The sequence below is a fragment of the Planktothrix mougeotii LEGE 06226 genome (assembly GCF_015207485.1).
Classification (GTDB): domain Bacteria; phylum Cyanobacteriota; class Cyanobacteriia; order Cyanobacteriales; family Microcoleaceae; genus Planktothrix.
The window spans coordinates 1-41,047 of sequence record NZ_JADEWU010000053.1 but is presented as its reverse complement, the minus strand read 5'-3'; the positions used below and the strand labels follow the sequence as shown (position 1 = coordinate 41,047).

Genomic DNA, 41,047 nt, shown 5'->3' with positions numbered 1-41,047 from the left:
ATATTACAACCTATTTAGGACTGCTATAGGTATTTCAAATAATTATACCCCTTCTGTTTTGAAAAGAGGGGGTATGGAGGTTTAATTTTAGTTCAACAAACTGTTAATATTCCCTAAAAACTTACCAGTTCCCTTCACCCGGATTGGGACTAAAATATTGATCGAACTTATTAGTTTCACCCCGATATTGATCTGCTTCTGGGAGTGCGTCTTTCTTGCGAGTAAGATTAGGCCATATTTGAGCATACTTCCTGTTAATTTTTAACCAACGTGATCTCTCCTGAAAAAATAATCAAAACTTAACATTATTTCGTTAAATAACTTAAAAAAAGGCTTTATAGGCAATTTCACTAATTAGCAAAATATTCAAACCCAGTATAATTTTAAAAAACGTTATCCTTAAAATTAGGTGGGGTATAAGCAAAAAATAATGAGACAATAGTACATGGGTAAAGTGATCAGGCAAATATTATGCAATCTGTTGATTTAACGACATTAATCGCAAGCTGTTGTGAACTGCGGAAAGACTGGCTTCCAGCGCGGTTAGAACAGGTGTATCAACGCGATCGCTTTACGATTTCTTTGGGGTTACGCACCCTCAAACGTCGAGGCTGGTTAGATATTTCTTGGCATCCCCAAGCGGCTAGAATTTGTATTGGTGATCCTCCTCCCCGTATTCCTGATACCTTTACTTTTAGCGATCAACTGCGTCATCAATTAGGGGGATTAGCATTAGTTGAAATTCAGCAAATTGACCCTTGGGAACGAATTTTAGATCTGCAATTTTCCCAGCGTCCAGGAGATGAGATCCTCTGGCATTTGTATGTAGAAATTATGGGAAAATATAGTAATGTTATTTTAACTGGATCGGACAATAGTATTGTTACAGCAGCCCATCAGGTCAATATAAAACAATCCAGTGTGCGACCAATTTTAACGGGTCAAGCCTATGAACTGCCTCCTAAATTAACCGAACCCATTCCCAGTTTAAATGAGCCTCAATCCCGTTGGCAAGAGCGGGTAAGTTTAATTCCCAGCGCTTTAAAACAACAACTCTTAAAAAACTATCGGGGTTTAAGTTCTGGGTTAGTGTTATCGATGATTCAAGCTGCTAATTTAGATCCCACTCAACCCACTAATAGTTTAACTTCAGAAGATTGGAATCAGTTATTTAAAAGTTGGCAAACTTGGTTAAAAACCTTAGAAAATTATCATTTTTGTCCTTATTATACTTCCAAAGGTTATGATATTATTCCTTGGAATTTAGAAACGGTTTCTGACGTTAAATCTATTCAAATTTTACTCAATACTTATTATACTAATCAATTAAATCATCAAGAATTTCAGCAACTCCGGCATCAAGTTAGTCAAAAAATTAATAACGTTTTAACGAAATTACGAGTTAAAGCGGATCAATTTATTCAACGGTTACAACAATCCGATGAAGCTGATGAATATCGGGCAAAAGCCGATCTATTAATGGCATTTCTGCACGAATGGAAACCGGGCATGAAGGAGATTTTGTTACCCGATTTTGAGACAGGAGAACCTGTTAAAATTGCCCTAAATCCAGAGAATAATGCCGTCTGGAACGCTCAAAATTTATATAAACGACATCAAAAGTTAAAACGAGCCAGAATAGCCGTTGAACCCCTGTTAAATGAAGTCAAAACGGAAATTAACTATTTAGAACAAGTTGAATCAGCGATTAGTTTAATTGAAACCTATAAAACCGCCGAAGATTTACAAACCTTAGCCGAAATTCGAGAAGAATTAATTCAACAAGGTTATATTAATATTCCTGATTATCGCAGTTCAAATTCTCCCTCGTCCATAGAATTCTATCGCTATCAAACTCCCAATAATTTTGAAGTTTTAATCGGCAGAAATAATCGTCAAAATGATCAATTAACTTTTAAAGTTGCAACGGATTATGATTTATGGTTTCATACTCAAGAAATCCCCGGTAGTCATGTATTGTTACGGTTAAGTGCGGGACAGGTTGCTGATGATATTGATTTACAATTTACGGCTAATTTAACCGCTTATTATAGTCGTGCCAGACAAAGTGAACAAGTTCCAGTGATTTATACCAAACCCAAGCACGTTTATAAACCCAAAGGGTCTAAACCAGGGATGGTGATTTATAAACAGGAAACCGTGATTTGGGGTAGTCCTCATCAAGCTAAAATTATATGAAATCCCTAAATGTTTGCTACAAATTCCCCCCTGTAGAGACCTTGCATGCAAGGTCTCTACAGGGGGTTTAGGGGATTATCTGTAGTATAATTTCCAGGATTTCATATTACATTGTGATATTAATATTTTTGTGATAGTTTTTAATTGGAGTTTAACCAATTTTCTACTTGCAAGTTTGGAATATTTTCAAAATTCTGAAAAAATCTCATCGAGTTCGGGTTGATTTTGCCACGCTCCAAAAATAGATCTTAAACGGTTAAGGCGTTCTGATAAACTTAAAATGGGTACTGTTTTAACTTCAACAGTAATTTCTACTCCATCAGGTAAATCAATATCCTGTAATAATTCAATGGTTTTACCTCGTTTTATTCCTTTCACTTGCATAGTTTCCTCAAAGATCTTTGTGATTCTAAATTAGCTATTCCCTGTTCCCTACTATTATTTTAATTCAGATAAGCCGATTGACAACTAATCATAATTTCTTGAGTACGGGGATAGGATTGTAAATATTGAAAAAATAGTTGAGAATCAAAACTTCTGGGATCTCGCCGTTCTCCTGAACGATCTACCGCCGCATGAGTCGTAATTCGATAATCAGGAACTCCTGTTTTTGCCACTAACCACGCTAAAGATTGATATTGTGCTGTTGTATAACCACTATGAGAATCAGCATTATTGCGACCATCCGCAGGGGTTTCTAAAGAAACATGATAAGCAAAATTATTCACAGAAGGAGGACGTTGAGGATGGGTTTTTACTGTTTCCGTTCCTGTTGAAGTAGCAAATACAGAATCTCCTGCACCAAAGGCTCTTAAATCCGGCGGAACAATATAAACAATCTCCCCCGTTAACATAATTAAAGTATGATAACTCGCTTGATTATCCTCGGAATTTTGGGCAGTTTGGAAAAAATTCACCGCACTATAAACATCCGATACCGTTTCATGTAACACCACAATGGGGGCATTATTTACAGGTTGCCTATTAATATCATAAAGAAATCGTTGTCCGTAATTCGTCGGATTTGCTAAGGCTTGATATTCATTGGGAGCATAACCCACCCCGCCTTGAAGATTGGCCGTTTGTGCATCCGTTGGTCGCCGAAACCGATATAAGGTGACGGGATTCACCGATGGCCCAACTTTCCCACTCGCCGTCGGGTTCGGATCAGGTTGTAACGCACAGGTTCCAGGGACAGGAACATTATTCACATTCGCCACGGTTTTCGGTTGCGGTTGAGTCGCCTCTGGCTGTGGTTCCTCAGCCGCCACCAGTTTGATGTCTGGAGACGGGGAGGGAGAGACGGTTTCAGCAATCACCCGCTCAAATTTTGGCGGAGAAGGCATTTGGCTCCATAATGACATCCCTTGGGCCACAATCCAATCTTGATTTTTGAGTCCAACGGTTACTCCCACCCCTAGTAAATAGAGGGTTAACAGCAGAATAGGCGTCCATTTTCTCATTATGTGAGTCAGCCAATATTGAGTGCAATGTTTTCTAGTTTACATGATAAAAATCAAGCAAAAAAAACCACTGGTAATCAGCCAGTGGGTGAGGAACGAAACGTGATTTTGGTGTGAGGAGGAGTTAACTTGCTTTTGACACACCTCGCCCTATAAGTGGGAGGATTCTTTAGAAGGAGATAACCCGATGGTCATTGCTCGAACCACAACTCCCAAAACCCTTCTTAGGCGTGTTCTAGTGTCGTGCGATCCTACGATGCCAATTGCCTCTACTCTCTCGCCCCGAAGGGTCTGAGCCTACTTTTAAGTCGTTTTTCACTCACTCGCTTAATCGTTTCTGCTTGTGGGGGCTAGAACTAGAGTGTCAACACCGGTTCAACCATTTCGGTTAAACGCCCTTTAACTAGAGCGTCCCACCACTGGGAATCTCACCCGTCAATTAAGGTCATCGTGGCTTTAATTATTCTAATCCTAGTTCAAATTAATGTGAAGCCTAACTAGAAGTTAGGGGTTTCTACCCAAAATTTTCGATGAATTTTTTTTAGCATTAAGCCAAACAACCCATAGAAAAGCTTTCTAATACTTGACAAATGATATCAGATGTGACTTGATCTGTCACGATCGCTTCTCCGATGCGAGTCGGTAAGACAAATCTAACTTTTCCAGCCTTAACTTTTTTATCGGTTTGTAGACTATCCAAAATATCATCCAGATTTAATCCGGGGGGGAGTTGGGTCGGTAATCCCGCCTTTTCAATTAACGCGAATTGTCGTTGATCACTGTCTTGATTCCATAATCCTAATTTAACTGCAATTTGACTCGCGGCGACCATCCCAATTCCGACGGCTTCCCCATGAATTACAACGGTATATCCGGTTAAACTTTCCACCGCATGACCAATCGTATGACCATAATTTAAAATGGCTCTTAACCCCGATTCTTTTTCATCTTGACTAACAACATCGGCTTTACTTTGACAAGAACGAGTTAAAATTTCTTGTAATAATCCTGAGTCTAAAGATTGGATATTATCTAACCCTTGGGATTGTTCCAGTTTAACAAATAATTCCTCATCCCAAATCACACCATATTTAATCACTTCTGCCATTCCGGCTCTAAATTCTCGTTCAGGAAGGGTTTGCAAAACATCAGGATCAATTAACACTAATTTGGGTTGATGAAACGCCCCAATTAAGTTTTTTCCTTGGGGATGATTAACGCCTGTTTTTCCTCCAATAGACGCATCTACCATTGCTAATAAAGAAGTGGGAACCTGAACGACATTAATCCCCCGTAACCAAGTCGCCGCCGCAAACCCGGTCATATCTCCAATAATTCCACCCCCTAACGCTACCATTGTAGAGGAACGTTCTAATCGGTGTTTTAAAGCGGCATCATAAATCATTTGTAGGGTTTCGGGGGTTTTGTATTCTTCACCTGCTGGAAGGGTACAAATCGCCACATCAAACCCCGCTTTTTCTAAGGAAATACGGGTACGTTCTCCATAATAATTAAAGATTTCTGGGTTAGAAACTAATAGTATTTTTTTACCTAATTTTAATGGGGTAATCAATTCCCCTAATCGATCTAAGTGTCCTGCACCGATGGCAATATTATAGGATAATGACCCTAAATTAACCCGAATCATCGACTCCATATTCTTCCCCTCATTAACTCACCCTTAAAAATTGTATTCTATTTTTTACCCATTACAGATGATCACGGACGGAACACTCATGATTCAATAGAGAGTAATGTTTATGGAGTTGTCTAATGCTTACAGTGGATGGCGCGATCGCTTACGTTATCATCTATGCGGGATCTTTAGTCGCAGCAGCCGGAATTATGTTTACCCTGCGTGCAGTTAAACTGATCTAATCCTACCGTAGAGACGCGCCACGGCGCGTCTAAACTGGTTGTTGTGTTTGACCAGTGTTAGAAGAGAGTCCTTTGTGTCCCTCACTACGGGTTAATTTTTTCTGCGTTTGAGGATGTTAGAAGAAGAAGAGAGTCCTAAAGGACTCACTACGGGTTAATTTTTTTCGGAGATTAATATCTGATATGATTAATAGAATAGATGCGATCGCATTTTTCTATGACTTATTGTTTAAATTCTAATTGTGCTAAACCCTATAATTCTGATCAAAGTCAATTTTGTTTAAGTTGTGGAAATCCACTACGATTAAAAGACCGATATCGAGCCCTTGATATTATCGGACAAGGGGGATTTGGGAAAACATTTTTAGCGGTTGATGAGGATAAACCCTCTAAACCTCGTTGTGTGATCAAGCAATTTTTTCCCCAATCTCAAGATGCTGATGCGATACAAAAAGCATCTGAATTATTTGAGCAAGAAGCTATTCGTTTAGATGAATTAGGGAAACATCCCCATATTCCTGAACTTTTAGCTTATATTACCATTGAACAACAACAATATTTAATCCAAGAATTTATAGAAGGGGAAAATTTAGCTAAAATTCTGAATCAGGAAGGCGCGTTTAATGAAACACAGATTCAATATCTATTAATCTGTTTACTTCCAATCTTAGAATTTATTCATACTAAAAATGTGATTCACCGAGATATTAAACCCGCTAATATTATTCGTCGTCCTAATAATCAATTTGTTTTAGTGGATTTTGGTTCGGCTAAATTTACCCAAAAAACGGCGTTTACGGTGACAGGAACGATTATCGGTACTTCTGATTATATTGCGCCGGAACAAGCGAAGGGAAAGGGTGTTTTTGCCAGTGATATTTATAGTTTAGGGGTGACTTGTCTGCATTTATTAACGCAAGTGGAACCGATTGATTTATTTGATGATGAGGAAGGAATTTGGATTTGGCGAGAGCATTTAAAATATCCGGTGAGTGAGGAATTTGGGTTAATTTTGGATAAAATGATTGAAAGTGCGATTAAACGACGTTATCAATCTGCTAGGGATATTTTAACGGATTTAAACAATAAATTTCCTAATTCTGGGGAAATAGTAGTCAGCGATAATTTAGAAAGGTTAGGAAATAATATAGAAAGATTAGGAAGCGAGACGCTTGCTCCACAGTTGATAAATAAAGATCAAAACTGGGAATGTGTTAAAACAATTATTGCTCATACTTGGGTCATTTATGGGGTTGCTATTACTCCTGATGGTCAGAATATTGTGAGTTGTAGTGAGGATGAAACGATTAAAATTTGGAATTTGAAAACAGGAGAATTAGAGAAAACGTTAACAGGACATTCAGGAGAAGTTTCAGCAATTGCAATTAGTTCTGATGGTCAAACAATTGTTAGTGGAAGTTATGATAAAACTGTCAGACTCTGGAATTTAGAAGCGGGTGAAGAAATATCTGTCTTAGTAACAAGTGAGTCTAAAGTTGAGTCTGTGGCTATTCACCCTCATAAGAATATTATTGGGATGAATCATAGTTATGGAAAATCATCTTCCTATGCTCGTGTTCTTGTCAAGAATATAGATACTGATAAAAATGCTTATACTTCATCACATAGTGTTTCCAATATAGGAGTAATAATTAACGCAATTACTTTTGCTGCTAGTAGCCCTTTCCTTGCCTATGAAAATCCTCAAGGTAGTATTATTATAGCTCACATGAACACCGGAGAAACAATTCGTGAGCTTAAAGTCCCTGAAATTGATTATCGATTTTTATCTCTTGCTTTTAGTTCGGATACTCAAATACTAGCAAGTGGAAGTGGGGACAATACAATCACATTATGGCAACCTGCAACTGGAAATCTAATCAGAAGCTTAGAAGGACATTCAGGAAGTGTTTATGCTGTTGCAATTACTTCAGATAATAAAATATTAGTCAGTGGAAGTGAAGACCAAACGATTAAATTGTGGGAAATAGAAACAGGGGAAGAAATTTGTACATTAACTGGACATACGGGTATTGTTTATTCTATTGCGATTAGTCCCGATAATCAAACGATTGTTAGCGGGAGTCAAGATGGAACAATTAAAATCTGGCGTTCGGTGTTGGGATAAGTTGCAAGAAGAGAGTCCTGAAGGACTCACTACTTTTAATTAACTTCTTCACCATCCAAAAAAATTCGAGTTTGGTCAGATAACCCTGAATTATTGCCTAATTTAATCTTTGTAATTTGAGCTTCAGCAATGCCACTGCGGAATAAATTGGCTCCCCGTAAATCGGTATATAATAAAATTGCATCTTTCAAATTTGTATGACGGACAATGGCATTTTTTAAACAGGCATAACTAAAATCAACTTGCTTTAAATTAGCACGGGTTAAATCGACTTCTGTTAAGTCTGCATGACGGAGAATGCTTTGAGATAAATTCGTATCTCGCAGTTGGGAATGAATCAAAATAGCTTGACTTAAATCGGTTTGAGTGAGAGTTGCAGCCGTGAGATTAGCATCGACTAAATTGGCTGATTTTAGGTTAGCTTGGGTGAAGACAGCCCGTTCTAAAATGGCTCCTCGTAAATTAACATTTTCTAAATTAGCAGCAGTTAAATTAGCCCCGCGTAAGTCAGCGCCTTGGAGATTTGCGCCTTGAAGATTGGCTCGACTTAAATTCACATTAGTTAGATTCGTATAACTTAAATTTGCTCTGGTTAAATTGGCTGCATTTAAGTTAGCCAGTTGTAGATTAGACTCAGATAAATTGGCTTCGGTTAAATCGGCATTTCCTAAATCTGCTTCTTGTAAATTAGCATGGGTAATGATGGCTCCTGTTAAATCAGCGCGATTAAAATTGGCTTGTTTTAAATTCGTACAGGTTAAGTTAGCGTGTTTTAATTCGGCTCGACGAAAATCTGTTCGGGTTAACGTGGCATCCATCAGGTTCGTATAATTTAGGTTAGAAATAAAAAATTTGGTGTCTGTAAAGATTCCGTGACTTAAATCGGCACGGCTTAGTTTAGCAAGGCTTAAATCTACTTGAATCAGTTCAATAGATTTTAAATCTACATCGCGTAAATCTGCCCCGCGTAAATCTTTTCCTTTTAACTGCAATTCTTTAACATTAGTATTGCGTAAATCGGGGCCTTTATATTGACAAAATAGGCGATAGGTGTTTAATTCTGTTTCGGATTGAGTTCCGGGTAGCCCCGCTTTTGTTTTTACTAAAAAATATTGGACGTTTTCAGTAAATAAAGTAAACACTAAATTAAAAATTTCTAAGAACTGAATGACTCCTTGACATCTGGCTTCTGCATGGTCTTGGTAGAATTGAATTAAATGAGCAATACAAATATCTAAATAGCTGCGGGAAGAATTGCCAATCAGCACTAATTTTAATAATAAAATCACTAAGGTCAGTTGACCCCCTTGGCGAATCATTAAATTAAATAAAAAGGAGGGTGGTTTTCCTTTTTCAATTAATAAATATTCAATGAGACGATTACAAGTTCTGCTAATTAAGGGTTTACTAACAATATTATTATCATGAATAGAGTATAAAGATTCCAGTTTTTCTTCTATTTTCTCCCGGATAATATTGGCAGGATATTGTTGATTGATGTGAAACATCAAATACTGAGGTAAACAGTGTTTAAATTTTTCATAACTAAAATTTTGAGTATTATTTAAAAATAAATTGGCTTGAGTTCCATAATTAAACACACGCTGGGTAGAAATCGTTTGTTTAATTAAACTCACGACTTCATCTCCTAATTGAGTCGGGTTTTTAGGCTGACGATTTCGACCCGTTGGAGATTCCAACCGAGCAATATACATCGCTAAATCAAATTTATATTGATCTTTAAGCTGTTTAATTAACGTTCGCGCGACTTCTTTTTGTTCCCTAGAATTGTGGGGGTTAAGGTATTGAGAAACTAATAAATAAGATTGATAACGACTACTCCAGTCACTCCGCTCTAAGTTGGCGCATCGCAGCAATTCTTGATAATCTTCACTGGCTAAAAAAGTTTTCAGCCATAACAGGAGGCGGCTTTCTTGAATTGATAAGCAGGTTTGATTACAATCTGGGGATTCTGAGAGTTTATTAATCAGTTTTCTAATAAAACTGTGTTGACGCTTCAGCAACCAATTATTAATCAGGATATAACAACAGCGCTTGATAATTCCTTGAAAATGGGGTTCTCCTTCCTCATAACTTAAAATCTCCTCTAAGGCGACTTTAATCTCTGGCTTTTGGGGACACAGGAGATAAAAAAATAATTGTTCAAAGGAATCTAAAACGGCTCCGGGGCTATCCGTTTGTACCCGATTTAAAAAGAATTCGTAAATTAGGTCTGCACTCATTTTTAAACGAGTATAAAGAGGATACTCTGTAGAAGATAACGACAAAGATTGATTAGAATTACTAATCAATTTATCTTGAACGAGGTTAGCCATCAATTGTACTGGGTGCTTATACTATTCAGTCTAGCATAGCAGCGAAAGATAGAAAAATAGAAAGACAGACAGTATCTGATGATGGCTTTACATTCTTTTCATAATTTAAGAAAAAAAAGTCACCTTTATTTAAAGATTTTGTAATTCTGGTTAGATTTTTTCATCAAAAAATGAAATTTTGGCTCGGCGGATCAATTCATTGCGATCTAAAATAGTAATGGATGAGCCGTTAATGGCAATTAAACCCTCTTGAGTTAATCGAGCAAAGACTCTGGATAATGTTTCTGGGATTGTTCCCAGTAAAGCAGCCAATTGAGTTTTCGTCAAGTCTAATTCTGCTGATTTAGCCGCTTGTTTAGCTTAGGTTAATGGTACTGTAGAGACGTTGTATACAACGTCTCTACGGGGGTTTTGACTTCAATAATCACCTCCCGCTCCACCACCTCCACTGGAACTTCCGCCACCCCCATAACTACTACTTTCGCTAACTTGGGGAATAATTTCTTCTTCTTGTTTTTGATAATTGCAACATTGACAAGTTAATGTAATTAACCGAGTTCCACTGTGATAAATGGTCGCTATCAGGAAATCATAACAAATAATTAAGAAATTTAAAGTTTTGTTTGCTTATCAAGTTTTTATTGACAATTTAATGGCTTTAATTTAACCTATTTGTTATAATAGTCTACTTTAGTCTAACCTTTTATGATCATCAGGTTTGTTCAATTCTGAACCCATAAAGATAGAATTAATAAATATAACCCTGATCTGAAGTATAATAGTACGGAATCTAAACCCTAGAGGCGTAAGGATAGTTTGATCTGCGGCTTATTGTCTTAGCTGACTCAGTGCGAATGTATTTTTCTTCCAATTCTGTATCGAGAGCCGACTTGCTAGTTATTGATGATACATTGGCAAATTTAAGGCTCTTAGTCAATCTGCTGCGAGAAAACGGCTATAAAGTTCGAGCCGTTAGTAATGGTTATGAGGCTCTGGAGACGATTCAAAAGAGTCCCCCCGACTTAATTTTATTGGATATTCTCATGCCCGATTTATCGGGTTATGAAGTTTGTCAACAGTTAAAAGAAAGCCCAAAAACCCAAGACATTCCGATTATATTCCTGAGTGCCTTAAGTGACGGATTAGATAAAGTCAAAGCCTTTAGTGTAGGAGGTTCAGACTATATTACTAAACCTTTTCAAGTAGAAGAAGTGTTAGCACGGGTTAAAAATCAACTCACCATTCAATGGCACAAAAAACAACTTCAACTTGAAATTTTAGAACGAGAACAAGCTCAAGAAGCTTTGCGTTTACAATATCAACGAGAACAAGCCTTAAATCGAGTTATCCGGGCTATTCGGAATTCCCTGGAACTTTCGACGGTCTTTTCTACCACTGTGACCGAAATTGGTCAACTCTTACAAGCAGATTGGGTGGCAATTATTCAACATTTCTCTCAATTCCATAGCTGGCAACCGATTGTTGAATATTTTCCCAATTCCGATCTAGCCAAATTGGTTAATACTAAACTGTTGAATTCCCAAGGGTTATTAACAGAACGTTTAAAATTATTACAGGTCTTTTGTGTTGAAGATCCTCACAATATCATCGATTCCAGCAATCAAGATTTAGTTGAACAATATCCGAGAATTTGGTTGGCGATTCCCGTTTATTCTAATGGAGAAGTCTGGGGAAGTTTAAGTATTGTCAGACATCAATCCCTTCCCTGGTCAGAAACTGATGTCGAATTAGCGGTGGTTGTCACTGATCAATTAGCGATCGCAATTGGGCAATCTCAACTTTATGAACAACTGCACCAAGTCAATCACGAATTAGAACGTCTTGCTAATTTAGATGGATTAACCCAAGTCCCTAATCGTCGCAGGTTTGATCGAGTTTTAGAACAAGAATGGCTAAGATTGCGACGAGAAAAACTGCCTTTATCCCTAATTTTAGCAGACATCGATTATTTTAAATTATATAATGATACCTATGGTCATTTATCCGGGGATGATTGTTTAAAGCAAGTCGCACAAACCATTCATGAAACCCTTAAGCGTCCTGCGGATTTAGTCGCCCGTTACGGAGGAGAAGAATTTGCAATTATTCTTCCCAATACTTCCTTAGCGGGAGCCATACAAGTAGCTGAACAAATCCGACAAGCGGTTTATAATTTACAATTACCCCATATCGCCTCCCCTGGCAAACAAGTGATCACCCTGAGTTTAGGAGTGAGTAGTTTAATTCCTCCCATCAATGAAGAACCCCAAATTTTAATTCAAAAAGCAGATCAAGCTTTATATAAAGCCAAAAATCGCGGAAAAAATATTGTCTGTGAGCTTTGAGACTCAGGAGATATCACAAACGGATTAGATGGGTGCCCCCAATTTCCAATTCAAAGCAACCCGGAATCAGGTCAATACTTTAGCCTGTTTTATCAACAGTTGAAATTAAGGCAACTCCTTAAATAAAAGTTTTATAAAGATTAAGGGTTTTTGGGACAACAATACATAAAATAAAGATAGGATGGGGGTTTGTTTTTGATTCTGACTCAATAAAAAACAAATTTATCATTTTTCAACCCAAATCCAGAGGGGCAAGTCTTATGATAAATAAACAGCCATCATTGGTATCCCATTTAACTCAACGAGCCGAAACCCTAAAAGGTTTTTCTCAACAGATGAGTTTAGGGATTAGCATTTTAGGATTTTTGGGATTGCTGAGTTGGATGGGGCAACAAGTTTTTGCTGATTCGATTTTATTCAATTTGATCCCCTTAAATATTTATACCACAATCAGTTTAACCCTGAGTGGATTAACATTAGGGTTCTGGCATTATAAAAACCGAAATTTCTCCGAATCCCAGACCCCAAAAATCCTAAAATTAGCCCTTACAATAGGAGAATTGAGCATCATTTTTATCGCTCTATTTACCCTCCTATATCATCTGTATGATCACATCTTTCTTTCCCCATTTCCAGCCTTTTCCAGTGGCTCTCTTCTAGTGCCAATGCAGATGAATACCGCTTTCGCATTTCTGATGCTGGGCTTGGCGTTGATCCTTTTAAACCGCACTCATCCCCCTGATTTTTTCATTGAAATTTTGGTGATGGGGGCTGGATTTATCATGGTTTTGGGACTATTAACCCCGATTTACAATTACATTTATTTTGAACCCGAATTCACCCCAGAAATCCGATGGCAAAGCGCAATCCTCGTCCTATTGCTGTGTAGTAGCCTATTGAGTGCTCGCCCCCATCGAGGATTAATGTTGATTCTCCTGGGGGACAGTATGGGTAGCCATCTGGCCCGTCAACTCTTACCAGGGATACTCTTGTTACCCCCAATTTTAGGGGGTTTGGGACTATGGGGGGTACAGAAAGCCCTCTATAACGAACCCAGGGCTCTCGCCATCAGTACGACCCTAGATATGGTGATGGTATTAGGACTGGTGAGTTGGAATGCCAACACCCTCAACCAAATTGATCAGCGTCGGCGATATGCCGAAGTTAGCCTTCAAGAAACTAATTTACAACTCGAAAACCGGGTTGAAGAACGCACTCAACAACTGCGTGAAAGTGAAGAACAATTTCGACAATTAGCAGAAAATATTCGAGACATCTTTTTTATTAATACCTTTAATCATACTCAACTCATTTATATTAGTCCCACATACCCAGAAATTTTTGGTCGTTCCTGTGAGAGTCTTTATCAAAATCCGAATTCTTGGTTTGATGCCATTCATCCTGATGATCGGAACCGGGTTAAAGTTGCTTTACAACAGCAAACAGAAGGGGAACCATTCTATCAAGAATACCGGATTATTCGCCCCGATGGTTCTCTGCGTTGGGTATTATCCCGCACGTTTTTAATTCGTAATAATGCCGGAGAATATTACCGAATTGTCGGACTGGTGGAAGATATTACCCAACGTAAACAAACAGAACTGGACTTACAACAAGCAAAAGTGAACTTAGAAACCCAAGTTGATCAACGAACGGCTGAGTTACAAACTTGGAAACAACGTTATGAAATCGCCGTCGAAGTCAGTGGTCAACTGTTATATGAATATGATTTATTGACTCAACAACATACCTGGGGAAACAATGCCAAAACATTATTAGGCTACGATGTTGCAGAAATGCCCCTGACCCTTGAAGGGTTTTTAAGTTTAATTCATCCTGATGATCGAGAAGCTTGGCGACAAGAAACTCAAAAAATGTTGCAGAAAAACTCAGTTCGATTTCAATCTCAATATCGCTTACTCAACAAAAAAGGAGCTTATATATGGATAGAAGATCAATGTTATTTGGCGACAATTAATGGAAATTATCGAACCAAACTTATTGGGTTTTTACGAGATATTAGTGAGCAGAAAAAAATCGAAATTACCCAATCTCAACTGGCGGCAATTGTTGAATTTTCAGATGATGCGATTATTAGTAAAACCTTAGATGGGATAGTGATTAGTTGGAATATTGGCGCTGAACGGTTGTTTGGATATACAGCCACAGAAATGATGGGTCAATCCATCTCAATTTTATTACCCTTAGAACGTTCCTCGGAAGAAGATGAAATTTTACAACGACTGCTTCACGGTGAACAAATTCAACATTTTGAAACCGTCCGAAGACGAAAAGATAGCAGCTTAGTCCATATTTCTTTAACAATTTCTCCGGTTAAAAATGGCAAAGGAGAGATGATTGGAGTATCTAAAATTGCGCGAGATATTAGTGAACGTAAACGCATAGAAGCGGATTGGCGAGAAAGTGAAGAACGATTTCGTAGTGCCTTTGAAAATGCTTCGATTGGCATGGCAATTGTAAGTTTAAAAGGCCAGTGGGTCAGGGTTAATCAAGCCTTATGTGAAATGCTGGGATATACTCAGGCAGAATTATTAAATTTAACCTTTCAAGACATTACCTATCCTGATGACTTAGAGAAAGATTGGGAAAATTATCATAATTTATTAAATCAAGTTATTCAAAATTATCAAAGTGAAAAGCGATATCTTAATAAACAAGGACAGATCATTTGGGTCTTATTGAATAGTACATTAGTTCGAGATGCTCAAGGAAATCCTTTATATTTTATTGCCCAAATTCAAGATATTACTCAACGCCAACAACTTGAACAAGAATTACTGCAAAAACAACAATTATTAGATGCGTTTATTACCAGTGCTCCTGTAGGAATGACCGTTCTGGATGAGCAACTGAGATTTGCTTTTATTAATCAAGCCCTTGCAGAAATCAATGGAATTTCAGTAGAAGAGCATATTGGTAAAACCCCTTGGGATATTATACCGGATTTAGCCATTAAACAAGAAAAAATCTTTCACGAAGTTTTAAATGAAGGGAGAACCATTCTTTCCATTGAAATTTCGGGAGAAACCCTTAAACAACCCGGAGTTAATCGCACTTGGTTAGTCTCTTATTTTCCCATTCGTTCTCAATCTCAGAAACCCGTTGGTATCGGAATTGTTGTTGCTGAAATTACCGACCGTAAACAAGCGGAAGCTGCCTTACGCGATAGTGAAGCTCGTTTCCGAGCCATTTTTAACCAAACCTTCCAATTAATGGGACTGTTAACCTGTGAAGGCATGATTTTAGAAATTAATCAAACCGCCTTAGATTTTTCAGATTTACAGTATCAAGATATCGTGAATCAACCGTTTTGGCAAGGACGCTGGTGGACAGTTTCTCCCCAAACTCAAGCCCAACTTCTGGATGCAATTCATCGAGCGGCTCAAGGGGAATTTGTTCGCTATGAAGTTGAAATTTTTAGCCACAATTATCAACTGAAAACCCTTGATTTTTCTCTGCGTCCGTTATTTAATGAAACCGGAGAAGTCAAGCTTTTAATTGCTGAAGGACGAGATATTACTGAACAACAAACCTTACAACTGGAATTAGCCCAACGAGAATCCTGGTTAGATGCTTTTTTTGCTTGTGCTCCGGCTGGATTATTAATTTTAGATAATCAAAAACGATTTATTAAAGTTAACGATTCCATTGCTCGAATGCACCGAATTCCCGCTCAAGATCATATTGGTCAATCCATTCAAGATGTGTTTTGTGAATATACAGCCATTTTAGAATTTGTTGGCGATGAAGTTTTAAGCAAAGGAAACCCGATTTTGGATTTAGAAATTAGTGGCGAATATATTTATCCGGGGATTAGAAATTATTGGATGGCATCCTTTTTCCCCCTATCAAGGGATATTCAAGGCTGTCCTTCCGGGGTGGGTGGGGTGTTATTAGATATTACCGAACGCAAGCGAGTCGAATTAGAATTACGGTCTGTGAGTGAACGATTACAATATTTACTAACGGTGAGTCCCGCCGTGATTTTTAGTTGTCAACCCCAAGAAGATTATGACATTACCTTTATGAGTGATAATGTTCGCAGTTTGTTGGGGTATTATGCGCCAGAATTTATGAGAAATCCTGGGTTTTGGTTAAGTCATGTTCATCCTGAAGATATTAAATTATTACGCTCAGGATTACAGCATATTTTAAAACGAGATGTCTTTAGTTATGAATATCGATTTTTACACGCTGATCGCACCTATCGTTGGTTAGATATGCAAATGCGATTAGTTCGAGATACGAAAGGACAACCTTTAGAAATTGTGGGATACTGGGTTAATATTACTGATCGCAAAAAAGCTCAATCTGAACTCCAAATTACTCAAAGACGATTACAAACGGTAATTGAAACCATCGGAAATGGCATCACGTTGAGCAATAACCAAGGAGAATTTTTAATTTTTAATTCTCAAATGGAAAGCATCACCGGATATGGCTTAGAAGATACCCAAAGTCACCCCGATTTTATGAAGTTGCTTTATCCTGATAGTAAGGCTTATCAACAGGCGGGAGAACGTTTACAACAGGTAATTCATCAAGGCGCATTACATAATATTGAAACAACGATTATTACTAAATTAGGGGATACTAAAACGCTCTTGGTTTCAACAGTGTTATTAGAAGATGAACGGGGAGAATTATTTTTAACGGTTTATCAAGATATTACCGAACGCAAACGCACAGAAGCTGCATTACAAGAAGTTAATGATTTATTACAAGCAACGATTCTAGCTGCTCCCGTTGCTATTGATGTAATTGATAAAACGGGGAAAGTCTTGGTGTGGAATCCAGCCGCAGAACGAATTTTTGGTTGGTCATTTCAAGAAGTGATTGGTCAATCTTTACCCATGATTCCTAATGATTCTATACAAGAATTTGAAGAATTCGTGAATCATACATTTGCCGGAGATACCCTCAGCCAAGTGGAAACCAAACGTCAACGCAAAGATGGATCTTTAGTGGATATTAGTTTATCGACGGCTTTAGTGCGGAATTCCCAAGGTCAAATTATTGCGGCGATGGGAATTTGTGAAGATATTAGTGAACGCAAACGCACGGAGGAAGCGTTACGTCGTTATGAAAGAATTGTCGCCGCAACAACGGATCAAATTTGTTTAATTGATCGTAACTATACCTATCAGTTAGCAAACCCCGCCTATTTGAATCTTTATCATCAAGCTTTAGACAATTTGATCGGTCTTCCTCTGATCAATTTGGTCGGTCAAGAGCAATTTGATCAGATGATGAAACCTCATTTAGAACGGTGTTTAGAAGGAGAAGTCATCCATGCTCATTTTTGGTTAAGTTCTGGAACTTTAGAGTCTCAATTTCTTAGTATTACTTACGCACCTTATTATGAACTCAACCAGGATATTTCCGGTGTGGTGATTAGTATTCGCAATTTAACGGAACTCAAAATTGCCGAAGAAAAATTACGACAAAGTGAAGAAGCATTAGTTGAAGCTCAACGCATTGCTCATATTGGAAATTGGAAATTTGATGTGGCGACTCAACAAATGAGTTGGTCAGAAGAAATGTACAGAATTTTTGGATTAGAACACCCCCATCCTGAACCCAATTACCAACAATATTTACAGTATGTTCATCCCGAAGATCGCTCTAGTGTTGAGGAGCATATTCAAGCCGCTATTCAAGGGGGGATTTCTTATGAACTGGATTATCGGATTATTAGAGCCGATGGTTCTATTCGCTATTTAGAAGTTCGGGGAGAAGGAGTTAGAGATCAACAAGACAATATTGTTCAACTGTTTGGAACAGCTTTAGATATTAGCGATCGCAAACAAGTGGAATTAGAACTACAAAAAGCCAAAGAATCCGCAGAAATTGCCAATAAAGCCAAAAGCCTGTTTATTGCCAATATGAGCCATGAATTAAGAACACCCTTAAATGCAATTCTTGGATTTGCTCAATTAATGAGCCATGATCCGATCATTCCCCTCTATCAACGGGAAAATTTAGAAATCATTCGCCGCAGTGGCGATCATCTGCTTCATTTAATTAATAATGTTTTAGATCTTTCTAAAATAGAAGCGGGACGCATGACCTTTGATCAAAGTACCTTTGATCTCAATTATTTAATTTTATCTACCTGGGAAATGTTTCGCTTACGGGTAGAAGCCAAAGGATTAAAATTCATCCTCAATATTCAACCTGATGTTCCTCAAACGGTCATAACTGACCCCAATAAGCTCCGCCAAATTTTAATTAATATTTTAGGAAATGCGATTAAATTTACTCAGAAAGGCAGTGTGAGTTTAACGGTTAACAGGAAACCGGAAACCGGGAACACTCTACGCTTTGAAATTCAGGATTCAGGTGTTGGGATTTCTTCAGCAGAATTAAATAATATTTTTGATGCTTTTATTCAAAGTCAATCCGGTAAAAAAGCCCTAGAAGGGACGGGTTTGGGATTAACCATTAGTCGAAAATTTGTTGAATTAATGGGAGGATCTTTAGGGGTGCAAAGTACCCTGGGTTTCGGAAGTATATTTTGGTTTGAAATTCCGGTACAGATTGCCCACAAAAGCCAAGTTCAATCACCCCAAATCAGTCGTCAAGTTTTATCTTTAGCTCCTGGTCAACCGAATTATCGAATTTTAGTGGTGGATGATCAACTCGAAAATCGTCAACTCATGATTAAATTATTAACTCAAATTGGATTCCAAGTTAAAGAAGCTGAAAATGGACACGAAGCTCTGATCCTCTGGCAAGAATGGCAACCCGATCTGATTTGGATGGATATTCGGATGCCGATTATGGATGGTTATGAAGCGACTCAGCACATTCGCGCCAGTTTGCAGGGTCAAAGCACCGTGATTATTGCCTTAACCGCCTATGCCTCTAAAAGCGATCTCCATTCGGCTTTATCGGCTGGATGTAACGACTATTTGAGTAAACCCTTCCAAGAAGATGAATTATTTAGCAAGATGGCTAAATATTTGAACGTGGAGTATGTGTATGCAGACCCTAACCTTTCATCCCCTCGCTCTCCTATCCCCTCGGATTTGGTTAACTCCGTTTTAACGTCTGGGAGTCTGTTAGTCATGGCTCCTGAATGGATTACCAACCTCCAGGAAGCAGCCCAGTTGTGTGATGAAGAAGAGGTGCTGTCTCTGACTGAACAAATCCCCCCTGAACATCAAGGGATTGCAGCCAGTTTGCGGGCTTTAGCCCGTGATTTTCAATTCCAACAAATTCGACAGTTAACCCTGTCGGAAAATCCCTCTGAACAGTCTTCGGATTCATCTAATGTAATGGCTGAAAATCCTGAGAAAGAAATGGGTTAACAAAAAGCAATATAAATATTAAAAATTATTTAAAATGGAGATTACAAAGAGTAAAAAAGTTAAAATTAGTTGTCTTAACAACATTCATTAAACCCTAGGGATTTAAAGATCGGACAATGACACCTATTGAATTTCTCTGGCTGACTTTCTCAGTTGCTAAGTTACCCCCTGTTTTAAGCCAATTAGATGGTTTTCCCTCTATTTCCTATAATTGGTTATTTCTCTTGGTTGTAGTCATTTTAGTTTTACTGGTTTATTTTTTAAATAAAAATCAAGTAAAAGCGGTTCAAAATATCTCTGAACAAGCTCTACAAATTCAAGGTAAAGTTCTCGATCAAGTTCAAGAACAGACAACCGAAATGGCTGCTGTGGCTCAAGAAAAAATTAATCTAATTCTTGAGGAATATCAAAAATTTCTCCCTTATGCAGAACAATTGGGATTGAAAGTAGATAGTTTTAGTATTGAAGCTGGAGTCTTGCCCCAAATTAAAACTTCTTTGCGAGGCTCGATTGATAATATCAAAAATGAGATGATTGAAAAGATTAAGGTAGAAAACAGCAATAATAAACTGCTCGTTGCTGTTCTCAATGCTATCTTATTAGCTAAAAAATGCAATGATAAACTGGAAAGCGTTTATATTTCGATCTTTAAAGATATCATTATTGATATCAAATTAGGGATTCCTCCTGCTATTTCCGTTCGGTTTCAGTAGGACTGATCCGTTAACTCTCCCGAAGAGATCATTCACCATCCAAATTGTAGGGGGAGTTAGTAATACTGATCACAATCAGGGTGTTGTCTTACAATGACAATCATAGGGATTATTCTAATTCTTGAATCGCCCATTTTGCCCTAGCTCGAACAGAAGTCGTTTCATCATTATTCACAATATATTCTAACTGTTCTTTAATTTTACCAAACCATTCAGGCTGAGTTTCATGCAGAGCAGTTGCTAAACCTTGTAGACCAAAAACCCCCGCATATCTGACAATCCATTCTGGGTCTTGTGATGTTTTTTGTAATATCATTAAGGTTTTAAATTGAGCATCAGGAATTTGTTCTGGGGGTAATTTATCCCATTGAATCATTCCTAATCCTCGGGCGGCGGCGCGACGAACACTTAAGGAAAAATCGCTTCCAGCAGATTCTAATAAAACTTCTAAGGCACGGGGATCACCAATACCCGATAAGGCACGAACCGCCCAAGCTCTTGCCCCATAATTATAACCATCTAATTGTTCTAATAAAGGAATAACCGCAGGTTCACCCAGTTGAGTTAATCCATCAACCGCAGCCACCGCAGCCCCAGGATTATTATAACCTAAAACGTTAATTAATGTGGGGATTGATTCAATAGAATTAGCTTTTACTAAAGAAACAACCGCTTTAAATAAAGAGGCAGCAGAATCAGCTTGTTCAACAGCTTGAATTAAGGTTTGTACAGTCATATTTTCGGGTTAGCTAATATTTTTTTATAATAGAGAATCCATTAACTCCATGACTTCAATGGCTGATTCAGATAAGCTAAAATCAGCACTATCTGTTAATTGATGTTCTAAAACGCCTTTTAAGGAAATTAATTTTAAACTATTTTCTGCTAGGGTGTTAGCGATCGCTTTTGCCGCGGGTAAATAGCCAATTGCGCCTAAATCCATTAAAGCCGTGCGACGTAATGTTAAATCATTTCCTTTTAACGCCTCAATTAACCGTTCTCCATAACTATTGTCTCCGGTTAATTGATACAGGGCCCTCAGTGCTGCATACTGAACTTTAGGAATAGAATGCTCGATAAAGGGTTGAACTAAAGGAATCGCAACCGTCGCTTTTAAAGCTCCTAATGCTTCTAAAATTGCATCATAAGGTTGGACTAAATAGGGTTTTCCAGGGACACGTTGGGCGGCTGCGACTCCCCCTTCTAATAATTTCATTAAGGCGGAAATACAACCCTCATCTCCTAACTGTTCTAAGGCTTGAGTCGCTGCTTCCCGCACATAAACATCAGAACAATCTAAACAGTCAATTAAGGCTGAAACTGCTCGTTTATCACCCAGTTTTCCTAATGCTCTGGCTGCATTTCGGCGTAAGGGATAACCGCCTTCTTCCGTGCGATCAGATTCATCCTTTAAGGCTAAAATTAACGCATCTACCGCCGCAGGCTGATTAACGCGAAAACGCCCTAACCACCAAGCAGCATAATAACGCCGTCCTAATTCTTCATGCTGAAGATTAGCGATCGCTTGTTCTATGGTTAAAGATTCTCCCTCTTGAGGGGTATTTTCCCCCATTGATTCGTATCCCAAATTGTCCATCGGTTAAAGTCGGTTTTTCTCAACCTTACCATGAAACTTGGGAGGGCGGAATAGTCGAAGTCTCAATCCAGAAAAAATCTAAAACCCTAACTCATCGGCTTTAAATATTTTATAGCTTGTTTGAATTCATAGAAGCCAATTCAGGCTTCTTCACAAAATTCAAGTTTAATTGAATTTGATCAATACCTAATTGAATGATATAGGTTATCAGCGCATGAATTAAAATGACCACCCCTAGCATTTCACAAATTTCTTCAGCCATTACCATTAAAGCATAGATTATATTTTCCTCTCCATAATACCTGACATAAGCGCCACCCACTATGGTTTCTATGAAAAGAGCCCCGCTTAGGTACACCAACATAGCCATTAACAATGAACGCTTCATATATCGAGGTAAATGTATAAAAAACTTATAAAAGATGAACAGAAAGATAATAACCAAAAAGAAAGCAGGAATGACCCACGCGGTATTATATAGAAAACCAGAAGCACCTGCTTTACGAATTGGCCCATTTAACCCTTCATGGATGCTTAACAATTCATCTAATGAGATATAAAGGAAAATAAAAGATAATCCTTTCCAATACCAACGATAGTCATCTTGATTCTGGGTTTTAATAACAGCAATAATTGCAAATAAAACCGAAGAAAAAAGCAGTGCTAATGATGAATATAGAGAAGGAAAGTTTTGTTCTGCATCCATATAAAACTTGGTTACAAAGATATCCGGTATCCAAACACCCGGGAAAATATAAACCGCAATTTGACCCAGTAAGCATAAAACAGACAAAATTCCAATAATTGTTAGTAGAAATCGAGTAATTTTTCCAGGAGAAATAGTAGTGTTAACTTTTACTAGACCTTGATCTACAGTTGTCGATATATTTTTATTGTAAACAGAACTGGATTCCATAATACACCTAGCAAATGAATGACAATAAAATTACAATCAACCTAAAAGTTGTTAAAGGTTAGATTTTCAACTTTAACTACTGCTAAAACCGGATTTTTTAATGAGGTCAGCACCCAATTTAATTTAGGTCAACACTCTAAGTCAGTTCTGAAGCATCAAAAATATGATAAATCCGAAAACATTTAAAATTTTTAGTATTTTAAATGAGAAATTTGGGATTTATATATGACAGAAACAATTGAGAGCGAATTATTGTTTTATAACCTAACTATAACCTAACTATAACCTAAATTTAATCAATATTACATCAAATGTCAACATTTCAATACTAAAGTGCTACGCATGATTGGTGTTTGACAATGAGTGAAACCTGAAACCCTTTCACTTCTTACAGTAAATCGCTGTTCCCTCTTCAAGTAGCTCTATAAATCTTTATCAAACATTGTGTTTGCACAACAAAAAAAATAGTTAGTGATTTTAGATTGAAAACCACTAACTATTTTTTTGAATTTTTATATAAAAAATTACAAGCCGTTCAATTGTTAATTTTGCTGTCAGCTTCCCTGAACTAAACCAGCAAGTCTGCTTCTTATTCTTCGTTGGCAGAAGTCAACGGCTGAATACTCACAATTTTTGCTCCCATCCGCGTTAAACGCTGCATTTCTTGGTTCATGCGGTTGTAAGGGACAGTAATAAATTGGCTGGAGCTAGAACGAATCTGATACTCTGCTTTGTCAGTTTCATTTGATTGACGTAAACCGACGACTTCGTAGCGAAAAAAGCGATTTCCCGATGGGGAACTCGATGATTGTCCAACAGCAATTTGACCTAACATGAGTTTAAATTTATCCAAAAACAGTTCTACAAACTTGACAAAAAGGGATCGCTGATTAGCAATCCCTGGTTTTTCAGCAATCCTACACAGGAGTGACGCTGGCTACTTTCCCACCTTGGCGTTGAATTTCCTGAAGTAAAGGAGATAACTGTTCGTAAGCAACAATAAAAGATTTGCTGCTCCGACGAACTTTCGGATAGCGACGTTCACGAATTCCAGCCACTTCCACCCGATAACTACGGCCTTGTGCTAAGACACCACCGGTACTAAATCCAGTGGTTGGAACCACGGCTTGTCCAGAAGCCCGATAAGACCAACCTTCGTTACCACCGGAGGGGCCGACAATGGTAGAAACACTATTGGAACCCAGTTCTGTGGCTAAACGGGAGGCATTTCCTTCTAATTGAGAGCGATCGCTATTGGCATAACCCCGATACAACCGGAAGATGCGAGTAAAGCCAACGGTTCTTTGTCCCCGTTGAACTTCAAAGGCGCGATAGTAGGGAACCACATTTTCCCCAAAGCTTTCCAGATATTCGGCTGAATCAATATAAGAATCAATATCAGCGTCATAACCTTGATTTTGATATAAGTCCAAGTGAAAAATCACTTCGGATTCATCATAGGGAGCGCGACCCAATAAATGTTTGTAATTGAGTTCAATTACACGGGTTTGGAAATTCGGGTAGAAAAACTTGGTTTTGTACAGTTCCGATTTAGCAACGGAGCGCACAAACTCCCGCACAGTGATGCTGCCATCACACAACAGAGATTCAGCACTTTTGAGGCGCTCAGAACTCATTAAATAATCGTTACCCAACAGTTGGCGATAAACCGCACGAATAACTTGTTGGGCATCGTCCCTGCTCCAATCTGGACGCAGTTCAACACGAGCCGCTTCTTGAAACGCAGTTGTTCCGAGCCTAGATGCTGCTGTTGTAATAGCCACCTAAAATCCTCCTCTTATTAATGTGAGTTAGAATTGAGTTGCGAATGTAGCGTGCAACGATTCCGGTTGAAAGGTTTGTTACCTAGAGGGATAGAGTCCAAGCTTCCCCGATGAACAGTCAGCTAGAACTCTAACCTTTTAAGCACAAACCGGCATTCAGGTTTTAATGAATGAGATTATGCCAACGTAATTCTCATCACCCGTCCCCCAGCGCGATGAATTCGCTGCAACTGAGTAGACAGTTGGTCATAGGGTACGGTATATTCAGTGGTAGTACGGCGCACCTGGGGTAGCGACTGTGTTGCTTTTTGGATAACAGTCAGGCGGTAAAGTTGTCCACGATTACCGCCTGTCGTACCTCCTAAGCTTTGCCCACTAGCAGGAGTTTGAATCGGAGAAGCTAAATTCCGAGCTAATTCCCAAGTTAAACGACTTTGCTTTTGGTTTTGAGCGCGATCGCTGCTGGCATACCCGCGATAAAGGGTAAATAAACGGTTAAAACCAACGGTTTTTTGCCCGTCTTGGGTCGAAAATCCCCGATAATAGGGAACGATATTTTCCCCAAAGTTTTCCAGATATTCGGGAGAGTCGAGGTAAGAGTTGATTTCTGCCTCGAAACCTTCGCTGGTGTAGAGATCAACGTGAAACGCAATCTCTGACTCATCGTAAGGGGCACGGCCCAAAAGATGTTTGTAATTTAACTCGATAAACCGAGTTTGAAAGTTAGGGTAAAAAAACTTAGTCCGGTAAAGCTCGGATAAAGCAATAGCTCTGACAAAATCCCGAACGGTAATTTGTCCTTGGCGGAGTAAAGATTCCGCGCTTGTGAGCCGTTCCCGCAACATCAGGTGTTCGTTGCCCATCACCTGACGATATGCTGCCACAATCACGGTTTGCACATCTGCTTCCGTGTAGTTGGGGCGCAGTTCTACGGGTTTTGTTTCTTCGAAAGCCCGGATACCAAGTCGGCTACCCTCAAGCAAGCCAACCATAGCCTTATGCTCCGTAAGAGATCTTCAAAATTGAGAAGACAAAAAAGAAAACTTTGTTAATTTGGGAGACAATCCCCAATAATCAAAGATGCCCGGAGCGCTAAACAACCGTTAACCCAGTTGCTAACAGCTACTTACCGCTCCGAGCATCAAACGCGAGCTTGTCTAGCTCAGAGCGTTGATCGCATAATCAATGTAGGAGTTGGCTTCAACAGCCGCGTCACCGCTGAGACCATGGTTAGCTTTGATGTACTTCAGAGCTTCAACATACCAGCTAGGAGACAGTTCAAAAGTCCGGTTGATTTCATCAACACCAGCAATCAGGTATTCGTCCATGGGCCCTGTACCACCAGCAATTAAGCAGTAGGTGACCATACGGAGGTAGTAACCGATGTCACGAGCGCATTTGCCTTTACCACGTTCGCTAGAAGCGTAGTTGGGCCCTTGCATTTGGGTGGTGTAAGGGAACTTGTTATACACTGCTTGGGCAGCACCACTGACCAGGCTATCGGCTTTATTGCTCAGAGCTTTAGCAGCTTCTAAGCCAGCTTTGGCTTGACGGAAACGTCCGAAAGCCACTTGCAGTTCAGTGCTGCTTAAGAAACGGCCTTGAGAATCGGCGGTGGTTACTGCTTCAGTCAGGGGGGTTTTCATGCTTGAATTATCTCCCGATGTGGTTTACAAAGTTGAGGTACAAATTGAAGTCATTTAATTAGACTTCTATGGATTTATGAAAATCAGATTTTTGAAAAACTAGGCAACAGCAGCCGCAGCGCGATCAAAGTAGCTGGCGATTTCAGAAGCCAGGGCGCTACAATCTCCAGGAGTGATTCCTGCGGGATCGTTGACGATAGCCAGAGCGGCATCTTTCATTTTGCCAACGCCAACAGCAACGGAAGCACCAGGAACGCCTAAAGCCAGGTAGGTTTCACGCAGACCGTTTAAGCAACGATCATCGAGAACGCTAGCATCTCCAGCGAAAACTGCATAGGTGACATAACGTAAGATGATTTCCATGTCACGTAAGCAAGCAGCCATACGACGGTGGGTGTAAGCATTACCACCAGGAGCAATCAGTTGGGCTTGCTCATCAAACAGAGCGCGAGCCGCATTGGCAACGATGGTGGAAGCACTACCGGTGATCCGGTTAACAGCATCTAAGCGTTTGCTGCTTTCGGCAACCATTTGGCTCAGGGCATCGATTTGGCCGGCGCTTAACATTTCGCCGCGTGTATCAGCTTGAGAAACTACCTTGGTGAAGGCATCAAACATGGATTAATCTCCTACTTGACTTGCTTAACTTTGTTTTCGACTCAAAGTGAAATGATGGGTTTTCCCGATCCTGACTCTTGAGAGTCTCTCTATGTTTGGCCGTCGTTACTATTTTTGAGAGCAACCTCAGCCTCACTTAGAGGAACCTTAGAAATCTTACATCATTTTATGAAAGGACATTAAACTTTTTTAATCAAATGTTAATCAATTGTTGGGAGACCAACATTTGTCTGTCGTCTTTGCCCTTCAGATATTAGTTATACAACGCTATCGCAAATTGTTGCGTTAAAATTTATTAAGAAGTGTATCTTTCATGAAGATTCCCATCAGAATTCCCTAACTTTACTTGAGTAAAAATACTTACTTTTTTAGAAAAATTATGCACATTTATGATCTGATTACCCCAGAAAATGGGTTTTAGGAGGTCACTGTCATGGCGTCAATTCCTTAAAAAAAAATCTCCGCACCTTCAAGCCGGAGAGTGTCAACGATCAATAATTTTGTCAACGTTAACTCACCTCAATATCGGATGCGCGGGTCAATGCAGGCATTGAGAACATCAATCAGAATACTGGCAACAACAACAATCCCTGCGAAAAACACAACAATCCCCTGCACCGTCGGATAATCCCGAAAACTAATCGCTTCATATAACCGATTAGCGAGTCCTGGCCAAGAAAAGGTCACTTCCGTTAAAATTGCTCCCCCCAATAACGCGGCAAAGGTTAAACCCAAAACCGTAATCACCGGAATCATGGCATTTTTCAACGCATGGGCCACAACAATTCGCAATTCAGGAATCCCTCTAGCCCTAGCGGCTTCCACATAATCCGCCTTTAACGTTTGTTTGAGATTTACCCGCACAATTCGCTCAAAAATACCGCTTAACAATAACCCTAACGTTACACAGGGTAAAACCAAGTAATACAGTGATACCCCCAATTGCGTCCAACTTCCGGTAAACAAACTATCAACGGTATATAACCCTGTCCAACCTTCAGGTGCGGGAACGGTTACGGGAAACCGAGTTCCCAAGGGAAACCAACCCAATTGCACCGCAAAGATTAACTGAAACAGCATCCCCGCCCAAAACGGGGGAACAGCATAGGTAATAATTCCAAATAAACGCCCTCCTGTATCCCAAACGGTATCAGGATGGGAGGCTGCTACCGCCCCGACAGTAATTCCCACCGCTAAAGCGATGATCATACTAAATAGAGCCAGTTCAACCGTTGCCGGAAAATGAGCTTGAATAATTTCCCAAACCGTTTGTCCACGACTGGTCAGGGACGTTCCTAAATCAAAATGCAGGAGTTTCCCCATATAGTCAAAATATTGTTGCCACAAAGAACCCTTTAAACCCAATTGCGATCGCAAGGCTTCTTTGGCTGCTTCCGGTGCACGGGGGCCAAGAATCGCATCTACCGGATCACCAGGGGTAGCTCGTAGCAGCAAAAAAACCACTGTGGTAATTGTCCACAGCATCAGGGGAGCCAGCAGTAAACGAGTAAAGACGTAATATTGTAAAGCTCTGGAACGAGACATATCAGTAATCAGTAATCAGTAATCAGTTATCAGTTATCAGTCAACTGTCAACTGTCAACTGTCAACTGTCAACACCTAATGTCCAAGTAAGGATTCAAAGGTATTGCGAAGGAATTTGAGGTCAGCGACTCTAGCCACTAAGAGGTTTTCCTGTCCGGCATCTTCTAGGCGAGTTTTCCAATATTGAATGCTGTCGGCATTGTTCATCCAAAACTGAATTACCGTATCAACGGCTTGATCAACATTCCAGCCCCGTTGAGGAGAAACCGTCTGTACAGAGTCAATAAAAGTATCCAGGGTACATTTACGATTTCCCAAATATTCAACCCCTGGGGCGGGTTGTTCGGTTAATTCTTGTTGTTGATAAAAGAAAGAAAGAATGGGAGAAACACCCACTAGATCGAAGGTGTATGTCATAGGTTCCTCCTGTCCAGTTTTAATATCCGTTGGTTATACCAAGTTTTTAGGGTAAAGAACGTAATTTTACTTACAAGTTACCCAGATTTTTTGATTTTAATGCAGATTTTGTGAAAATTCACAAGTAGGGTTTTCTCTACCTCAAAACCAGAAAAAAGATTAATTTTTGATGGAAATTTTAATTAAGGATTTTAGGATTTATTAAGGTTTTAAGTCAGTGGGTCGATTGCAATTGATCAACATTTGTGATTCTTCTTCAGACAGATAAAGGGGTTCCACAGGAATATGAGTTAACCATCGTTGAAAGGATCTTCCCCCTGGAGCCATAAACGCTTGTAACTCGGAATAAGCAGAACGGCGATAAAATCCACATAAGGGTTCCCAGCGCGACTGACTTTGAGGAACAACCGCTAAAACCGTATCAGAAACAACCGTTAAATGACTTTGCCAACGTTGAATCATCGCAGGTTGTAACAAAGGTAAATCACAGGCTAATAACCAAATCCAATCAAAGGGAATTTCTAATAAACCTTGGGACAATGCAACTAAGGGCCCTTGGTTCGGTTCCGTCTCTAAGAGAACTTCATAATCTTCCGTTAATAGGGTTTGATAGCGTTCCGGCCAAGGTGTAGCAATATATACTTTTTGGCTACAAGTAGCCGCCACTTGATACACTCGCTGAAGCAACGGTTTTCCTTCATACAGGACAAAAGCTTTATCCTCACCCATGCGAGAACTTTGGCCCCCTGCCAGAATTAAAGCTGCAATTGAAAGATGATTGATCATGGGTTTTGAGGTAATACCTACGGCTAAAGTTCTCTATAGCGCTACTTGAAGAGGGAACACCGAACACCGAACACCGAACACCGAACAGTAAGAAGTGAAAGGGTTTCAGGGTTTAAAAATGTCCTAAACGATGAATTTCCTGCAATTTAGCGTGAACTTTCCCTTGCGTTAGTAAAGATTCAGCTTCCGATAATCCCGATTCTAAATTAGGACAAACCCCAGAACGCCACAAATAAAACCCCCCATTCCACAGTGCGGCTTTCATGAATTCACTGTTGTGACCCGCTAAAACCGATTGGATTTGTTCAATTAAAATCGGAGTCGAAGGTAAAGGAACTTCTTTCCCGCCCAACCCATAATCACGGGGATGTAATAATAACCGTTCAAAGAAAACATCCTCCACCGTCGGATGAGAATTTTGTTGTTTTTCTTCCAGGGTAGAATCTTGAATCTGTTTTGTTCGGAGGCTAGGTTGACGTAACCCAATAATACAAGTGCGATCGCGAGGTAAATCACAACTACCCTCTAATCCTTTGACGGTAATAAATTCAGTCACACCCCGCCATTGAAAGGCTTCTCGAAACATGGTTTCTGTGGGGGGATGGACATAGCCACACACCACCGTTGCTTGTCCTAAATAGGGTTTCCACATCAATTCCATTGTTGCTAACGGAGGACGTTTGCCAATTTCTCGACGATAGGTGACTAAGCGTTCGGCTTCTGGGAAATGTTGAGGAAGATAAACAAACCCTAAACCCAACTGTGTAAACATCTGTTGAGTTTGTACCCAGGATAATTTAGACCAGTCCACCCCCAACCCTTGCCAAATTTCAATTAAAGGAATACCTTCTTTAGTTGGCATTCGTTGGCCCCCATGTAAAATTACCGGAACCCCGGCGGTGATTAAAATTAAAGCCGTTAAGGGAGCAAAAGGAGCGGTGCGAGACCGACCATCATAGGGACAACCGAACACCATAGGTCTCGAAGCAACGGACTGAAGTTGAGGGCCAATTTCTTCATAGGTATCTAGCATTCCCGCTAATTCTTCACCTGTGGGACGCCGGATACGATGAGCAATTAAAAATGCACCAATTTGAGCCGGAGTTGCCTCCTGCAATAACATTAATCTCAAGGCTTCTGCCGCTTGGGAACGACTCAACGCCTCACTGGTATGGGTTCCACTACCCACTTGACGAAGTAACTCTCTAAATCGATCACTCATGCCTATAAAGTATTGACGGTTAACCGAAACTCCATTTTTAAACTTTAATTTGATCCTAGCGTTTTTACTTCAACAGAGGGGTTTCGGGATTTAAACAATTAATTGATCCATCAAGTTGATCAGGAAGACTCTCATGAACCAGTTGCCAAAAATAAGCGATGGGGGGAATTTGCATTCGATCGGGTGTAGTGACAATGACCACTTCACGAGTCCAAGTTGTATCCCCAGCGGCAGGAATTAAGGGAGAGGAAGCAGAACTGGCCATTAAAGCTTTAGAGTTGGTAAAGGGGAGAGGTGCTAACCCTCGGACAGCTAAGGTGGGATCAGTTCGGGCTTCTAGTAAGGCAGAATAGGGCAATAAAGCAATAAGTTCCCCTTGACGAATGACCCCTCGAAACCCATCTAATGTATTTAACTCTAAAACTGCATTTAATTTTGCCCCAGCTTGAGTAAACTTTTCTTGAACTAAACGCTGCATTCCATAACCATCTTTAAAAACCACTTGCGGATAACGAGTTAACTCATCCCAAGGAACTTGAGAATATTGAGTTAACGGGTGATTACTGGCCATTAAGACTTCAATCGGTTCTTGATAGAGAATATCGACTAAAAGTTCTGCACTGGCCGTAAAAGAACGATTATTCATAATAATAGCGATATCAACTAATCCATCCTTAAGCACTTTTAAGGCGCGATCGCTTCCCAAGGATGTCACCCGCAACTGAACTTCTGGATAGGCATAACAAAACTTCTGCAAAACCGGGGGTAAATAAGAGGAACAAACCGAATGAATGGCTGCAACACAAAGTTCAGGTTGTTTTCCCATCAGCAGAGACGCTAATTCCTCTTTCGCACTGTCCCAGGTTTGGCAAATTTTGCGAGCATAGGGCCAAAAGCGTTCACCCCCAATGGTTAATTTAGCTTGAGCCGTGCGGTGAAATAAAGGTAAACCCAGTTCTTCCTCTAGTCCCTGCACCTGTCGGCTAATGGTTGATTGAGTGACCCCGCATTGGCGTGCTGCTTGTTGAAAGCTTCCCGTCTCAGCAACAGACAGAAAAGATTGCAGTTGCTCTAAACGCATAAAGACAGTTATCAGTTATCAGTTATCAGTTATCAGTAAACAGTTAGGTGACTGATTACTAATTGACAATAATAGATTTATTTATCCCATTTAGTAGAGATTGATACAGCTTTTATAATTTCATCCTAAACCTCGGAATTGATCAAGAATTGGAGTAACCCCTGAAAAGCTTCTTTATTTAATTTACCATTCGGATAACGCTTTTAAAATCTCTTGTTTGATATCAAGATTGATATTATCTTGATTTAATAAATGTTGTAAATATTGATAAGTTTGTTCACATTTAATTTGCTTAAAAGCCGAAATACAATGGTATCGAACTGAAGGTTGGGGATCAGCTAAAAGTTGAATTAAGGGATCAAGAGCAGATATTAATCCTAATTTTCCTAATCCTACTGCAATTAATTGTTTGATTTTAAGATCAGAAATAGCGGGATGATTGCGATTAATTAAATCAATTAAAATTTGAGCAGCTTGTTCTCGCAATTCTAGGGTTTCAATCCGTCCTATCCCTTGAATAATTTCTTGAATTAAAGTAATTTCTACAGGTGTAAGACTAGGGGCATTCAGATTAAATTCAGGATGGAAGCTGAAAATAATTTCCTCTAAAAATTTTAAACTTTGAGGCGTTTCAATCCATCCCAATGAACGAACCCCATCTATTTTTAAAGATAGGGGAACATTAGAAGATTGTACTTGTTCAAATAATGCTGTTGCTGCTTCATCTGTTTTTAAACGGGATAAAGCGAGTTGAGCTTGTTGGCAAACTTCTGGTCGAATATCCCATAATAACGGTTTCAGTTTTTCGACTAAATTAATATTGTCTAATAAATCTATTCTTACCCCTAATCCGATAACCGCTTCTTTTCTAACATGACCAACGGGATCATTTAATGCCTCTAATAAAACCGGAATGACTCTGGGATCATGAAAACTTCCTAATGCTTCAATTGCGATCGCGCGAATCTCAGGATTAGAATCATTTACAACCGTTAATAAGGGGGTAATAATTTCAGAATGACGAATTTGAGCTAAGGCAAATGTAGCTAATCGTTTAGACTCCTCTTTTTGTAATAATTCCATGAGGGGTTTAATGGCTGAAGTTCCTAAACTGGCTAACGTAATAGCCGTTATTTCCTGAAGTGATAGTTCTTCTTCTGTTGCCTCTATTTTATCAGTTTTTAGCAAATTAATTAAGGGTTCAACCACTAATTCTGATTTAAACTGTCCCAAAATTCGAGCCACAAACCAACGCATTTCTACATCAGTCGTTTCATCTTGTAAAATATTCAGCAAAGGCTCTAGGGCAATGGTTCCTAAATCAGGTAAAATTTTACTGATTTCCCATCGCTGTTGAAAATCTCCCTGTTCTAACTGAGTTAAAACTAAATTAAGTACAACTTCGGGATTTTGTTCTGAAAAATCAATCACTGTTAATTGCTAATTGTTAATTGTTAATGGTTGACTGTTGACTATTGGCTGTTAATCGAGAACTAACAACTCTATAATTGTAGAACATTTATGCAGCACTTTCACTATTCTTCCCTGATTAATGCGCCTGTAGAAGTCGTTTGGGAGTTTCATACCCGACCGGATATATTGCAATTGTTAACTCCTCCTTGGCAACCCGTAGAAATTGTGCGTCGAGAAGGAGGGTTAGATGTAGGGGCAATTTCAGAATTTAGAATATTATTAGGGTTTATTCCGGTGCGATGGGTAGCGCTTCATACCGAATGTAAACCCTTTGAGTTATTTACCGATGAACAACAAGAAGGAATTGTAGAAAGTTGGGTACATCGACATCAATTTATTGCTGAAAATGGTAAAACTCGCCTCACCGATAACATTACTTATTCTCTACCCGGCGGAGAATTGGCAGAAAAAATATTAGGCTGGTGGGTCAATAGTCGTTTAGAAGATATGTTTCAATATCGTCATCAAGTCACAAAAAAAGAATGTGAAAAGGATTGACTGTTGACGGTTGACCGTTGACAATTCCTAATTCGTAATTCCTAATTCCCTGTTTCCTATAACTATATTAGCTCGAATGAGTTGATAGGAACCTGCTTGATCAATAATTTTATATTGATTCGGTTTTAATCTAATATTTGCTAATTCACGAGGATGTCCTAGAATTAAAATAGTTTTAGGGGAAGAATTTTGAACCTCTGGACTGTTAATATAGTTAATCGCATCGGTCAGTTCAGAAGCGTATTGAACCGGATGTTGAGTATAAAAAACTAAACTGGGTTTTTTAAAGCCAACCATCATTAATTCTTCTCCTAATTTTCGCTCTTGTACAACGGTTTGGGCGAGATGTCTTAAAGGTTCTTGACGATGGTGATCAAGTAAACTATAGGTAGGAGTTGCTGCCCAGATAAAAAAGACAATAAATCCTAAAATATTAACGATAAAAATTCCTGAAATTCGCCGTTTCCACCCACTTATGATTATTCCTATTGTGGTTATTCCCCAGATTAAAGCAGATCGATTTAGGAGTCCAGAGGTTTGTAAATCCGTTCTAAAATTGGGCATATCTGCATCATATCCTAGCAGGTTTTTACTAAAATAACTAACAATTGAAGCACTAAAAACCAAGAGAATATTAAAAATAATAGAAATAGAAAACGCTTTAGGAATAGCACTAGCTAAACTAACATTAGGATTAACAAGATGATTGTTTTTTATTAGATTGTGCCAAAATAGAGAAATTAATAAAGCTGAAGCTGGTATCAGAGGTAAAATATAACTGGGGAGCTTAGTAACAGCTACCGTAAAAAAGATAAAAATTCCAGCAAACCAAAAAACAGCAAATAATGGCAATTGTTGAATTCGAGCTTGACGTTTCCAACATCGGCGTTTCCAAAATTTTGTTGAGGCGATCGCAATAGGTAAATAAACAGAAAATGGAGCAAACCCTATTAAAACCACAATAAAATAGAAATACCAAGGAGCCGCATGGCGATTAACAACGCTGGTAAATCGTTCAAAATTGTGATAACCAAAAAACGAATTAATATAGCTTTGACCATTAATCAAAGTTACTAAAATATACCAAGGCAGAGTCATCACAAAAAAAATTAAGCTTCCTTGCCAAAGACGCATTTCTTGTAAAACTTGGTATCCTTTTCCAATATAAATTAAAAATGAACCAATAATTAAAATAGGTAAAACAATTCCCACAGGGCCTTTGGTTAAAACCGCTAAGGCTATTAAAATATAAAAAGCTAAATACCAATAATTTACTCGATTTTGGGGTAGAGTTAAATTTTTAAACCCTACATTAGGATATTCTTTAAATTCTGACTCAGATATTTTCGCTTCATCAGTTGCATATCCTAGAAAAAAAGCCAATAAAGCTGACCCCATACAACCTGTTAATAACATATCCGAAACCCCAATTCTTGCCCAAGCCACAATTTCAGGATTAAAAGCCATCAATATAGCCCCCATCCAAGGTAAAGGATGCAAAAGAACTGTCCTGAAACGAGGTTTATAACTGGGAGAAATTAAGCCTTGTATTTCCTGTTTCTTAACGGTATAAAATTGCGTTTTCTGAACATAATAACTTAACGTATAAAATCCCAAACCAATTAGAATAAAAGCCGAAACTGCCGAAGGCAGACGAACCCCCCATTCATTGACCCCAACTATTTGATAAGCAATTGCCATTAACCAATAAATTAAAGGCGGTTTATCAAAGCGAGTTTCTTCATTAAAATACGGAGTAATCCAATCCCCTGTGACTAACATTTGACGGGCAGCTTCTGCAAATAAAGGCTCGGTTTCATCCAATAAACCCAGATTTCCTAAATTCTGAAAAAAAGCCAACCCACTGATTAAACCCAACCCCAAAATCGCCAGGAGAAATGGAAGGACATGGGTTTTAATTTGATTTGAAAAAAGGGTTTTAATCTCTCGATCTGAACTTAGTTTCATGGGGGAAGGACACAGGTGGTAACTGTTGACTGTTGGTTGTTGACTAACACCCAACTCAATATATCAATTAGTTATTATCACCTATTTGGGCAACCGAAATAATCTTACTATTGCCTATTTTCCAGATGAAAATTGATCCAGTGTCCTAGTGGGTTGTATGACCAACTGCCATTCCTTACTTTCAGGTTTCCAGACTGGGAAGGGGGTTTCCCCCACAATATAAGGCCCCCAGTAATAGCGAGAACCATCCGGTGCAAAAACAATCAAAATATCACCCGATTTGAGAATTAAATCTTTTTCGGGGAGGGACAAAATCAACCCTTCTTTACTGCCTTCTTCCGGCGCAAAATCCCAATGGACGGGTTCAGTGTTGCCCACAGATGAACGAGTGAGTAAGGCTACACGCACCGGATGTTCCGTGAGGTTACTGACTCGGAATGACCCTTGGTGAGGGTTTGTAGAAATGGCAGGAGGTGATAGTTTGGGGGAATTATGCCCCAATTTGGGAGAAGGAACAGGGGGTCTTTCTGACGCAGGTGGCGCTGGAATAGAGGTTTTAGGAAACGTTGTTGAGAGGGGGGCTGAGAGAGATAAGGCCACCTGTTCGGAAGATTTTCGTTCCGTTGACTGGACACAATAGCGAAATAAGAATTGCCTTAAACTAATTAAAGTTAATAAAATAGTTCCAGTAATTAGAAAGGCTGGATACAGTTTAGCTTTCATAATCTTTCGTTTTAAACTTGATCATTAATTCCATTACTCTCTACACCGTCTTTTATGCAAAATACCCGTCTTAATCGGCTTGTAAATGTTATCAATGCACAACTTGGACGATGGTTGTTAAATCCTTGGCGACGGATTTCGCTGCTGATCATTAGTTTATTATTGGGTTTTGCCCTAGCATTAGCGATTTCTTCGGTAGCGGGACAAAATGCAAATATAGATGTCACTGTGGCTTTAATGGTGTCTATCCTAGTAGAAGGTATCAACTGGTTAGCCTACAGTAGTCCCAACCGTTTGCGACAATCCTTTTGGGTCGAAAACCTGAATGCACTCAAAATGGGTATGAGTTATGGGTTATTTTTGTTAGCATTCATGTTAGGTTCATAAAATGAACGTTTTTTCAAGTTTTTGTGATTGTCTATGATAGAAATTCTTCAAGCTTGGGCTCATGGACAACCTCCGAAGATCACAGATTTAGAAGTTTTAGAACAGTGGGAACTGTCTGATTCTAAACGAGCAATATTGTGGGGAATCACACCTGAAACTGTTAAGTTGAAACTACAAGGGCGATCACATCTTTTCTGTAGACTCTTTCAAGAAAATCTTGATTTCCCTCTATTATCCCAACAGTTAGAAACCCTTTGGAAGTTTTGGCTTCCGTTTGCGACCCAACTAGCTGAGTCTCGTCAACAGCTAGGTCGTCCTCTGGTTCAAGGAATATTAGGAGGACAAGGCACCGGGAAAACAACCCTAGCGAAGGTCTTAACTTACATTTTGTCTCTTTTTCACTATGACACAATCAGCTTGTCCTTAGACGATCTCTATAAAACTTATTTAGAACGTCAACAGTTACAAAGGGTCGATCCCCGTTTAATTTGGCGGGGGCCACCGGGAACCCATGATGTTAAATTAGGAATACAGGTGTTAGAACAATTGCGTCAACCCTTACCGGGTCAAACCATTGCGATTCCGCGATTTGATAAGTCCTTATGGCAGGGTGCTGGCGATCGCATTTCACCTGAATTTGTTACAGGAATTGATATTATTTTATTTGAAGGCTGGTTTGTGGGATGTAGACCCATTGATCCAGAAGGATTTAATTCTGCACCTGAACCCATTATTACCCTCGCCGATCAACAATTTGCCAGGAATATGAATGAACAGTTAAAAGAATATATTCCTTTGTGGGAAAAATTAGATCAATTAATGATTTTAAATCCGGTCGATTATCGATTATCAAAACAATGGAGAATTCAAGCTGAACATGACATGATTTCAACCGGAAAATCAGGCATGACCGATGCCGAAATTAGTCAATTTGTTGATTATTTCTGGAAAGCCCTACACCCCAAATTATTTATAAATTCGTTAATTAAAAATCCCGAATTAGTCAACTTAATTATAGAAATCAACCCGGATCATTCTATTGGCAATATTTTTAGAAACCCGTAAACTGATAACTGGTACAGACGCGCCATGGCACGTCTCTACACTGATAACTGATGATGCGGATACTTGATAACTGATAACTGATTAAGATCGTCTAATATTAAAACAACACCATTCTTGCCGCCGCCATAAGGTAGCGACAACCCAGCCATTTTGTTCTAAAGTATCTGCAATGGGTTTAGCTTGATCCATTAAAATACCGCTTAAAACCGCCCAAGTATTTTTCTTAGAAATTGCATTAAATTGAGGAATTAAATCAATAATAACTTCTGCTAAAATATTACAAACAATACCATCAACGGGTTGCTCTGCTATAGAAATTATCTGTTCTATACTTCCATCTTGAATAATAATTTTTTCGGGTGGAATTTGGTTTAATTCACAATTTTCCTTCGTAGAACGAGTCGCTAAGGGATCATTATCAGCAGCATAAACCTTGGATGCGCCTAATAAAATTGCCCCAATTGATAAAATACCTGAACCACAACCAATATCTGCGATTACCGCTTGGTTAGGTTCTCCCCCTAATCGCATTTCTAAAGATTCTAAACACAGTTGAGTCGTGGCGTGGGTTCCGGTTCCAAAAGCAACCCCTGGATCTAAGCGTAATAAAATCCGATCCGAATGTTCAGGTAAGGTTAACCAAGCCGGATAAATTAAAAAGCGATCGCCAATGGGGGTCGGTTCCCAATGTTGTTTCCAAGCTGTTGACCAGTCCTGCTCATCAATTAAATCCCAAGTCACCGCAGGAATCGGGATTTCTAAACACAGAGCATCTTGACGTAACAATAAAGAAAGCGCCGCTAAATCCAGCAAATGGGCTTTTTCTTCAGGTAAATAAGCCGATACCAGACAGGAATTATTTTTAATTTGACAAGCCGTTCCCCGAGAACCAAAAGATTCCATCCGCCAAAAGACCGCATCCTCTAGCGTCGGATCACACAATACTTTAATTTCCCACCAACTATTAGCCATAATCAGTTATCAGTGATCAGTCATCAGTGATCAGTCATCAGTCATCAGTGTAGAGATCTGCGATCGCCTGTCTCTACCAGTAATTAGACCTAACAATCGCAAGTTAATCAACGGTCAAGGGCTTTTACTGATAACTGATAACTGATAACTGATAACTGATTAAAGCGTTACCGTATAAGCGTCGCGGATACCAGCGACTTTCATGATTTCCGCCAGTATTCCTTCCGGTAAAGGATCATCAAGGCTTAAGACCATGACAGCTTCACCCCGAACGATTTTACGTCCGACTTGCATACTGGCAATATTGACATTAAAACTGCCCAAAAGGGAGCCAATTTTGCCAATAATTCCCGGCATATCCCGGTGAAGGGTAAATAACATAAAGCGGGTCGGGGGGACGTTAATCGGGAAATCGTCAACACTGGTAATCCGAATTTCCTGATCCCCTAATAAAGCTCCCGTCACTGAATGACTACCTAAAGAACCCTTTGCTTCTAAATGCAATGATCCCGTGTAGTCCGTCAAGGCAGCATCACGGGTTTCAATCACTCGAATTCCCCGTTCTTTAGCTTCAATACTGGCGTTAACATAGTTCACCCGTTCGCGTAAAGCTTGGGACAGTAACCCTTTGAGGGCTGCCACAACCACCGCTTGGCTATTGGTTCCGGCCAATTCCCCTTGCAACCGCACATCCAGGAAGTCTACCCGACCTCCGGCTAACTGACCGACTAAATTACCCAGGGTTTCAGCCAGTTGCAGATAGGGTTTGAGTTTTTCCAACACATCGGGATACAACCCTGGAATATTCACCGCAGACCGGGCTGGTAAGCCCAGTAACACATCCCGAATTTGTTCAGCAACATCGATCGCCACATTGACTTGGGCTTCCTCTGTAGAGGCTCCCAGGTGAGGGGTGAGGACAATTTTAGATCCCAATTCCCGCAGAGGAGAATCGGCTTCTAAGGGTTCATTCTCAAAGACATCAAGGGCAGCCCCCGCTAGTTGGCCATTTGTTAAAGCGACGGCTAAATCGGCTTCATTAATCACCCCCCCTCTAGCACAGTTGATTAAGCGGGCTGTCGGCTTCATTTTAGAGAAGACTTCCGCGTTAAACAGATGATAGGTTTCTTTGGTTTTGGGAATATGCAGCGTAATATAATCGGACTCGCGAATCAACAGATCCAAGTCCACTAACCGACAGCCAATTTGATCGGCCCGTTCTTGAGAAATAAAGGGATCATAGGCTAATAATTTCATCCCCATCGCTTTAGCCGCCGTCGCCACATGGGAACCAATTTTACCCAAACCCACAATCCCCAGGGTTTTCTTATAAACTTCTACACCAATGAAGCTTTTCCGATCCCAGTTTCCACTTTTAACGGATTGGTTCGCATCGGGAATGTAGCGAGACAGAGACAGCATCATCGCCAAAGCGTGTTCGGCCGCAGCAATGGTATTTCCTTCTGGGGAGTTGACAACAACAATCCCTTTGCGGGTTGCGGCGGGAACGTCTACATTATCGACACCCACACCCGCGCGACCAATAATTTTTAAGTTATCGCCAGCTTCAATAATTTCTTGGGTGACACGAGTTCCAGACCGGATCATCAAAGCATCATACTCTGGAATAATCCGCACCAGTTCTTCGGGGGGTAAACCTATTCTGACATCCACCTGAGCGACTTGGCAGAGGATGTCTATACCAACTTGATCAATCGAATCGGAGACAAGAACCTTCGGCATGATTTAGGAAAATGGGTTGCAATAGCAGGAATCGAGATCTCATCCCCTGACAAAATCCGCTAGGGGGAGGTTCGAGAGAGTCTTCATAAAAGTAGGATGGGAGTGTGGAAACTCAGCGTCTTCAGACCTGAGAGGAAACACGACTCAGGGGAATTTATTCCCCGTGAATATTGGATTGGGAACCGACAAAAATTGTTGTATTTGCCGATT

At 39.5% G+C, this 41,047-nt stretch carries 32 protein-coding genes and 1 pseudogene; 9 read left to right on the top strand and 24 right to left on the bottom strand.

Translation table 11 applies throughout. The annotated features are described in order from the left end of the window. Positions 1-121: 121 nt before the first annotated feature. On the bottom strand, positions 122-259 hold the full coding sequence (locus tag IQ236_RS28390) for a DUF3470 domain-containing protein (RefSeq protein WP_193870791.1): 138 nt from the start codon (positions 257-259) through the stop codon (positions 122-124). 212 nt (positions 260-471) lie between these two features. Between IQ236_RS28390 and IQ236_RS19225 the strand changes: the two genes are divergently transcribed. Then, the gene (locus tag IQ236_RS19225; protein WP_193870789.1) at positions 472-2,199 is read left to right on the top strand and encodes an Rqc2 family fibronectin-binding protein; all 1,728 of its coding nucleotides are present in this window, start codon (positions 472-474) and stop codon (positions 2,197-2,199) included. A gap of 186 nt (positions 2,200-2,385) precedes the next feature. Here the strand turns inward: IQ236_RS19225 and IQ236_RS19220 are convergent, their stop codons facing one another. From IQ236_RS19220 to aroB, 3 genes are all read right to left on the bottom strand, one after another. Further along, positions 2,386-2,583: a hypothetical protein gene (locus IQ236_RS19220; protein ID WP_193870788.1), complete on the bottom strand. Its 198-nt coding sequence runs from the start codon at positions 2,581-2,583 to the stop codon at positions 2,386-2,388. A gap of 59 nt (positions 2,584-2,642) precedes the next feature. Next, positions 2,643-3,662, bottom strand: a complete 1,020-nt coding sequence (locus IQ236_RS19215; protein ID WP_228041744.1) for a peptidoglycan recognition protein family protein — start codon at positions 3,660-3,662, stop codon at positions 2,643-2,645. Positions 3,663-4,209: 547 nt separating this feature from the next. Further along, the gene (aroB, locus tag IQ236_RS19210; protein ID WP_193870787.1) at positions 4,210-5,319 is read right to left on the bottom strand and encodes a 3-dehydroquinate synthase; all 1,110 of its coding nucleotides are present in this window, start codon (positions 5,317-5,319) and stop codon (positions 4,210-4,212) included. Between the two features lie 116 nt (positions 5,320-5,435). On the opposite strand from aroB, the gene petL reads away from it, so the two are divergent. Then, complete coding sequence (gene petL, locus IQ236_RS19205; RefSeq protein ID WP_190521226.1) at positions 5,436-5,540, top strand: cytochrome b6-f complex subunit PetL; 105 nt, start codon at positions 5,436-5,438, stop codon at positions 5,538-5,540. Between the two features lie 217 nt (positions 5,541-5,757). Continuing rightward, the gene (locus IQ236_RS19200; RefSeq protein WP_193870786.1) at positions 5,758-7,668 is read left to right on the top strand and encodes a serine/threonine-protein kinase; all 1,911 of its coding nucleotides are present in this window, start codon (positions 5,758-5,760) and stop codon (positions 7,666-7,668) included. A gap of 35 nt (positions 7,669-7,703) precedes the next feature. Here the strand turns inward: IQ236_RS19200 and IQ236_RS19195 are convergent, their stop codons facing one another. Further along, complete coding sequence (locus IQ236_RS19195; RefSeq protein WP_193870785.1) at positions 7,704-10,004, bottom strand: pentapeptide repeat-containing protein; 2,301 nt, start codon at positions 10,002-10,004, stop codon at positions 7,704-7,706. A gap of 150 nt (positions 10,005-10,154) precedes the next feature. After that, positions 10,155-10,334 (bottom strand): annotated as a pseudogene (locus IQ236_RS19190) (helix-turn-helix domain-containing protein); the annotation flags it as partial. Positions 10,335-10,858: 524 nt separating this feature from the next. Between IQ236_RS19190 and IQ236_RS19185 the strand changes: the two are divergent. From IQ236_RS19185 to IQ236_RS19175, 3 genes are all read left to right on the top strand, one after another. Continuing rightward, complete coding sequence (locus tag IQ236_RS19185; RefSeq protein WP_193870783.1) at positions 10,859-12,349, top strand: diguanylate cyclase domain-containing protein; 1,491 nt, start codon at positions 10,859-10,861, stop codon at positions 12,347-12,349. Positions 12,350-12,609: 260 nt separating this feature from the next. Then, positions 12,610-19,683, top strand: a complete 7,074-nt coding sequence (locus tag IQ236_RS19180) for a PAS domain S-box protein (protein ID WP_193870782.1) — start codon at positions 12,610-12,612, stop codon at positions 19,681-19,683. Positions 19,684-19,799: 116 nt separating this feature from the next. Continuing rightward, positions 19,800-20,396 carry a hypothetical protein gene (locus tag IQ236_RS19175; RefSeq protein ID WP_193870781.1) on the top strand — a complete coding sequence of 199 codons (597 nt, stop codon included), beginning with the start codon at positions 19,800-19,802 and terminating at the stop codon, positions 20,394-20,396. 109 nt (positions 20,397-20,505) lie between these two features. On the opposite strand, the gene IQ236_RS19170 is transcribed toward IQ236_RS19175, so the two are convergent. The 14 genes from IQ236_RS19170 to IQ236_RS19105 form a co-directional block, all read right to left on the bottom strand. Then, on the bottom strand, positions 20,506-21,132 hold the full coding sequence (locus IQ236_RS19170; protein ID WP_193870780.1) for a HEAT repeat domain-containing protein: 627 nt from the start codon (positions 21,130-21,132) through the stop codon (positions 20,506-20,508). 24 nt (positions 21,133-21,156) lie between these two features. Continuing rightward, positions 21,157-21,993 carry a HEAT repeat domain-containing protein gene (locus IQ236_RS19165; RefSeq protein ID WP_193870779.1) on the bottom strand — a complete coding sequence of 279 codons (837 nt, stop codon included), beginning with the start codon at positions 21,991-21,993 and terminating at the stop codon, positions 21,157-21,159. A 109-nt stretch (positions 21,994-22,102) separates the two neighbouring features. After that, positions 22,103-22,909 carry a hypothetical protein gene (locus IQ236_RS19160; protein WP_193870778.1) on the bottom strand — a complete coding sequence of 269 codons (807 nt, stop codon included), beginning with the start codon at positions 22,907-22,909 and terminating at the stop codon, positions 22,103-22,105. A 589-nt stretch (positions 22,910-23,498) separates the two neighbouring features. Further along, positions 23,499-23,744, bottom strand: coding sequence for a phycobilisome linker polypeptide (locus IQ236_RS19155; protein ID WP_193870777.1), 246 nt, complete (start codon positions 23,742-23,744; stop codon positions 23,499-23,501). 82 nt (positions 23,745-23,826) lie between these two features. After that, positions 23,827-24,693, bottom strand: a complete 867-nt coding sequence (locus tag IQ236_RS19150; protein WP_193870776.1) for a phycobilisome rod-core linker polypeptide — start codon at positions 24,691-24,693, stop codon at positions 23,827-23,829. A 176-nt stretch (positions 24,694-24,869) separates the two neighbouring features. Next, on the bottom strand, positions 24,870-25,685 hold the full coding sequence (locus IQ236_RS19145) for a phycobilisome linker polypeptide (protein ID WP_190521242.1): 816 nt from the start codon (positions 25,683-25,685) through the stop codon (positions 24,870-24,872). Between the two features lie 165 nt (positions 25,686-25,850). Further along, positions 25,851-26,339, bottom strand: a complete 489-nt coding sequence (gene cpcA / locus IQ236_RS19140) for a phycocyanin subunit alpha (RefSeq protein WP_072716936.1) — start codon at positions 26,337-26,339, stop codon at positions 25,851-25,853. A 99-nt stretch (positions 26,340-26,438) separates the two neighbouring features. Next, entirely contained in the window at positions 26,439-26,957 is a 519-nt protein-coding gene (locus IQ236_RS19135) for a phycocyanin subunit beta (RefSeq protein WP_190521244.1), read from the bottom strand. Positions 26,958-27,476: 519 nt separating this feature from the next. Beyond that, positions 27,477-28,502 (bottom strand): ABC transporter permease, encoded by a 1,026-nt coding sequence (locus IQ236_RS19130; protein WP_193870775.1) that lies wholly within the window; start codon positions 28,500-28,502, stop codon positions 27,477-27,479. 75 nt (positions 28,503-28,577) lie between these two features. After that, complete coding sequence (locus IQ236_RS19125; RefSeq protein ID WP_193870774.1) at positions 28,578-28,919, bottom strand: hypothetical protein; 342 nt, start codon at positions 28,917-28,919, stop codon at positions 28,578-28,580. 201 nt (positions 28,920-29,120) lie between these two features. After that, complete coding sequence (locus tag IQ236_RS19120; protein WP_193870773.1) at positions 29,121-29,705, bottom strand: molybdenum cofactor guanylyltransferase; 585 nt, start codon at positions 29,703-29,705, stop codon at positions 29,121-29,123. Positions 29,706-29,817: 112 nt separating this feature from the next. Beyond that, positions 29,818-30,927 carry an anthranilate phosphoribosyltransferase family protein gene (locus IQ236_RS19115; RefSeq protein WP_193870772.1) on the bottom strand — a complete coding sequence of 370 codons (1,110 nt, stop codon included), beginning with the start codon at positions 30,925-30,927 and terminating at the stop codon, positions 29,818-29,820. 64 nt (positions 30,928-30,991) lie between these two features. Continuing rightward, the gene (locus IQ236_RS19110) at positions 30,992-32,008 is read right to left on the bottom strand and encodes a LysR family transcriptional regulator (RefSeq protein WP_193870771.1); all 1,017 of its coding nucleotides are present in this window, start codon (positions 32,006-32,008) and stop codon (positions 30,992-30,994) included. Positions 32,009-32,191: 183 nt separating this feature from the next. Further along, positions 32,192-33,439, bottom strand: a complete 1,248-nt coding sequence (locus tag IQ236_RS19105; RefSeq protein WP_193870770.1) for a HEAT repeat domain-containing protein — start codon at positions 33,437-33,439, stop codon at positions 32,192-32,194. Between the two features lie 90 nt (positions 33,440-33,529). Between IQ236_RS19105 and IQ236_RS19100 the strand changes: the two genes are divergently transcribed. Next, entirely contained in the window at positions 33,530-33,979 is a 450-nt protein-coding gene (locus IQ236_RS19100; RefSeq protein ID WP_193870769.1) for an SRPBCC family protein, read from the top strand. 27 nt (positions 33,980-34,006) lie between these two features. Here the strand turns inward: IQ236_RS19100 and IQ236_RS19095 are convergent, their stop codons facing one another. Further along, complete coding sequence (locus IQ236_RS19095) at positions 34,007-35,947, bottom strand: ArnT family glycosyltransferase (RefSeq protein WP_193870768.1); 1,941 nt, start codon at positions 35,945-35,947, stop codon at positions 34,007-34,009. Between the two features lie 114 nt (positions 35,948-36,061). Then, on the bottom strand, positions 36,062-36,670 hold the full coding sequence (locus tag IQ236_RS19090) for a hypothetical protein (RefSeq protein WP_193870767.1): 609 nt from the start codon (positions 36,668-36,670) through the stop codon (positions 36,062-36,064). 54 nt (positions 36,671-36,724) lie between these two features. Here IQ236_RS19090 and IQ236_RS19085 point away from each other — a divergent pair, with 54 nt between their 5' ends. Continuing rightward, positions 36,725-37,057, top strand: coding sequence for a DUF565 domain-containing protein (locus IQ236_RS19085; RefSeq protein ID WP_193870766.1), 333 nt, complete (start codon positions 36,725-36,727; stop codon positions 37,055-37,057). A 33-nt stretch (positions 37,058-37,090) separates the two neighbouring features. After that, positions 37,091-38,122 (top strand): glycerate kinase, encoded by a 1,032-nt coding sequence (locus IQ236_RS19080; RefSeq protein ID WP_193870765.1) that lies wholly within the window; start codon positions 37,091-37,093, stop codon positions 38,120-38,122. A gap of 81 nt (positions 38,123-38,203) precedes the next feature. Here the strand turns inward: IQ236_RS19080 and prmA are convergent, their stop codons facing one another. Both prmA and serA read right to left on the bottom strand, forming a co-directional pair. After that, entirely contained in the window at positions 38,204-39,094 is an 891-nt protein-coding gene (gene prmA / locus IQ236_RS19075) for a 50S ribosomal protein L11 methyltransferase (RefSeq protein WP_193870764.1), read from the bottom strand. Between the two features lie 159 nt (positions 39,095-39,253). Next, positions 39,254-40,837 (bottom strand): phosphoglycerate dehydrogenase, encoded by a 1,584-nt coding sequence (gene serA, locus IQ236_RS19070; RefSeq protein WP_193870763.1) that lies wholly within the window; start codon positions 40,835-40,837, stop codon positions 39,254-39,256. Positions 40,838-41,047 lie beyond the last annotated feature (210 nt).

Excerpts from the sequence above, each read along its gene's own strand:
- IQ236_RS19225 (WP_193870789.1), top strand. The coding sequence starts at position 472 with ATGCAATCTGTTGATTTAACGACATTAATCGCAAGCTGTTGTGAACTG.
- IQ236_RS19220 (WP_193870788.1), bottom strand. The coding sequence starts at position 2,583 with ATGCAAGTGAAAGGAATAAAACGAGGTAAAACCATTGAATTATTACAG.
- IQ236_RS19215 (WP_228041744.1), bottom strand. The coding sequence starts at position 3,662 with ATGAGAAAATGGACGCCTATTCTGCTGTTAACCCTCTATTTACTAGGG.
- aroB (WP_193870787.1), bottom strand. The coding sequence starts at position 5,319 with ATGGAGTCGATGATTCGGGTTAATTTAGGGTCATTATCCTATAATATT.
- petL (WP_190521226.1), top strand. The coding sequence starts at position 5,436 with ATGCTTACAGTGGATGGCGCGATCGCTTACGTTATCATCTATGCGGGA.
- IQ236_RS19200 (WP_193870786.1), top strand. The coding sequence starts at position 5,758 with ATGACTTATTGTTTAAATTCTAATTGTGCTAAACCCTATAATTCTGAT.
- IQ236_RS19195 (WP_193870785.1), bottom strand. The coding sequence starts at position 10,004 with ATGGCTAACCTCGTTCAAGATAAATTGATTAGTAATTCTAATCAATCT.
- IQ236_RS19185 (WP_193870783.1), top strand. The coding sequence starts at position 10,859 with ATGTATTTTTCTTCCAATTCTGTATCGAGAGCCGACTTGCTAGTTATT.
- IQ236_RS19180 (WP_193870782.1), top strand. The coding sequence starts at position 12,610 with ATGATAAATAAACAGCCATCATTGGTATCCCATTTAACTCAACGAGCC.
- IQ236_RS19175 (WP_193870781.1), top strand. The coding sequence starts at position 19,800 with ATGACACCTATTGAATTTCTCTGGCTGACTTTCTCAGTTGCTAAGTTA.
- IQ236_RS19170 (WP_193870780.1), bottom strand. The coding sequence starts at position 21,132 with ATGACTGTACAAACCTTAATTCAAGCTGTTGAACAAGCTGATTCTGCT.
- IQ236_RS19165 (WP_193870779.1), bottom strand. The coding sequence starts at position 21,993 with ATGGACAATTTGGGATACGAATCAATGGGGGAAAATACCCCTCAAGAG.
- IQ236_RS19160 (WP_193870778.1), bottom strand. The coding sequence starts at position 22,909 with ATGGAATCCAGTTCTGTTTACAATAAAAATATATCGACAACTGTAGAT.
- IQ236_RS19155 (WP_193870777.1), bottom strand. The coding sequence starts at position 23,744 with ATGTTAGGTCAAATTGCTGTTGGACAATCATCGAGTTCCCCATCGGGA.
- IQ236_RS19145 (WP_190521242.1), bottom strand. The coding sequence starts at position 25,685 with ATGGTTGGCTTGCTTGAGGGTAGCCGACTTGGTATCCGGGCTTTCGAA.
- cpcA (WP_072716936.1), bottom strand. The coding sequence starts at position 26,339 with ATGAAAACCCCCCTGACTGAAGCAGTAACCACCGCCGATTCTCAAGGC.
- IQ236_RS19135 (WP_190521244.1), bottom strand. The coding sequence starts at position 26,957 with ATGTTTGATGCCTTCACCAAGGTAGTTTCTCAAGCTGATACACGCGGC.
- IQ236_RS19130 (WP_193870775.1), bottom strand. The coding sequence starts at position 28,502 with ATGTCTCGTTCCAGAGCTTTACAATATTACGTCTTTACTCGTTTACTG.
- IQ236_RS19125 (WP_193870774.1), bottom strand. The coding sequence starts at position 28,919 with ATGACATACACCTTCGATCTAGTGGGTGTTTCTCCCATTCTTTCTTTC.
- IQ236_RS19120 (WP_193870773.1), bottom strand. The coding sequence starts at position 29,705 with ATGATCAATCATCTTTCAATTGCAGCTTTAATTCTGGCAGGGGGCCAA.
- IQ236_RS19115 (WP_193870772.1), bottom strand. The coding sequence starts at position 30,927 with ATGAGTGATCGATTTAGAGAGTTACTTCGTCAAGTGGGTAGTGGAACC.
- IQ236_RS19110 (WP_193870771.1), bottom strand. The coding sequence starts at position 32,008 with ATGCGTTTAGAGCAACTGCAATCTTTTCTGTCTGTTGCTGAGACGGGA.
- IQ236_RS19100 (WP_193870769.1), top strand. The coding sequence starts at position 33,530 with ATGCAGCACTTTCACTATTCTTCCCTGATTAATGCGCCTGTAGAAGTC.
- IQ236_RS19095 (WP_193870768.1), bottom strand. The coding sequence starts at position 35,947 with ATGAAACTAAGTTCAGATCGAGAGATTAAAACCCTTTTTTCAAATCAA.
- IQ236_RS19090 (WP_193870767.1), bottom strand. The coding sequence starts at position 36,670 with ATGAAAGCTAAACTGTATCCAGCCTTTCTAATTACTGGAACTATTTTA.
- IQ236_RS19085 (WP_193870766.1), top strand. The coding sequence starts at position 36,725 with ATGCAAAATACCCGTCTTAATCGGCTTGTAAATGTTATCAATGCACAA.
- IQ236_RS19080 (WP_193870765.1), top strand. The coding sequence starts at position 37,091 with ATGATAGAAATTCTTCAAGCTTGGGCTCATGGACAACCTCCGAAGATC.
- prmA (WP_193870764.1), bottom strand. The coding sequence starts at position 39,094 with ATGGCTAATAGTTGGTGGGAAATTAAAGTATTGTGTGATCCGACGCTA.
- serA (WP_193870763.1), bottom strand. The coding sequence starts at position 40,837 with ATGCCGAAGGTTCTTGTCTCCGATTCGATTGATCAAGTTGGTATAGAC.